Consider the following 57,671-nt stretch of genomic DNA (forward strand, 5'->3'; position numbering starts at 1 on the left):
CGCTCGACCCCGGCTATCAAACCCGTAAAACCCTGTACAACCTGTACCACATCCTCAACCATCTGAATTTGTTCGGCGGCGGCTACCTAGGCCAAGCCAATAGCATGATAGAACGGCTTTTGTCGGAATTGAACTAGCCATTGCCCTCAATGTAACCTGGCTTATTTTCAAATGGCGATTAGCTTGTACCCATTCCTAAAACCAAAACTATCGTTTGCTGAGTGGACTTGTTCTGAGCGAAGCCAAAATAGCCGAAGCGAATAGTTGGCTTCGACTCCGCTCAGTCAATGACTGTTTTTTGGAGTGCGGTGAATTTATTACCATAAACCACCTTTGGAGAGTTTCGGCCACGATTGCCGAACGATAATCGATAACCCTCTCTCAACAATCACCCAAAAACGTTATAGTAATCACAATTTAATTTCATACTATACTTTGACCCCGGACAAATGGCGTGTTAGCAACATTAGGGATTAACCTGAAGTGGTTCCAAATATCAATCAACAACATCGGAAGACGCGGGATGTATCGGGCAAGGTTTCATTAACCATAGTTCCTTGCCTTGGACCCACGATAAAGGAAATGGCATGAGCAAAGACCGATCGCTTGATTATGACGGCTTGGACGGCATACTACAGCCGGCTGGCGTGGTCGAACCCAAATCCGTCTGGTACCGATCGGGCTGGAGCTTGACCTTTGTCTCGGCTGTTTTAGTCGGTCTCTATTTATTCCGGGAAAAGACACCCATGCCCGCCATTAGCCTGGAGCATACCAGCCCTACCGCTGCCGTACCCTCCAACCAAGCCCCGCCAATAACCGCCGCTCCGGTTTTAAATCATACGGCCGTGCCGGCAGCTGAAACCCTTACCGAAGCGGCCGCCAACCCGCCGGCATCGGCATCGCCAGCACCAATCGAAACCGGCGCGGCTGAATCTGCGCCCGTGACAGAGACGGCGGCGGCAACAGCCGCCGACATCACGCCGCCCCCGGCACCATCCGGCAACTTATTTAGCGTCTATTTCAAATTCGCCTCCAAGAAGCCGAATCCATTAACGCCCAACGAACTCGGCAATTTGGTCAGCGCCGCCAACCGTTGCCCCAACCTGATCAAACTAACCGGACATACTTGCAGTTTAGGCTCGGATGCCGGCAATCAAGAACTGGGGCTGACAAGAGCCAAGGCTTTAAAAAAACTGTTGCTAGCCAACGGCATCCCGGCGCAACGAATAGTCATCGCATCCGAAGGCATGCGCAAACCCGCCGCCGCCAACGACAGCCAAGCCGGACAGGCTTTGAATCGCCGGGCAGAACTGTCTTGCCTGGATCAATAATCGAACACTAGAGGATAGAAGTCATGTTACAAAACACCAAATCAGACTACCAGATTGCTCAACAGCAAATTCTCGATGGCATTATTTCCGGAGAGTTCGAGATCGAAAACCGCAAGGATTTGGGTCCCATGATACCGATACGGCTTTTCCAAGCCCTGCGCATGGTGGCTTTGGGCTCGAACGTGGAAGACATACTGGGACAAGGCGCGCCGTCATTGGTCTATCATTCCGGCCAGAGTCTGGGCTTGGCCATGGGCCAAATCGCGGCCGCCAATATCGACAGGGATCTGGAAACCTATGTCGGAAAAATCAAGTTATTATGCCGACAACTCAGCATCGGCCTGGTCGTGCCGGACAAGGTCGATTTGGACGCCGGCATGCTCGAATTGCGGGTCGACGAATGCGTTTCCTGCGCCGGCATCCACAACGTATCGGCGCCGATTTGCCATTTCGAGGCCGGCATGGTCGGAGGCATCGTCAAAACCTTTTTCAAGCGCAATGTGAAGGCGACCGAAACCAAATGCAATGCACTGGGCGATAAAACCTGTTTAATACGCGTCGATTTATTGTAACCGGGCACACCCAAACACGTTTTCAGGAGTACCTTATGAGCAACATCCTTCAGCTCGATGTCCGCAAATCCCAATCGACCGAGATTGATTCCATCCTACGCAACCTGATGAGCTTACAAGGCGTCACGGCCGCGGCCATCGTCGATGGCGACGGTTTTGTCACCCATATACACCGGGATTCGGAGATCAATACCGATGCCATCGGCGCCTCGGTCCAAGTCGTGTTCGGCGCGGCGGCCAAAGCGGCGCAGCATGTCGGCCATCATGTGACTAATCTGGTGATTTGCGAAAATACCGAAGGCTATATTCTGTCCACGCCGATAGAAGCGGGCTTCATGCTGGCCTTGGTCACCCAACGCGATGCCCTGCTGGGCCGGGTCCGATTTGAATTGAAAGAAACCATTCCGGTATTGAAAAAACTGTTTGCCAGTTACCTATCAAACTAAAACCTCAACCCATACTTTCCTATGCATTGGTTAGAATCGCAATTGGCCGAACTCAATCGACTGGCCGATGCCTACGTTTTGGCGCGGCGGCAATCGTCGGCCGACATCATCAACATCAGCGAAACGACACGCTTAAAACGCAGTCAATTTATCGATGCGGTACAAGCCTTGGTCAATAATGTCGGCAAAATCAAAGGTATTAGCGCTTGCGCCGCTTACCACGACGGTCTGATTCTGGCCCAATCGGACAAGGCGCCCAACATGGAAGCGTTCGGCGCGCTGGTCCAGGACAGTATCCGCACCGCGCAACAAGGCGCCGAAGAATTGGATTTGGGGGCAATTGAACAGATCGTGATCGTCGGAACCAGCAACAAGGTGGCGATGCTCAGCGTCGGCCCGCTGATTTTATCTATTTCCAGCCCTAAACATATCAATTTGGCCTTGGCACTGAGTCAGGGCGCTTAAGGCTTGCATGGGCCGAAATAATCCGTTTCGGCATGATACGGATTCCAACCTATCCTCTCCTCAAGGCATGCGGCCCAGCCGCAAGCTAAGGAAAGCCCCCTAACCACCTCAAGCCGGTGGTTTTAGCATATCCTCCACCGGCAAATCCATGTTAGAGTTGCCTCGCTAGCCCCATAGCCTATTGGTAGACATGATTTTTTAGGCAAAAAAACATAACGACCACTTGACACTCATGCCGACGCTAACCCAAAAAACGATATTGATTGTTGACGACTCCCCGGAAAACCTAACCGTTCTCGGCGAATTGCTGAATCCGCTCTACCGGGTATTGGTAGCCACTTCCGGCCAAAAAGCCCTGCGTATCGCCGACGCCACGGTTCCTGATCTAGTGTTGCTGGATGTAATGATGCCGGACATGGACGGTTACCAGGTCTTCGAGCAATTGCACGCCAATCCGCTGACCAACCATATCCCAGTGATATTCGTCACGGCGATGGACAGCACCGAGGCCGAGTTGCGCGGCCTGGACGTGGGAGCGGTGGATTACATCACCAAACCGATCGTGCCGCCCATCGTGCTGGCTCGCATCCGCACCCAACTGGAACTGAAACAAGCGCGCGACCGTCTGGCCGACCAGAATGCCTGGCTGGAAGCCGAAATCGCCAAACGCATGATGGAAAACACCCTAATCCAGGAAGTCAGCATCCGGGCGCTGGCGCATCTGGCCGAAACCCGCGACCCGGAAACCGGCAATCACATCCTGCGCACCCAAGGCTATGTCCAGCAATTGGCCTTGATACTGCAAAACCACCCACGCTTCTCAACCACGCTGACGGACCATTACATCCAGTTGTTGACGCGCTCGGCACCGCTGCACGACATCGGCAAGGTCGGCATTCCCGATTATATTCTGCAAAAACCGGGGCCACTTAATCCGGAAGAATGGGAAATCATGAAAACCCATGCCTATATCGGCGCCGTGGCCATCGAAGAAGCCGAAAAGGATGTGGAAAGACCGGTGGAATTTTTGATTTTGGCCAAGGAAATCGCCCATTGGCATCACGAAAAATGGGATGGGACAGGCTATCCGGATAGCCTGTCCGGCGAAGCCATTCCGGTTTCGGCCCGCATCATGGCGCTGGCGGATGTATTCGACGCCTTGATTTCGCGCCGCGTTTACAAGGAGGCCATGCCGTCCGAGGCAGTGCGGGACATCATTGCCGCCGGCCGAAACCAACATTTCGACCCCGACATGGTCGACGCCTTCCTGGCCCATTACCCGGTTTTTTGCGATATTGCCGATCGCCATCGCGATCCGATAGTGGAATAAGCGCATGATTCCGGCCGCATCAAACCCACTATGCGGGATTATCGCCAATATTACCTACCCCCAAGGAGCGCTGGCATGACTATTCGCACCGACAGCGCTGGCCGTGCCCGGCGCGCGGCACCTTACCCCACACTATCCTGAACCCGCCCGCCGCCATGCCAGCCAACCCGATCAACGACCAAGCGGAACCGTCGGACCGTGGCCGAATCCTGCTCGTGGTCCTGGTGTATGTGTTATTCGCGGCCGGCTGGATATTATTATCGGACAAATGCATACGCATCCTGTTCAGCGACCCGGACCAAATCATCCTGGCCAGCACACTGAAAGGCTGGCTGTTCGTCGCTATCACCGCATTGTTGCTGTATGACCTGATGCGGCGCTGGTTCGGCGGCCATTCCGAAGCCAAATTCAGCCCAACCACCCATTCGCGCCAACTGAAACTGCTGTTCGCGTTTTTGGCAACCGGCATACTCGCACTGGCCGCCGCTGGCATTACCCATACCTTTGCGAATAACAAGTCCAGGGAAATCGCCCGATTGCAAGCCATCGCCGAGCTGAAGTCGCGCCAGATAGCCGATTGGCTGAGTGAGCGGCATGACGATGCCGAATTTATCCGGGCCAACGAGACCCTGGCCGAATATTACCTGAATTGGCAAGCATCGGGTGATACCGATAGCGGCCAACGCCTACAAGCACACTTGGAAAAATATCGGAAAATCCAAGGATTCCATGCCGTGACCCTACTCGATCCAAACGGCGATAAATTGTGGGGCAGCGCCGAGTCGCCGCAAACGGTCGCCCCCGAGTTGCAAGCCGCCGCGCGGCTGGCCGGCACCCGACAGCAGGTTCTGCATGTCGGACTATACCGAGGAGTGTCCGGGCGCCCGCGGCTGGATTTCATCGCGCCACTGGCGTCGGTGTCCGGCTCCGCGCCACTGGTGGTTTTGCACGTTGATCCGCATGACTGGTTATTCCCTACCCTGCAAAACTGGCCTGCGCCCAGCGTCAGCGGTGAAACCTTAATATTCCGGCGCGATGGCGACCAGATACTCTATCTCAACGAATTACGCCATCGACAAAACACAACAGCGACATTGCGGCTACCCATCTTGGACAGAAAACTACTGGCCGCCCAAGCAGTACAGCACGGCGAAATCCGGCCGGGTGACGCCCTGGAAGGCCTGGATTATCGCGGCGAACCGGTGATCGGCGTGACGCAAGCCGTCCCCGGCAGCGACTGGTTTCTGACCGCCAAACTTGACCGGTCCGAACTCTACGCCGAAGCCATCGACGATGCCGACTGGATCGGTTTTAGCGGCTTACTGATTCTGCTGATCACCGGCGCCGGTTTCCAGCTGTTGAAGCAGAACCAAAGGCTGGCTTTGGCCCAAGCCCTGCAGCAATCACAGGCGGAACGCATACGGGAGATGAATTTGCTGACGGCTATCGTCGACAGCTCGAACGACAGTATTTTCGCCAAGGATTTAGCCGGACGTTTCGTGCTGTTCAACCGAGCGGCCGCCGATATGGTCGGCAAGCCGGCCGAGGCGGTATTGGGCCAGAACGAATACGCTATCTTCCCGGCCGAACAGGCCGATCAGCTGCTCGCCAACGAACGTATCGCGCTTGCGGATAACCGTATTCTTACCAATGAAGAAACCCTCGGCACACCCCACGGTGAAAAAACCTTCCTGACCAGCAAGGGGCCGTTGCACGACGCCGACGGCAACATCATCGGCCTGTTCGGCATTTGCCGCGACATCAGCGAACGCATACGCGCGGAACAAGCTCTGCGCGAAAGCGAAAACCGCTTCCGGGCCTTGGTGGAACAATCGCTGGCCGGCATCTATATCATTCAGGATAATAACTTACGTTATGTCAATCCGACCTTCGCCGGCATTTTCGGCTATGCCGCGCCGGAGGATTTGATCGACCGGGTGCCGGTCGCCGAACTGGTCAGCCCGGAATACCGCGAACAGACGCTGGAAAACATACGCAGGCTGATCGACGGCGAACTGTCCGAGATCATGCATTTCATCGTTGTGGCCTTGCGCCGAGATGGCCGGCGTATTGACATCGAGGCGCACGGCTCGACTATCGACTATCAAGGCCGGCCGGCGGTGATCGGCCAAGTCCTCGACATCAGCGAACGTAAACAGGCGGAATTGAGCTTGCGTCAAAACCAGGCATTCAAACACGCCATTCTCGATTCGGTCAGCGCCTCGATTGCCGTGCTGGATAAACAAGGCGTGATTATCGCTGTCAACCAACCCTGGAAACGCTTTGCCGAGGAAAACGGGCTTTACGCCGGCCAACCGGCCGCTCAAACCGGAATAGGCATGAATTACCTGGAAATCTGCCGGCATAGCATCGGCTTCTCATCGGAGGGCGCGCAGGCGGCCAGGGATGGTATCTTAGCGGTACTGGAAGCTCGGCTGCCCCAGTTCAGTCTCGAGTATCCCTGCCATTCGCCGACCCGACAACGCTGGTTCGTGATGCACGCTACCCCATTGAACATCGCCGAGGGCGGTGTTGTGATCAGCCATTCCGACATCACCGCCCGCAAAACCGCCGAAGAAACATTGAAGTATCAGGCCGAGGAATTGTCGCGCCACAATGCCGAACTGGAACGTTTCAATCGTCTGATGACGGGACGCGAGCTGGACATGATAGCCTTGAAACAACGGATCAACGCCCTATCCCGCCAACTGGGCCGGGAAGCACCTTACCCGCTGGCTTTTCTGGATGACCAGGCCCAACCCTCTAGTCGAGAAGACGGCGCATGATTGGCTTCCTACCACAGGCCCCGTGTCCAGTGTTCCTCACTAATCAGGCCGCCGCCACGGCTATTTTTTGGAGCAGCCAATGATGATCGACCAACTCAACCTGTTGTTTGCGGTGAAGGATTACATCCCTCACGGCTATTGCCTGAGCTGGTCGCCGAACCTGGTCATGATTTACGCGATCAGTGACCTGTTGATTTTTATAGCGTATTTTTCGATGCCGCTGGCATTGGCCTATTTCGCGCGGCGGCGCGCGGACTTCCCCTACCAATGGCTGCTGTGGCTGTTTGCCGCGTTTATCATGGCTTGCGGCACGACCCATCTGATGGGGGCTATTGTGCTGTGGACGCCGCTATATGGCCTGGACGCCCTGCTGAGAGCGGCCACCGCGCTGCTATCGGTCATCACCGCCGCCGTGCTGTGGCCCTTGCTGCCGCATGCATTGAAACTGCCCAGCCCCGCTCAATTGCGGCTAATCAACCAAGATCTGCAAAGCGAAATCGCCGAACGCCGCCGGATCGAGGAAGAATTGAGAATAGCCAAGGCCGCCGCCGAGGAAGGTCTGCTGCGGCAGCGGATGCTAATGGCCGCCATTGTCGAGTCTTCCCAAGATGCCATCATCGGCAAGACCCTGGACAATATCGGTACCAGCTGGAATCGGGCTGCTGAACGGATTTTCGGTTACTCGGCGGATGAGATGATAGGCCGCTCCCTGCTCTGCCTGATAGCGCCGGAACAGCACGACGACGAACAACAGCGGCTGGACAGCATAAGGCGCGGTGAATCGATCAATCAATTGGAAACCCAACTGATCCGCAAAAACGGTAACCGGATAGACGTGTCCGTCACTCTGTCGCCGATTCTGGACCTCGCCGGCCAGGTGGTCGGTGCATCGCAAATCGTCAGGGACATCACCGAGCAAAAACGGGTGGCGGCCCAAATCCGGGAACTGAATGCCAATCTCGAACAAAAGGTCAACCTACGCACGCTCGAACTCAGCGCGGCAAATCGCGAACTGGACAGCTTCGCCTATGCGGTGTCTCACGATTTGCGCGCGCCGCTGCGAGCCATGAGCGGATTCAGCCGAGCCCTGATCGAGGATTACGGCGACAGCTTACAGGGCGAATCCAGGGTTTATCTGCAACAAATCGACCTGGCCAGCCGCAAGATGGGCGAATTGATTGACGGCCTGTTGACGCTTTCACGCGGCACGCGCGGCGAGTTGCGGCATGATGCATTGGACATTTCCTTAATGTCGCAACACCTGCTGGCCGAACTGGCCAAAAACGAGCCCGAACGCCAGGTATCGATCGAGGTGGAGAGCGGATTACAGGCTTATGGCGATGCTCGCATGCTGGAAGTGGTGATGGCCAATCTACTGAGCAATGCCTGGAAATACACTGCGGGGACCGATCCGGCCATGATACGGGTCCATGCCGAGCAACGCGATGGAGTGCGCCACTTTTGCGTGGCCGACAACGGCGCCGGTTTCGATATGGCGCACGCCAACCGCCTGTTTCAGCCCTTTCAGCGTCTGCACCGGCAGGATGAATTCCCCGGCATCGGTATCGGCCTGGCCACCGTGCAACGCATCATAAACCGGCACGGCGGCGGCATATCGGCGCGGGGCGAAGCGGGCAAGGGCGCGGTATTCTGTTTTACCTTGCCCGAACAGCGCCCGGAATCGGCGCGAGACCAATAGGATTTAACAATGAATAGCAAAACCCTGCTGTTGGTGGAAGACAATCCCCAGGATGAAATGCTGACCTTGCGTGCCTTGCGCAAAGCCGGCCTGGCCAACAAAATCGAGGTGGCGCGAGACGGCCAACAGGCGCTGGATTATCTATTCCGGCTCGGCGAATTTACCGACCGGGACGGTCCCGATCTACCCACCCTGGTGTTACTCGACATCGGCCTGCCTCGGCTGTCCGGCCTGGAAGTGCTGGAACGCCTGCGCGCCGATAGCCGCACCGCATTACTGCCGGTGGTGATACTCACGTCTTCCGATGAGGAACGCGACCGCCTGCAATGCTATGAAATTGGCGCCAACAGCTTCGTGCGCAAACCGGTGGACTTCGCCGAATTCGCCGAAACCGTCACGCGCCTGGGCGTGTACTGGCTGCTGACGAACGAACCCGCGCCGGCGCGCTGAAACCACGATGAACGCCCCACTCAAGCTGCTGATCATTGAAGATGTCCCGGCCGACTTTCTGTTGCTGGAGCGGCATTTTCGCCACTGCGGCCAGGACGCCGAATGCCGGCGGGTGGAAAACGATATGGAGCTGAAAGCCGCGCTTCAAAACGGCCCATGGGATGCGGTGCTGTCCGACTATAACGTACCCGGCATGGATTTTCCCGCCAGCTTGCAACAAATCCGGCAGTTCAACCCCGATTTGCCGGTAATTTTGGTCTCGGGCAGCGTCGGCGAGGAAACTGCGGTCGAACTATTGCACCTAGGGATTAGCGATTTTGTGCTGAAGGACAATCTAACCCGCCTATTACCCGCCATCGCGCGCGGCATGGACGAGGCCAACGAACGGCGCGCGCGCAAGGAGGCCGAAGCCGCCCTGCGCAAGAGCCAAACAGCCGCCCTCGAAGAGCAACGCCAGGCCCGCATTGCGGCCCTCAACCTGATGGAAGATGCGGTCGCGGCCAGGGCCAGCGCCGAAGCCGCGCATGTCGAACTGCAAGAGTCGGAAGCCAAATACCGATTGCTGGCCGAAAACGCCTCCGAGTGCATCTTCTGGATAGATCCCGACGGTAACCTCAAGTACCTGTCGCCGGCCTGCGCCCGGCTTTACCTGCGGAACATTGAAGATTTTCTAGCCGATCCCTGTTTAATGGCCGACGTCATCCATCCGGACGACAGAGCCACCTATCTTCACCACCTGATTTGTCTTGATCCCAATGAAGGAGAACTGGAACTCCGCATCATGCGCGAAGACGGTCGCCACGTCTGGATCAGCCATCATTGCAAACCCATCTTCGACACTAGCGGCGAATATCTGGGACGACGCGGCGTAAACCGGGATATTACTCAGCGCAAGCAAATCGAGCAGGAGCTACGCGATAGCGAAGAACGCTTCCGGGTAGCCACCGAAAACATCCGCGATGCCTTTATCATGGTTGATGGCATAGAGGGCAAAATCGTACTGTGGAACCCGGCAGCCACAACTATGTTTGGCTACAGCAGCCGAGAGGCATTGGGACAGCCGATACACGCACTCCTTGCCCCGCCGCGTTTCCATGCGGCGGCAGCGGCCGGTATGGCACATTTCGCTAACACGGGTGAAGGCCCGGTAATTGCCCGCACCCTGGAACTGCCGGCCCTGCACAAAAACGGCACAGAATTTTCGATCGAACTCTCGCTGTCGGCGACCTTGCTTGGTGGCCAATGGCATGCCGCTGGCGTGATCCGCGACATCACAGAACGCAAAAAAACCGAGGATCAACTACGTAAACTGGCCCAAGTGGTCGAGCAAAGCCCGGAAAGCATCGTCATTACCGATCAAAACGGTGTGATCGAATACGTCAACGAAGTCTTTCTGCGCAATTCGGGTTACAGCCGCGAGGAAATCATCGGCCAAAATCCACGCATTCTCAAATCCGGCAAGACCTCGCCGGAAACGCATCGGGCATTTTGGGACGCCATGCTGCGCGGCGAAATCTGGAAGGGCGAATTCGTCAACAGGCGCAAGGACGGCAGCGAATACGTGGAATTCGCCATCGTGACTCCGATCCGCCAGGCCGATGGCACCATCAGCCATTACGCGGCGGTCAAGGAAAACATCACCGAAAAAAAACGCATCGGCGAGGAACTGGACAGACACCGTCATCACCTGGAGGAACTGGTAGCGAGCCGCACCGCCGAACTGGAGGCGGCCCGGGCGCAGGCGGACGCCGCCAATCAGGCCAAAAGCTCCTTTCTGGCCAATATGAGCCATGAAATTCGGACCCCGATGAATGCGATCATCGGCCTGACCTATCTGTTGCGGCAAAGCCCGTTGAACAAAGACCAGCGCGAACGTCTGGAAAAAATCGACATGGCCGCCGAACATTTGTTGGCCATCATCAATGACATTCTGGATTTATCGAAAATAGACGCCGGTTGCCTGGAACTGGAACAAACCGACTTTGCCCTGGAAACCATACTGGACCATATACGCTCGCTGATTGCCGACAAGGCTCAAGCCAAGGGTCTGAGCATCGAAGTGGATAGCGGCGGTGTTCCGCTCTGGCTGCGCGGCGATCCGACCCGGCTGCGTCAGGCCATGCTGAATTATGTCAGCAACGCGCTCAAATTCACCAAGGAAGGCAGCATTTGGCTGCGCGCCAAATTACTGGCCGAAACCGACGCGGGTTTATTGATACGGTTTGAAGTTCAGGACACCGGCATCGGCATCGCCCCGGAAAGTTTGCCCATGCTGTTTACCGCCTTTGCCCAGGCCGATGTTTCCATCACTCGCCAATACGGCGGCACCGGCTTGGGACTAGCCATCACCCGCAATCTGGCAAATATGATGGGCGGCGACGCGGGCGTGGAAAGTACGCCAAGCCATGGCAGCACGTTCTGGTTTACCGCCAAGTTACAGCGCGGCCATGGCGTCATACCCAGCGCATCCTGGGGGAAATCGGCCAACGCCGAAGCCATGCTGCGCCGGCATTTTACCGGCGCTCGGTTACTGTTGGCGGAAGACAACCCCATCAACCGGGAAGTGGCGCTGGAATTGTTGCACGGCGCTGGTCTGTCGGTGGATACCGCCGAAAACGGCCGGATTGCGTTGGAAAAGGTGCTGTCAAATAGTTACGATCTGGTCCTGATGGACGTACAAATGCCGGAAATGGACGGTTTGACCGCTACCCGGGCACTACGCTCCCGGCCGGATTTCGCGCCCTTGCCGATTTTGGCCATGACCGCCAATGCCTTCGACGACGATAGGCATGCTTGCCTGGATGCCGGCATGAACGACTTTGTCGCCAAACCGGTCAATCCCGAACAACTCTACGAGACGGTTTTGCGTTGGCTATCCGCCGACGACCGCCAGCGCTTAGCGGTGGATAGGTTTGACTCCGCCGAGCTATTATCGCCTCCTCCGGTTCCGGCCCAAGCCTTCAACCTACCCGGCGTGGATGTCACGGCCGGCCTAGGGGCCGTCAAGGGCAATAGCGCTAAATATCGCCACCTGCTGCGCATATTCGCCGAATCCCACGCCGAAGACATGAAACAGGTACAGGCTTTTCTGATCGACGGCAATATCGCGGATGCACATCGCCTGGCGCACAATCTAAAAGGCGTTTCCGCTACATTGGGCGCTCGCACGGTTTCCGATCTGGCCGCGCGCTTGGATAACGCCTTTCGCCGGGAGGCCAGCGTTGCCGAGCGCTCGGAACTGGCTAGCTTATGCGATCACGAGCTGACGCAACTGGTACAAGCCATTTTGGCCTTGCCCGTCGAAGCCGAACCCATGGAGCAGACCGATATAGGCGACATCGATCCGGAACGCTTGCGGCGGACCCTGGCCGAGCTGGAAAAACTGCTGGCCGAAAACAACGCCCTCGCCAGTAATTTAGCCAGGGACTCGGCCAATCTGCTGCGAACCAGACTGGGCAAGCGTTATAGCGAATTTTCTCGCCAAATCGATATATTCGATTATGAAACCGCGCTGGAGACCCTACGCGGCGCCAGCGACCGGACGGATTCGGAAGGATAGGGAATTTATATTCCCCCTCGCCCACCTTGGAGGTTATTACGGCATTCGCCCTCGTTTTAGCGTCATGTCAGATCTCCCAAAACGCATTATCTTCAAAATAAAAAGCTTCGCTTGCGGGCGCTTCAATAACCAGATCGGTTAGGAAGATCGGTTTTTGAATACCGTAGCCTTGAACGTAATCGACGCCAATCTGCCGGAGAATCTCTCGAATTTCATTGTTCTCGACATATTCGGCTATGGTTTTCAAACCCAAGGAATGGGCAATTTCGTTCATGGATTTTACGATGGCAATGTCGGCTTTGTTATTGGCAATATCTTTAACAAAAGCGCCGTCAATTTTTAGATAATCAACGCTCAGGTTTTTCAAATAAGAATAGGACGAATAACCCGAGCCGAAATCATCCAGCGAGAATTTACAGCCAAACTGCTTGATGGCCTGGATAAAACGTTTGGTAAAAGCCAAGCTTTCGGCCGCCACCGTTTCGGTGATTTCAAAGGTAATTTTGTCGAGCGGTATAGTCGAGGAGGCTAGAAAATCCCTCAAAAACTCCAAAAATTCTTCACTATTAATCGATTGTCCGGACAGGTTGATCGAGAATCCGTCCATATTAATAAAATCCTGCCTATTTTGCTCTATCCAAATGAATACATTTCTGATGATCCATTCATCGATTTCCGGCATCCGTTTGCAGCGCTCAACCGCCGGAATGAAATGATCGGGAGGAATGATATTATCGGCGTCGTCTCTTACCCCGAGCAAAATTTCATAATGTTGATGAGTCTGTCTGGTTTGATCGACCGGCGCAATCCTCTGACAACGAATAAATAACCGATTTTGGGATAACACATTATCGATATGCCCTATCCATTCATACAATTTATTTTGCCGTTTCAAACTCTCGTCATCGGAGTTAAACATCAACACATGATTCGGTCCGGAATGCTCGGCCGACAGGCTGGCGGTGTCGGCTTGCTGAAGTAATTGATGAATATCGTAACAATTATCTCCAAATGCGACCAAGCCCAAGCTGACACCAATCGGAAAACTCTTTTCCAGCCATTCAAAATGTGAGTCATTAATCAGCTTTATCAATTGTTTGCAGAATTGATAACCTTCATCGGCGCTACAGTGCTTGAATAACACGGCAAAAGACTGATCTCCAATCCGAGCGGCGATATTATCGGTTTTTAATTGCTCGACGATGATCCGCGATATACGTTTTATCAGTTGCGCGCCGCCGACTAGCCCGCAAATACTGGTTATCACTCGAAAATCCAATACTTCCATGTGACATAGCATGTGCTGCGAATTACTCAGTTTAGGCAGTTCGTTTCTCAGTTGCTTGACGAATTCATCCTTGGTAAAGAGATCGGTTTCGTGGTCGTGAGTCGCATTGTGAACCAACTTTTCATGCATATTCTGCAACATGATATTGGTGGCGCGATCCACCACCGGAATATCCAGATTATCCATTTTATTGGCCGCGCCACTGCGGAAACGCTCGGCCAGTTCGATATTATTAAGCTCCATCTTATTCAAGCCATCACGATTAACGAAAACGTAAACCCGTAGAAAAGTCCCCTTCCACACCAGTTTCATCGGCTCGAAGCCTTGGGGGCCGGACAGCATCATCAGCCAGTCGCCGACCTGTAATTGTTCGACCTGAGCCCAACTACCATCGGATAACTCGGTCAGCGTTCGTTCATTCGAATTGAGCGGCGGAATTTTGACCGTTCTAACCGGACTTCTGACTTTCGGCGTACCCACGCCCAACAACAAGGCCGTCAATTCCTCGATAATTGTTTTACGTTCCGTGACACTGGTACAAACCGAAACCAAATTCTCCCCGAAAAACTCGATGGTCTTTTGGATGCTGCCGGACTGGATTTTAACCACCGAATCCTGCTCGTACAGCCAAAAAAACAAGTCATCGAGTGCCTTCCAATATTTTCGATATTCGTCCGGTTTTGTGTCTTTATTCAGTTCAGCCATCACCAACAGATGTTGCCAACCGGCCTTCAACAAAGCCGGAATGACGGTGGGAACGGCTTTGCCGGCAATACGCTTATCGACTTCATTCTGTACCGAGCAGCGCGCCATTTCCAGTTTTTGCCGGCCATCATAAACTTCGACAATATGTTTGATATTCGAGTCTATCGATTTGCTAACCTGCTGGGTCAGCCCATCCAATTCTTGCCCGACCTCGGTAAATATATTGGGGTTTGCATTAGATTCCCGCGCTATGCGCGAAATAATTTTATCCAGGGTATTTTTGATATTGATATTCTTGATGACCCGATTGCTTTTTACCATGGGATCCAAAAAAGCCAGCTGATTCAATATCTTTCTAGCCGGATGGCTATCCGACTCTAAAAAATCGCTACCCTGAAACGGCAAGGACAGTAGCGACAAGTGAATACTGTCCAAATAGGATTTAATTTCGACCGAGAATGCCAAATCATTGAATAGGGTTTCAAAAAACTTACCATATATTTCCAGATGCCGAATATCATCACTAGAGAGTAGGTTTGCTTTATTGCCTAGACTTTCCAAATTATCCTGTAATTGCTTTTGCAGCGCGGTCGAATCCAGATGGATAGGCCCGCCGTCACCCATCGCATGTTGTATATTTGAAATAGCCGCGACAATCTGATCGGATGAAATCGCCGGATAGGATGAAGCTGACACCAGCGCCTTATCATTCGACAAACTCTTCTTGATCAGCTCCAGGGAACTGGTATCCATTTCATTCAATATATCGAGCAATTTTCCGGCGATTTGCGTGACAGGCGGCCTGTTATTCCGCTCCGAATAATCCGGCTCATGCGCCTGTTGCTCCGGTAAATGCCGGTTACCCTGGATTCTAATATTTTGGTTTTCGGGCGGTAAATCTTGGGGTTTATACGTGTTTTTATCCGATTCCGTAGGCAATGGTTGCCGTGTTTTTTCAGCGGATTCCTGCTTGGATAAAACCGATTCGACTTGCTCATACAAGTTAATCAAGCTGTTGAACAGTGTTTTACCGAAACAACGGTAAACAACTTTATAAAGGTTGGCGTCAAACTCTTGCCGCAGTATGATTTCACGAAAACAATTACATAATACCGCCGGACTAATGGGATTATTGACCGTGAATGTCGATAGGCCGAACACCCGGCTTAACGCCCTGATCAATTGATTGATTTGATCTTCAAAATGGTTGGATAGCGCTCTGACGATCTCCGACATATTCAACCAGTCTTCAAAATCCTCCTTATCAACCAGCGACAGAGGCATGTCAACGCTGAGAATATCTTCCTTTTTATCTTCAGACTCGGAAATATAATCGACCTGTGAAACCACCAAACTACAAAATTCGCTGATGACGGATTCCCGGCCCTGCTTTAGGGTTGTGATGAAATCGTCGAACGCGGAACGGTTGGCAAAATATTGAGCGTGTTCGTTGGCGTTTTCCAAGTCTTCAACGATATACACATAAAAACGCATCATCAGTGAAGGCAATTGATCGACCAATATTTTTTTCAATGCATTTTTGGAATTCTGCTGTTTTATTGTATTGGGCGACGACCTACGTTTATCCCGCAGCAGGATTTTGGTGCCGTTATCCACTGCCTTGATTAAGGCATTCAGTAAAGCATCCGGCATGTGTTCAAATTCGACCCCTAGGCCGGTAGACGTGACATGGACTATTTTGGCGTCGATTTCGAAGTTTTCCGGCGCGTAACCAGTATTAATAGAGAATTGGATTCTGGCCGCTTTAACCGGCGGAATTTGGAGGTCCGCTTGTTTAAAGCCGAGGTAAAAACCACCGTCACAAAAATCCAGAATGAAACAGGGAAACGAGACCGAATCATTAAATCGTAATGTGGCCTCGATTTCTATTGCATAGCGAATATGGCGGCGGCGTTTGCTTTTTTTGATGTTGCTTAACATAAACCGGTAACGATATGAATCACGGCAGGCCTTCTGTTTCCCGTACTGGATAGTGGATCAAGATCAACAATCCGCGCATTACATCCGGTTGCCGCAAACAGCGAAGTCCGGCTGGAATATACTCCGCCGACCGGCCATGGTAGCTGTCCTTTAGCAATTGCAGCGTCTAACGTCAACATCCACTCTTCGTTTCCATGTTACACCTTGTATCGGCATTCTACAATTTAAGCCGACCGATCAATCGGCTTGGCAACAATGGGGTCTGGTTTATCGCATCAAGCGCTTGAGAAGCACATTCGCTACCAGTGCGAGTCGCCAATCATCCAATATTTTTTCCGGCTTTGCCGCCACAATTCGATCTGCCATGACTCAACGTTGGTTTTTACGCTGATGGCACCATCTTCGGCGCTGTTAAAACTCCTAATTTTGCGCTTGCGATAACGCTGCATGACCTGACGATGCGGAAATCCGAAGCGGTTCAGGTAACCCGAGGAGATCAACACCAGTTGCGGGTCAACCTGCTTTAAAAACCGGCTGCTGGACGAAGTCTTGCTGCCGTGATGCGGCGCAATCAATATCGAGCTAGCCAGTTCTTGGCCATATTGCTCGACCAATCGGCTTTCTACCGTTTGCCCGATGTCGCCCGTCAGCAGCAGATTGAACCTGGCGTTGCCGACTTTAATCACGCAGGAATTGTCATTACCGTCATCCGATAAACTGTCGCCCGGCCAAAGCACCTTGAAATCGACGCCATCCCATTGCCAAGTCTGGCCGGCTTTGCAGTAGCGGCCTCCGTCCTGCTCCGCCCATTGCGCCACGCTGCTGTAAACACCCCCTACCGGTATGCCAGCCATCAGCGCGGCCGCGCCCCCGCTATGATCGTTATCGCCATGACTGATCACCAAGGTATCGATAGTATTTATGCCTTGATAACGGCAATACGGCAGAATCACCGATTCGCCCATGTCCGCTTGCTCCGAATACCTTGCGCCGGTGTCGAACACCAGCGTGTGGTGTTCGGTCCGCACCACGGCGGCCAGCCCCTGCCCCACATCCAGCAGTGTCAACCAAAACTGGCCCGGCTTCGGCCTGTCGCCGGCAACGAAAATCAGCGGCGCAAACAAAACGGGACTCAAATAGCGGGCAGGCATACCCTTGGGCGCCAGCAGCAATAAGACGCCGACAGCGGCAAACCCAAGCGCATACCAAGGCGGGTGCGGACAAGCCACGGTTGCCAGCGGCCAGGCCGCCATTTGCCATAAGAGCCATTCCAGACACTGCAACAACCTGTCGATCGGCCATAACAGCAAAGCGGCACCGTCCACGGAAAACAGCGCTACGCCGGCCGCCAATAACGCTGCCGGCGTGACCAGTAAACCGATCACGGGCACGGCTATCCAGTTAGCCAATGGTGAAATCAAGGAAGTCTGCTGGAAAAACAAGATTAACAGCGGCGCCAGCCCCACCGCCATCGCAAAATGCAGCTTCGATACTTTGCGCCAATAGCTTTCCCGACCCAGCCTGCCCGACGATATATAAATCAACACAGCCACCGCCGCGAATGACAACCAAAATCCCACCGCCAACACGGCCAGCGGATCGAACAACACCACGGCCAGCAAGGCTAGCATCAATACCCGAACAGGCGCGGTATTGCGCTGGCGGACAATCGCGTACAAACCCACCGTCAACATCAGCATTGCACGCTGAGTCGGAATAGAAAAACCGGCCAGCGCCACATAACCAATAGACACCCACCAGGCCATCACGGCCGCGACATTCTGCGGCGATAGCGTTAGCCCTCCGACCCAAGCCCATACACGGCGGATGCCGAAATAGACCAACCCGGCAATCAAACTGATATGGGAGCCGGAAATCACCATCAAATGCACGATGCCGGTCGCCCTATACACATCCCATTGCCGCCGGCTGATCAAATCCTGACTACCCAGGGTCAAGGCCTTGATCACCCCAAGTTGAGTACCCTCGGGCAAGGCCTGATCCAGCCTATCGGACAAACTCTGCCGGACCGAGGCCACATAGCGTAAAAACGCGAAAGGCGGATCAATTGGCCGGGCAAGCGGCAGGGGTCTAACATAACCCGTGGCGCCTATATGATTGGCAAATAACCAGGCTTCGTAGTCAAAGCCGCCCGGATTACTCAAGCCATGCGGTTGTTTCAACCTGACCGTCAGCTCCCATGCCTGGCCGGCCTTGATCGACATCCCCGGCTCGTACCAGTTCAAACGTAACTTGGCGGGCACACTCTCGTCAGCCCGAGTCACGATAAAATCAAAGCTAACCCTGTTGTCCTGCTGTTTCGGCAAAGTAGAGACATAGCCGCGCACCCGTACATCCCGACCTTGCAAGCCATCGGCCAACCTATCCGTCACCCGCCATTCAGCATAAACGCCCGCCCACAGCATACCCAGCAACAAAATCCAGCCCAGCCGCGCGCGCCGATACAACAGCCACGCCGCCATCAACACTAATACCCCCCATTCCGAAAGACTGGGTAATCTGGACCATTGTTGAACCAGCCCGATACCGATCACAAAAGCCAAAACGCCTACGCTCATCAGTTTGTCCTGTCCAAGCCATTCGCCAAATCCACTAACTTGGCAAGGATTTTGCCGATCGTGTATCTCCCCTGTAAACTGGCGTTAAAATCCCGCTGATACTTGGCATTGCTATCCATATTTTTTCCTTCATGTTTTTCGACTATCGCCGTTTGTTTACCCGGAGCGTTTGGCTCCAATGCCATCTATATTTGGCCCTGGTTTTTGGTTTGTTGTTTGGGTTAATCGGGCTCAGCGGTAGCCTGAGTATTTACCGGGAGGAAATCGACTCGTTGTTGAATCCGGAACTGGTGATAGCTCCCACGCAAGGCCCAGTATTATCGCTGGACAAGATTTTGACCCAGATTCGCAAGGCCCATCCAAACCGACATGGAGCCTGGACCTTGGAATTACCGCGTTCCGAACAAGGCACGATCACCGCTTGGTTCGAAAAACCGCGCGAAAGCGTCGACAAGTTTTACGCACCGTTGATGGTGGCGGTAAATCCCTACACCGGCGAAGTCGTCGGCAGCCGATTCTGGGGACAAACCCTAGGCACTTGGCTGTTGGATATGCATACCCATTTACAACTGGAAAACAGCGGCCGTAACTTGGTTGCGATTCTGGCCGTGTTATTGTCGATTTCGGTCGCCAGCGGTTTGTATTTATGGTGGCCGGGGCGGGCTAGGCTGACTCAAGCGTTTAAAATACGCCAGGATGCCGGCCTGATGCGTTTTCTGATGGATTTGCACCGCCTGCTGGGCTTGTTGAGCGCCCTATTTTTACTGTTGCTGGCCTTTACCGGTTTTCATCTAGCCTATCCCAAACTGCTGGAAAGTCTGACGGCTTCGGCCGGCATGGGCCACGGCGACGAAGGTCCGAATATCCGCAGCACCGCAATACCCAATGATAGGCCCGTCGGCATTGCCGAAGCGGTGTTGATAGCGCGAGGCCTGTTTCCCAGCTCGGAAGTGCGGAGGATTACCACCCCGACCGGTGATTTGGGTACTTATCGCATCAATCTACGCCAGCGCCAAGAACTGAATCAACACCACCCGTTTACCACGGTCTGGGTGGATCGTTGGAGCGGTCAGATTCGTGGCGTGAATAATCCCAGCCAGTTTTCCGCCGGACAGACCTTTACCACCTGGCAATGGCCATTACATACCGGTGAAGCCTTCGGCGCCAACAGCCGTCCGATCTGGTTTATCATGGGCCTGATGCCGCTAACACTCTGGCTGAGCGGAGTCTGCCACTGGTTATCCCGCAAGGGATTGATCCGCGATAGACCGCTGGATTTGATCACGCCGTTACGCTCCACAAGCCGCCTTTTGTGGCAACGCGGATTTTACTACGCTAACCAAGCCGGGCGAGTCCTTTATCCGCTGTTGTTAGCCGCCCTCGGCTCACTCGCCGCATGGTGGGCGGACGTTAAAAATAGACCGCGCTAACACTTGCTTACCTTGCTTGCAGCTGGCATAAATAACCCATAATTTTGAACCATCAGGAGATTGTCCATGAAAAATGCCCTATTGATCATCACTGCCGGCATTATCGGCGCAACGACCCCCGCTAATGCCGGTTCACTCAGTAACGGCAAATGGTCGCCCACCGGTTGCGGCAACGTACCGCAAGCGCCGATGATGGATAATAGCAATATCGAAGCCTTCAACAAAAGTATCCTAGCCTTCAACGACTGGCAACAACAATCCAGAACCTACTTCGAGTGCCTGATCAAGGAAGCCAACACCGACAATCAATTGATTGCCGAGAGCGCCAACAAGGAACAAGAAAAATACCGCGCGCAACTGGAGAAATTCAGCGCGGAAGCCAAGGCGATGGGTGATGCGCTGGAGCAAAAATAACGCGGCAGCCCGAATAACGGCCCAATAAAACCTGTTAGAATCCGAGGCCAAGATGATGTTGACCTTTAGCTGGGTAACGAAATGCCAAAAAAAATAATAAAAAAGTACTTCCCCGATCCGGAAAAAATCAAATCCATCAAAAGCCTGCGTTTTTTGGGTGATCGCTTGCACGACCCTAATTTATGGCATTTGAACCGGCGCTCGGTGTCGCTGGCTTTTGCGGTTGGATTGTTTTTTGCTTGGGTGCCAACCCCGACCCAAATGGCCATGGCTGCTGCTGCGGCGCTGTATGTACGCGCCAATCTACCGGTTTCGGTGGCGCTGGTCTGGATTACCAACCCCATCACCATGCCGCCTTTATTTTATTTTGCCTATAGGCTAGGCATCTGGCTATTGGACACGCCTCATTTCGACGGCGATTTTTCACTGGATACGGTATTCTCCAGCATGGCCGATATTGGCGGTCCGTTTTTGTTCGGCTGCCTAGTATTGGGCATCATCTGTTCCGGTCTAGGCTATTTTGGCATGAAGCTGTTCTGGCGCTTTCACGTGATCTACCACTGGGAAATCCGAAAAAAAGCTAGAGTTAAAGCCTGAAAAGGCGGATGTATGATTAAGTCTGTTGCATCGGCGGAGCCGATACAGAAAATGGCACTGCGTCGGTGATCGAAAACGAGTACCGAGATTTTCATAACGCCGCGATTGGGATTGCCTTCCCCAAACCGCGGCATAATAAGCCAACTTAATCGACTGCCTTTAAGCGAACGGACTTTCCAGGACGATGGTTTCGTTACGATCCGGACCGGTAGACAATATAGTGACCTTCACCCCCACTAACGCCTCAATGCGGGCGATATAAGCCCTGGCATTTTCCGGCAACTGTTCAAACTCGGTAATGCCGGCCGTGGTGCCGGGCCAGCCCGGCATTTCCTCAATGACCGCTTCGCAAGCTTCGTACTGATCGGCTCCCAACGGAGCGATTTCGGTGACTTGCCCATTGATTTTATACGCGGTGCAAATGCCGATTTTATCCATGCCGTCCAGCACATCCAACTTGGTCAGGCAGATACCGCTCAGGCTATTCAATTGCGCGGACTTGCGCATCGAGACCGCGTCGAACCAGCCGCAACGGCGTTTACGGCCGGTGGTTGCGCCGAATTCATGACCCTTGACACCCAAGTGCTCGCCGTAACCGTCATCCAGCTCGGTCGGGAAAGGCCCATTTCCAACCCGGGTGGAATAAGCCTTGGTGATACCCAGCACATAATCGATGTCCAAGGGGCCAACTCCGGCGCCGGTGGCCGCGCCACCCGCGGTCGTGTTGGATGAAGTCACATACGGATAAGTCCCGTGATCGATGTCGAGCAAGGCGCCTTGCGCGCCCTCGAACAAAATATTGCAACCTTGTTGCTGAAAAGCATGCAATTCCTCGCCAACATCGGTCAGCATAGGCTTGATCTGCTCGCCCAATGCCAGCGTATTTTTCAGGATTTGGTCATAATCGACCGGCTCGGCCCGATAATAATTCACCAGCATGAAGTTGTGGTATTCGACCAATTCCTTCAGGCGTTTGGCGAACTCTTCGCCGTTACGCAAATCGCCGGCCCGCAAGCCGCGTCTGGCCACCTTGTCTTCATAAGCCGGGCCTATGCCGCGCCCCGTCGTGCCGATGGCTTTGCTGCCACGGGCTTTCTCCCTGGCCTGATCGATGGCGACATGCACCGGCAAAATCAAGGCGCAGGCTTCGCTGATCTTCAGGCGATTCCTGACCGGAACGCCGGATTTTTCCAGAATACCGATTTCCTTCATCAAGGCTTCCGGACACAGCACGACGCCGTTGCCTATCATGCATTGCACGCCTTCGCGCAACACGCCCGATGGAATCAGGTGTAATACGGTTTTTTCGCCATTAATGACCAGCGTGTGGCCGGCGTTGTGACCACCTTGAAAACGTACCACGGCCGCTGCCTGTTCGGTCAGCAGATCGACCAATTTACCCTTGCCTTCGTCACCCCATTGCGTGCCGATCACAACAACATTTTTTCCCATATATTTTCCAACCTTAAATGAATGCTTTAACGACTAACCAATGGTTTGACAAGCCACTGTTGACCTTGCTTTTCGAGTACGGCATTACATGCCAGATGTTCGGCCTCGCCTTGTTGTTCGGGTAATTGCCGTATCACTCGCACACCTGACGCGCGTAAATCCCTGATTGTTTCAGATAAATCGTGGTCGTCCAGCGCCGGCGCAAAAACGCTTTGCCTTTCGGTATCGGACTTGCCATCCAACAACGAAACCAGAACTTTCAAATCCGCGCTAAAACCGGTCGCGGGTCTGGCCCGGCCGAACACGGCGCCGATATTGTCATAACGTCCACCGCGGGCTATTTCCCGACCCACCGAGGGTACGAAAGCGGCAAAAACCATGCCGGTGTGATAGTGATAACCGCGCAGCTCGGCCAAATCGAAACTGACGGTCAACGACGGATAATCGCGCTGCAATTTACCGGCAATATTTTGTAGATCTTGTAATGCGGTTTCGATGCCGCCGTTACCGGCGCCCAGCAATGTCGCGGCTTTAGTCAAGACCTCGACCCCGCCGTTCAATTTCGGCAAGGCATTGAAAATAGACTTAAAATTATCGCCAATCGCAAATCCTTCCACCAATTCGCTCAGTTCGGTTCGTGCCTTGCGTTGCAACACATCGAACAATTCGGCTTCTTGCTGTTGATTCAAACCGGCCTGTTCCACCAGCGTCCGGTAAATACCGACATGACCCATGTCCAGATGCACGTTTTGTACGCCACTGATGGCCAACATTTCCAGCATCAATTGAATCACTTCGTAATCGCTTTCGATCCCGGCATGGCCGTAGAGCTCGGCGCCGATTTGCATCGGGCTGCGGGTTTTTTCCAGCGGATCGCCCAAGGTATGCAAGGTGGTACCGACATAGCACAGACGAGTCGGCCATTCATGTTTCAGATTATGCGCATCGATCCGGGCGACTTGCGGCGTCATGTCGGCCCGCACACCCAACATTTCACCGCTGAGCTGGTCGGTGAGCTTGAAGGTTTGCAAATCCAGATCGTGCCCGGAGCCGGTCAGTAGCGAATCCAGAAAATCCACGAACGGTGGAATCACCAGTTGGTAACCCCAACAATCGAAAGTATCGAGCAGGTTGCGGCGCAGGCGCTCCAGATAAGCGGCCTGCTCCGGCAACACTTCGGTAATGCCTTCCGGTAACAACCAGGAGTCTTTTTTTTGCATTTTCTCTGTCCCAATCGCAGAAAACGCCCCACGGAGCGGAGCGTTTTTAAACTGCGTGTCGAATGATATGACTTATTTCTGCTGCTTGAAGAATTTGAAGAAATCCGAATCGGGTTCCAGCACCATGATATTGCCGGATTTACCCAGGCTTTGTTTATACGCAATCATGCTGCGGTAGAACGCATAAAAATCGGTGTCTTCGCTATAGGTTTTGGCAAAAATTTCGGCCGCCTTGGCATCGCCGCCACCGCGTAATACTTCGGAATCGCGGTAGGCATTCGCCAGAATGATCTCGCGCTGCTTGTCGGCATCGGCCCTGATCCGCTCGGCGGCTTCGGAACCTTGCGAGCGAAACTCGCGGGCTACTCGCGCCCGCTCGGCTTCCATCCGCTGATACACCGAAGTACTGACTTCGTTCGGCAAGTCGATGCGTTTAACCTGAACATCGACGATATTGATGCCCAGCTTCAGCGCATGCGGTGAAACATTGGTGATCAATGCCTCGCGGATAGCGCTACGGTCGGTGGAAACCAGCTGCTTGATCTCGCGCTTGCTGAATTCGCTACGGAAGGCATCCTTGATGATCTGATCCAAGCGGATATTGGCTTGATTGGCATCGCCAGCCACCGAGGTATAAAAGGTTTTGACATCGGCGATCCGCCATTTGACGAACGAATCCACGATGACGTTTTTCTTCTCCGCGGTCAGGAAGCGTTCGGGGGTTGAATCCATGGTCAGGATGCGCGCATCGAACTTCTTGACGTTGTTGATAAACGGTAATTTGAAATGTATGCCCGGCTTGAAATCCACGCCGACGATTTCACCCAGCTGAAACTTGATGGCCCGCTCGGTCTCGGCAACGGTAAACACCGACATGGCTAACACGATTATCACTGCGCCAACGGCGACTACTATTTTATTTCCCATCTCAGCGTCCTCTCACATCGCGTTCACGGCTTGAAGCACGGCTATCGGTCTTCAATTCTTTGGCGGGCGGCGCGACAACCGACGCGGGTTCGTGATTGACCGGAGCAACCGGCGCCTCATCTGCCGCTCGATTGGTCAGCTTGTCCAACGGTAAATACATGATGTTATTCCCCCCCTTGACGTCAACCAACACATTGTTGGAGCGCTCCAATACCGATTCCATCGCTTCGATATACATGCGTTGCTTGGTCACCGCCGGGGCTTTTTTGTATTCGGTCATTAATTGAGCAAACCGGCTGACATCACCATTGGCTTGAGCAATGACTTTTTCCTTGTAACCTTCGGATTCCTGCACAATACGCGAGGCCGCGCCACGGGCTTTCGGCACCACGTCGTTGGAATAGGCCTCTGCTTCGTTGATCAGACGCTGCTTGTCTTCGCGGGCTCTGATGGCATCCTCGAACGCGCCTTGTACTTGCTCGGGCGGCTGCGCATCCTGCAAGTTGACACTGGTCACCAAAATCCCGGTTTTATAGGCATCCATCACGGATTGAATCTCCGATTTGATCGCCAACACGATGTCGCTGCGGCCCTCGGTCAACACGAAGTCCATGTTGCTTGCGCCTATCACGCCGCGCTCGACGCTCTCGGTAACTTGTTTCAAGGTGGAATTGGGATCCAGCACATTGAACGCATAATCCTTTGCATCCTTGACCTGATATTGCACGGCCAGACGCACGTCGACGATATTCTCATCCTTGGTCAACATCATGGCTTCCTTGGGCACCGAACCCATGGCCTGCCCACTACCGGAACGATAACCGACTTCGATAAAGCGTTGCTGTTCGACATTGATCACTTGCACTTGCTCGATCGGCGCCGGGATATGCCAGTTCAGGCCGGGCGTGGTGGTATCGACATAGGCACCGAACCGGGTAACCACGCCGCGCGTGCCCTCGTCCACGGTATAGAATCCGCTTAAACTCCACAGAACCACGGCGCCGACCGCCAGATAACCCACGGCTCTCATCGCAGAACCGTCGGACGAACCGCCTCCGGAACCGCCGCCAAAAATACCGCCCAATTTATCCTGTAATGAACGAATCACTTCGTCCAGATCGGGCGGACTGTTTTTATCATTTCGACCACTCCAGGGGTCTTTTTTATCACCACCGGGCTCATTCCAGGACATACCAAACACTCCAATTGGATTGTAAACTCTAACTCGTTTGCCAAGGCGCAAACACCGCCCTGCCTTACAGCGCGACAAAGTCGGCCATTCTATCGTAAATTCTCGATTTCCGGGCAATTAACTAGGTTGCCTGCCCTGATTCAAAGCGCAATTAGGCCACTTCTTCGGCCTTGATGTCCTTCAGCAATCCTAGATGTTTTTTATCGATTTCTATCGTCAACTCGCAATCACCATGGTCATTGACGCTTTCATCGATAAATCGCACCAAACCAAACCATTTGGCTTTCAGGCCGGCTTGATCGGCGGACAAATAGCACTTTCTGATGACCTTGCTGCCGAGGAAAAATTCAGTCAAGGCTTGCTGTAACAATTCGCAACCGTCTCCTGTTTGCGCGCAAATCCAGACACTGACCGGCTTACCGCCGGCATCGTAATCGATATGCGGAGAGACGCCTTCCAGTAAATCGATTTTATTGAACACCCTCAGTTGCGGTATTTTGCCGGCATCAATATCCTCCAACACTTGATTGACCTGAAAGATGGTATCGTCCCTATCTTCGGCGTGCGCATCGATCACATGCAGCAATAGGTCGGCTTCACTGGCTTCCTGCAAGGTCGAGCGAAACGCCGCCACCAATTCGTGCGGCAAATGCCTGATGAACCCAACCGTGTCCGCCAGAATGACCTCGCCGCTATTGCCTAAAGGCAGATGCCGTAAAGTAGGATCCAAGGTGGCGAATAATTGATCGGCCACATAAATGTCGGCGCCGGTCAGCGTATTGAACAAGGTCGACTTACCCGCATTGGTGTAGCCCACCAAGGATACTGCCGGAATTTCGGCCTTTTTGCGCTTGCCGCGGCCTTGATGGCGCTGCTTTTGAACTTTTTCCAGCCGTTGCTGGATCTGTTTGATCCGCACGGCCAGTAAGCGGCGGTCGGTTTCCAACTGGGTCTCGCCCGGGCCGCGCAAGCCGATGCCACCTTTCTGCCTTTCCAAATGAGTCCAGCCGCGAATCAAACGGGTCGACAAATGCTTGAGCTGAGCCAGCTCGACTTGCAACTTGCCTTCGAAGGTTTGCGCGCGCTGGGCAAAAATATCCAGAATCAGGCCGTTTCTGTCCACTACCCGCACTTCCAGGGCTTTTTCCAGATTGCGCTCCTGGCTGGGTGATAAAGGATGGTTGACGATGACGATATCCGCTTCATGCTCGGCAATGGCCGATTTCAACTCATCTAGCTTGCCTATACCGACGAAGTATTTGGGATCGGGCCGATGGCGACTGCCGGTGACAACATGGATAGGCTGTGCGCCAGCCGACTTGGTAAGTTCTTTCAGCTCGTCGAGGTCTTCTTGCCCGACTTGCAAATTCAGGTGAACGAGAATGGCTCGCTCACCCGCATCAGGACGTTCAAACAAACAATAACCTCTTAATTATCGTCACTGGTATCGGTATCGCGATGCATGGTGACATTTTTGCTGGGCACGATGGTGGATATCGCATGCTTATAAACCATTTGATTGACGGTATTTTTCAACATCACCACGTATTGATCGAAGGAATCCACCCGGCCTTGCAATTTGATGCCGTTGACCAGAAAAATCGACACAGGGGTATGCTCTTTTCTAAGGGCATTCAAAAAACTGTCCTGCAAGTTTTGCGCTTTTGACATCCTCTTTCTCCTTATTATTGTTCAGGCTGCGGCTATACATTACCTGCTATACCTGCTGATTTCAACACACTGCAACCGGGGATTAGCCACCGAGTCTAAATTAAGATTGTGGCTGGTTAATCAATTTTCAAGTAAAAACCCGATTTACTCCAAATTCGGTATGAATTTGCCATGCCAACCGAATCGATATTGATTGAACCAAGCCGAAAAAATTCCCCGAAAAAGTCCGGAAAAACTAAAACATTTAAATCATTGCGGATAGCGCAATATCGGCTTGGTCAAGATAGCGAAAAAGCAAACCCACGTTTCAAAAAAAATTGATCCGTGGGCGTGACTATTCGCGGCTTTGGCAACCGCGTTAGCCGATTTTTTTGTACTTAATCCGATGCGGATTGTCGGCATCCGTGCCCAAACGGCGATGACGGTCGGCTTCGTAATCGGCATAGTTGCCTTCAAACCATACTACCTCGCTATCGCCTTCGAACGCCAACATATGCGTGGCAATCCTATCCAGGAACCAGCGGTCATGCGAGATCACCACCGCGCAACCGGGGAATGCCAGCAAGGCTTCTTCCAGGGCTCGCAAGGTCTCAACGTCCAGGTCGTTGGTCGGTTCGTCGAGCAGCAACACGTTGCCGCCGCTTTTCAACAGCTTGGCCAGATGCACGCGGTTGCGTTCGCCGCCGGAGAGTTCGCCGATGCGTTTTTGTTGATCCCCGCCCTTGAAGTTGAAGCGGCCGATATAAGCCCTCGATGGCGTCTCGTACTTGCCGACCGTGATCATATCCAGACCGTCGGAGATTTCTTCCCAAACCGTCTTGTTGTCGTCCATGTCGTCGCGCAACTGATCGACATAAGCCATCTGTACGGTTTGGCCTATGATGATTTCGCCGGAATCGGGTTTTTCGACGCCGGCCATCATTCGGAACAACGTGGTCTTACCGGCGCCGTTGGGGCCGATGATGCCGACGATGCCGCCCGGCGGCAGCTTGAATTCGAGATTATTGATCAACAGCCGGTCGCCGAAGCCTTTGCTGATGTTATTGGCCTCAATCACCACATCGCCCAGGCGCGGTCCGGGTGGAATATAGATTTCCTGGGTTTCGTTACGTTTTTGAGTCTCGACCGAGGACAATTCCTCGAAGCGGGCCAGACGCGACTTGCTCTTGGCATGGCGGCCTTTCTGATTGGAGCGCACCCATTCCAGCTCGGCTTTCATGGCTTTCTGGCGGGAGGACTCCTGTTTCTCCTCCAGTTCCAGACGTTTTTCCTTCTGCTCCAGCCAGGACGAATAGTTGCCTTCCCACGGAATACCCATGCCGCGGTCCAGTTCCAGTATCCAGCCGGCGACGTTGTCGAGGAAGTAACGGTCGTGAGTCACCGCCACCACGGTACCTGGATAATCGTGCAGGAAACGTTCCAGCCAGGCTACCGATTCGGCGTCCAAATGGTTGGTCGGTTCGTCCAGCAGCAGCATGTCGGGTTTGGACAGCAGCAGGCGGCATAGGGCGACACGGCGCTTTTCACCGCCGGACAATTTGGTGACGTCGGCATCCCAATCCGGCAATCGCAAGGCGTCGGCGGCGACTTCCAGCGTGCGTTCCAGATTGTGGCCGTCGCAGGCATTGATAATGTCTTCGAGTTTGGCCTGCTCGGCGGCCAGCGCATCGAAATCGGCCTCGGGATCGGCATAAGCCGCGTACACCGCGTCGAGCCTAGCCAGCACATCCTTGATTTCGGCGACGGCTTCTTCGATATTGCCGCGCACGGTTTTGTTGGGATCGAGCTGCGGCTCCTGCGGCAAATAGCCAATCTTGGTACCTTTTAGCGGAATCGCTTCACCTTCGATTTCGGTGTCGATACCGGCCATGATCCGCAGCAGCGTCGACTTACCCGAGCCGTTTAGACCCAATACGCCGATCTTGGCGCCCGGAAAAAACGACAGGGAAATATTTTTGAGGATATGTTTTTTGGGCGGCACTACCTTGCCGACCCGGTTCATCGAGAAAATATATTGCGCCATTGTCTTTCTGCTGAAGAAGATAAAGCAGCATTATACCGTGGCCCGCTGAAATACAAGGTTGTAATTTCTTCCGCGTAACATTTACCAATGAACGGCTCGAAGAACCAAGCCTTTCGCAACGTTCTCCCGACGATAGGACAATTCCTGGGAGCTTTAGGCGGCATGATTCTCGAATGCCTCGGCTTGATATGATTATCCGGCGCTTTATCGAGACTTGGGTTTGACTGAATCGGCGCGGATACGGAAAAATGCGCGATCCTCTTTTAGAATATGCTCGGCAATCAGTTCGTGAACTAAAAACTGAAACAGTTCGCCGATTGCCAGACTACCCTCGCGAAAGCGGTTCAGCAGAACATTGGCCCGCTCGGCAAGCTGCCGATGGCTGGCCGCGTGTTTCCTGGAGCCTGGTAAGTCAATCTCGGAGAAGATAGCTTCCTCGGTTTTAAAATGTTGGCTTATATCAGCCATCAACCCCTCTATCATCGCTATCACCCGATCCGCCGGCGATTCCGATAGTATTGCCGCAAGCAGGTCATTGGCGCGATGAAACAGCGCGCGGTGTTGCTCGTCGATCCGCGCATGGCCGCATTCATAGTCCTCATGCCAAGCCAATTTCATATAATTGGTAGAGATATTGGCCCGAGCATGCCATACCGTTTCGGATGCCATCCGGACCTGATTGCGGCCGCTATTCTTGGCCAGATAAAGTGCATCGTCGGCCTGTTTCAATAGCGTTTCGATGTCGGTCGGTTCGCCGGTCAACGGGGCGACGCCGATCGAGACGGTGACCCGCAGCAGCGCGCCGGCCTCGGATTGCATAATAGTGTCGGCGGCCGCCAACCTCAAACGCTCGGCGGCTTCCCTTGCCTCGCCAACATCGGTCTCCGGCAGAATCACGGCGAACTCCTCCCCGCCCAGGCGGCCGATAATATCGACCTCGCGCAAGGTACGCCGCAGTATGGCCGCGAATCGTTGCAGCACTCTGTCGCCGGTTTTGTGGCCGTGATTGTCGTTGACCGCCTTGAAGTGGTCGATATCGAACATCAACAACGAGAACGGTTTACGGTAGCGCAGGGCGCGAGCCAATTCCGCTTCCGCCAACTCGATGAAATAGCGCCGATTGGCCAGTTCGGTGAGAAAATCGGTGTGTGCCTGTCGCTCGAGTTCGTCTTGGGCCTGATGGTGCTCGATGGCGATGCTGGCGAGATTGGCGGCATAACCGATACGCTGGAGATCGCCGTCATCGGGCTCTTGCGGTTGGCGATGATAAATGGCGAAGGTGCCTAACAGCCGGCCTTTCGAAGACAGGACTGGCTCGGACCAGCAAGACTCGAGTTCCGCTTGGGCCGCAAGCGCCGTATATGGCGCCCAATAAGGATGAGTCTTAATGTCGGCGACAACGACCCGTTGTTTGGTAAATGCGGCAGTCCCGCAGGAACCGACACCATCGCCGATTTCCAAGCCGTCGACGGCTTGGTTATAGAAATCCGGCAAGCTGGGCGCCGCGCCGGTTCGCAGGTGCCGGCCGTCGCGATCCAGCAACAGGATGGAGCAGATCATGCCGTGGTCTTCCGCTTCCACGCCGCAAACAATGTCATTCAATATTTGTTGCAACGGAGCGCCGGTGGCAATCAATTCCAGTGTCGAATTGCGTTCATGGTCGCGCTGCTCGGCGAGCCAGCGATCGGTGATGTCGCTAAAGTTGACCAAGCGCCGGCCTCCGACCCAAGACACTGTAATGATGACATAGCGAATAGAGCCGTCCTTACAGACAATGGGCGCTTCGAGCGTCGGCGACTTGGTGCCGGCATCCCTGGCGGCCGCGACTCTGCCAGCCCAGTTAGCGACAACTTCGTTGCGGAACTTTTCATCCGGATAGGCGAGCCGGTACCAATCCTCAACGGTCGGAATGTCCTCCATTTCGTAGCCGAACAGTTCGGTAAATTTTTGATTGATGTATTCCACTTTACCGTCGGCGCGCGACCAACCAACGCCGACCGGCGAGGAATCGAGAATGGCTTGCAGTTGAGTCTGACTGGCGCGCAAGGCGTCTTCGGTCCACTGCCGTTCCGCGACTTCGGCCGAAAGCTGGCTGTTTTTCGCCGCCAACTCGGCGGTACGCTGATCGACGCGTTGCGCGAGTTCCCGATTCAAGTCGGCCAAACGCTGTTCGGCTTCGTGTTGGCGCAGGCGGGTAAGTCCGTTCTCGGCTAGCATCCGCGCCAGCTGCACGTAAAATGCCATGATAGGCTCGATACGCTCCCTGGGGACGACTGGCACCTTGCGTATCGCCGTCAGATAGCTCTCCTCGTCGAAGCCGCATTCTTGAGCTTGGCGGCGGAAGAATTCCATGTCTGGCGGTTCGTGCAGCAGTTGGCCGAAGTATAGCGTTGCCAGCTGCCGGCCTTCGATGACGATGGGGGTGGCGTAGTCTATCAAACCATTCCCGCAAGCGGAGCCGACAAAGGAACCCTCGCCGAGATGCTCGCTCAGGTAGTTATTACTCTCCAGGCAACGGGCGTTGCTGCAAGGATTGGTGCGATGAAAATCCGTGCAGGCTTCCTGCCAGCCAATCGCGCTGATGATATTGTTGTCGGCATCGACCAGCCCGTGCAGAATGCCGGTCGCTTGGTAAAACGACTTCAACATGCCGCGGAAGGCTTCGATGTCGACTAGATCGGTGAAACGATAATCCATGACGGTTCAGGCGCGGCTAAAGCTCGGAGGGAATGGTAGATTATCCGAGCTAAAGGCAAACACATCCAGAAAAACATTATTTATCGGTTTAACGCCCGATAGGCAACAACCTTCTAATCGCGATTCAAAGCCGCCGCCGCGTCCTGTTCGTGGCCGGCTAGATGCGCGTCGCGCGGCGGCAACACGTCGGCGACCACCTCCAAACGCTTCCAGGCCGGCGCCGGCGTTTCGCAATGCGATTTCGGCACGAATACCGATTCTTCCTCCAAGATCATTTTATGAATATAACGCGGACAATTGGGAAACATTTCCCGTATTTGTACCCGCACGATCAACTGCGCTTCCGGCCATTCCGCCAACAACGGATCGTCATCCTGAATAAACGCGCCGCCGTTGACCCGCAACCGGGCCTGGCGTTGAAAATCGACGAACAACAAGCTGACGTGGCGACTGACCAACACATTACCCGCCGACAAATACATGCCGCTGCCGTCGTAGAGCGGAAACGCCAGGGTTTGTTCGTCCAACACTTTGACCAGACCGACGCTGCCGCCTTTATAAGAACAGTCGGGGCGCCCCTCGCTATCGACGGTGGCCAGAAAGAACATGTTTTGCGCTTCGATAAAGGCTTTGTCTTCCGGGCTGATTTGCGGACTGACGATGGCCTCCGCCAAACGATCGGCCAGTGGCCGGGTTTCAAAACGGTCTTGTAACCGTCGGCTGCCTTCGTGGTAAAAATCGGTCATCGTATACTCCAACTATTGATTAATGTGTGCCGCTCAAGCCGCTTGCTATCAAAACGCTAGCGGCCCGTTTGGCGTGTTCGGCCGCCCCGGAATGACGCTGCATTTGCTCGGAAACGATCGCGCCCTCGACCAGCAGACTCAATTGCAACGCCAGACTATCCGGCGCCGCAATACCGCACTGTGCGGCCAGATCGCTGATATAGCCTCTAAATCGATCGTAAAACTCCGCCGACACCCGATGCACCGGATTGCCTTCCAGCGGAAATTCCGCCGCCGCATTGATGAAGGCACAACCGCGATACTCCGGAATTTCCAGCCATTCGCCGATCACATCAAAAATCGCCAACAGTTTGTCCTCGGCTTGATTCGCCTTGCTTTCGACCCGATCAACGAACCAAGCAGTGAAATCCGCGTCCCGCTTGCGCAGAAAGGCAAGAACCAAATCGTCCTTGGAGGGAAAGTGCTTATACAGCGTCATTTTATTGGAACCCGCCAGCGTGGCAATGGCATCGACGCCCGTGGCCTTGATGCCTTGACTATAAAAAAGCTCGGAAGCGGCTTGCAGGATACGGTCTCGCGGCTTGTTTTCCATTCTGAACGGTAAGATAAAAGCAGATTGACAGTATACTGAGCGGTAAGTAACATTACAACTTACTGACTAGTAAGTTTATTTTTGGTCAGTACATTATTTTTAGCCAACAATAATAAAGAGGCGTTATGGAAGTTTTATTAATAGGCGCAGTCGCTTGCATGGCTGCACTGATACTATCAGCCTGGCTGATGACATTTGCCCGTTGGTTTCCGATCGAAGGTATCGATGGCAAGTTTTTGGTCGACTACAAAACCATGATCAGGGCTCATGTCGATTATGCACTGATGGCCTTGTTCAATTTAGGCTTTTACGGTGTCGGCATCGAATTGCCGGTTATTGCTTGTTGGTGCGTGGCAATAGGCGGCTTTGCCAATCCGACGGTTTTCGTGATTGCGGCTTTTGATCCCGATTTCTGGAATAAAACCCAATGGAAAATTTATTCGGCCTTGAGCTTTGTGGTCACGACCATTGGTTTTGTTGGGGTGGGGGTAGCGCTACTGAAACATGCTTTGTAACTAATGAATGTGATAAGGGGGCCGCGCCGGAAGCATCCATCTTCGTGGACGGAAAATCGCTTTCCGGCAGCATCCGGGCTCCGCGGGAACAAGCTGGACAGCCGATAGGCGTGAATGATTGCATAGCGCCACCTTGGGCACAGTAGGTGGCGCTACCGGGGCGTATCATTTTAACGACGGGCCGTACCGGTATTAGATCAATAGTCGCGTTGGCGACTCATCTGTGTATGATTATGCTCTTTGAGAATTGGGACAAAGCCCAGGGCAATCGCGCTATGTAGCTTCTGTCCCAAAAAGTAACTTGAAGCGATAGTTGTCGTTTAGACAGGCCCGCAGTTTACGGCGCTTCAAGCTATCTTTAGTTGGACCGTTGTTCCTGAGCAGATTCAAGGCCATCCGTCGCATCAATGCCAGATTTTCGGCGGAATGATCAGTTCTGGCTCGATTGGCGTCTTCGCCAAATTGCACATCCAACACCCAGTGCTGTGAGTTTTCAATCGCCCAATGTTGTCGGACACCTTTGGCAAAGCGCGACAAATCGGTAAATGAGCACAAATAGTAACGATGCTCGACCGAGGTTTTATCGCCGATGATGCGCGTTGATTCAACCCTTCCAACGGCTTGTAGTCCGGCCCAGTCTGGCTTTTGCGTCAGCCAATCAATCTGGGTACTCAAGCTATAGCGGCGTATTTCGATGCGCCCGTGACTTTTGTCGATCGTTTCATGGATGGGTAATCGACTTTGGGCATTTTCCGTATCCAGCCAGAGTCGAACGTCTTCGCAAAGCAAGGCGTGATTATCCTTGAGAGCCAACACATAATCGGCTTGCGCCGCGACGATGGTTTGGGTAATGGCTTTTTGGCAGCCCATGGCATCAATCGAGATCAAGGCGCCTTGAATATCCAACATCGACAACAAATCCGGAATGGCCGTGATTTCGTTAGTTTTTTCGCCGACCGCTTGCTGCGCTAATACCCAGCGCGCTTCAGCGGCAAAAGCACTCATCAAATGCACGGCTTTATCCCCTTCACGACTGCCGCGCAGGGTTTTACCATCCAAACAAACTTGCTGACCCGAAAGGCTGGGCAAGGCCGCCCGCACCCAACACTGAAAGGCATCCGCAAAGGCTTTGGGATTCAATCGCCCAAATACATCGCTCAAGGTATCGTGCGAGGGAATGCCGTTCGGTAGTGCCAGAAATGTCCTAAGCCAATCTTCTTTTTCTTCGGCAAACTCTTCCATGCCTACCCAGTCTTCAATGCCACTCAACACCGCGCACAATACAATCATGACAATATCGCCGAGGTTGTGCAGCTTGTTTTTGGTTTCGCGCCGCGGGTCTTCAAGATTAGCCAAATAGGGCATTGGATCAGGTAACATCTGCGTTTTGGGGCAAATCACTATATTAAACGATAGGATCGGGCAAGTGCTACATAGCGCGATTGCCCTGGGACAAAGCCATGATCATTGGTAAAATGAAACTCAATCCGTTCCGAAGCCAATTACGCCGGCCGCACCCATTGCAGTTGCTTCCGGTGCAGACTTCGGTTCACTTTTCGCCGCAATCTTAGAGACTGAATGCGGCACGAATTCGACATTCTTTCACCTGATGGCAATCTGATCGATATTCATTGCCATCGGCAGACACCAGCCGGCCATGTGCAAATCGTCAGCCTGGATACGATGGAATTTGCCGCTGGCCCATGGACTCCATCACCGGATCTCATCGCGCCATCCAACAACGAGTCGGCCGCGAAAACCTTACTGGTTGATCATGAATCCCGCCGGTATTTTAGTCTCGGCATCCACCCCTGGTTCATCGAACGTCAGGATAGGAATCTGGCTTTGCAAACCTTGGCCAACGCCAGCCAGAACCCCAAGCTGCTGGCAATAGGCGAATGCGGATTGGATAAATGCATCGCCACGCCGATGAGCCTACAGATCGAAGTATTTACTCGGCAAATCGAATGCGCCGAACATATCGGCAAGCCGCTGATCATTCATTGCGTGAAGGCGTTTAATGAATTGATTCAAATAAAAAAAAACTGTAAAGCAGGGCCGGCATGGATAATTCACGGTTTCAACGCCAATCCGGTGCTGGCCGAGCAGCTGATAAATCAAGGCTGTTATCTGTCCTTGGGCAGGGCCTTACTAAATCCTCGCGGCAAGGCCGGCCAAGTGCTAACTAGGATGCCTCTCGATCGTTTGTTTCTGGAAACCGACGCCGCCGAGGATACACAAATTGGTGCAATCTATGCCGCGGCGGCTAAAATTGTCGGCCTTGACATCGCAACCCTGCAAGAACAAATCCACGGCAATTTTAAAAGAGTATTTCTAAATGACTGATTTAAGCTGGCTATCCCGCACCGAACTGCTGATCGGCAAGGCCAAACTGGACAAACTACAAGCATCGCATGTACTGGTGGTGGGCATGGGCGGGGTCGGTTCGTTCGCCGCCGAATTCATCTGCCGGGCCGGTGTCGGCCAAATGACCATCGTCGACGGCGACGTGGTCGATCCCAGCAACCGTAATCGGCAACTGCCGGCGCTGGCCACCACGCATGGGCAATCGAAAGCCGATGTAATGGGCGAGCGTTTATTAGCGATCAACCCCGATTTAAAACTGACCATCAGGCACGAATTCATCACCCCCGATAGCGCCGATGACCTGTTGAGCCGGCATTACGATTACGTGGTCGACGCCATCGACAGCCTGACGCCCAAAATTACATTGATTCGCGCCGCCAAGTCCCGCAAGATGAAAATCATCAGCTCGATGGGCGCCGGCGGCAAGCTCGATCCCACCCACTTAAAAGTGGTGGATATTTCCAAGACTTATAACTGCCCGTTCGCCCAGTTCATCCGGATACGCCTACGCAAACATGGCATCAGTCGCGGCGTCAAAGTGGTGTTTTCACCGGAAGTGGTGAACAAGGATTCGCTGATGTTTACCGACGGCAGCAATTACAAAAAATCCGCCTATGGCACGATTTCCTATTTGCCGGCGGCATTCGGCGGAGTCTGCGCCTCGGTGGTGATCCGTAATTTAATTCATGACCCGGCGACACACCACGCGTCAGATTCGCTTCCCACTTCCTCCGGCGAACCCGCGACTAGCGAATATTCGGAACAACATCATGAGTAAACCTAACACCCCACTACATTCCGGACCGATTCAGCTAAATCTGATCAATAGCACGCGTTTACAAACATTGCGAAATCAATCCAGCGGCGCCGGTCAAGATCCGCATCGACAGTCCGCATTCAAAAATGTCGGCCATCCGGATCATGAAGAAGACGCTCAAACCGCAAGGTTACGGCAACGCATCGATCAGCGAGTCATTGAAATACTGTCGCAATTACCGGCGGGCAAACAACGCAGTTTGTTCAAGCTCCGCTTCGGCCTGGAGTTAGATGAACTGAAGCAGTTGCCTATCCGACAAGCCGCCGAGATTTTGAAAATCAAACCCGACCGGCCATGACCGCGAGTCGTCCCAAATATAACCCTCCACGACTTTCTCCAAAGCAGCCTCATTCGTTTACCCCTGTGCGGTTAAAAGCCCGACAACGCAAACTGCCGCCATCACAACAAAACATCACTCAAAATTTTTTCAATTTAGCTTAATTTAATTTTATTTTCTTGACTTAGATCACAGAACAGGCTCTATAATCTAACCCAAAGAATCCGCCGCCATTTGCCGCTAGCGGCCCCTCCTTTCTATAGAACGTGGATATTGCAATGAAACCAATATCGATCAACAAAGAAAGCCAATATGTCTTCAATCACTGCACCAAGTATCTAGCCAGAAGTAACGACGATCCCCGGCATAACTTCGGCCAGTTTACCGATAATGATCCGGCTGCAAAAATCTGTGAATCCTGGCGTTTCCCGATTATCGACAGCTATAGCGATGGCATTGATTTTGAAGTGGGATACGGATTTAATGCGGTGACCTTTATTTATCCTGACTTCGACAAATCAGTCGGCAAAGTCGCTGTAATCGGCGATTTTGCCAATTTATACGAGCCGCTGCCGCTAAGCCGGGTTGGAGACAGCTGCTACCATGCCTTGACCCTGGTCATTCCGAAGGGCCGGGTGCATAACTACCAATTTCTGGTGGATGGCAACATCAGGCTGGACCCCATCAATCCGCAAACCGCCACCCTGGAAAACGGTAAGACTTGGTCGCGCTTTTTCACCGAATCCTGCACCGTCCCGCTTTCCTTCGAACGTTGGGAAATGGTATTGCTGGACCGGTTGACCGACCATATTCTGCCTTTTCGCACCGCCGAGGGCGAAAATTTTCTGACTCGCTTTTATGAGTCGCTGGATAGATCGGCCAAGAACACCCAATTTGCCCATGCTTACCGCCTTGATCAATCCGTCGGCGCCGTCAATTTTATCGACAAGCTGCTGGCCCGCTCGGAACGGCATTTTCTGGATGATTATCATATTTGCCTCGACATCATCGACAACGTACTACGCATGCGTAACCCGGTCACCGAAATTGCGGCGATGCCGAGAGACATGTTTGTCGATATTTACAACGACATGGCATCGGGCGTCGTCCCGGGCTGGAATTATGCCCGCTATTCCGACCCGCGTTTTTTTCTGAAACTATTGCGACGCCACACCCTTACCGGCGCTTTTGCCCATCCTAAATACGGCGGCAACAGCGCCGCATCCGGTTGGGCTTATCTGGCTGAACGCTACAGCGACCCCGTCACCGGCACAACGTTATTCGATTGGCGACGCGCCATTGAAAAACCGCTGGGCGACGCGCCTGATTATCACGGCTAGACTCTCAACACATCACCGAGGTGTAACGATGGAAGAAGAATTTGACGTCATCATAATCGGCAGTGGCGCGGGCGGGGCTCCGGTGGCGCACACCTTGGTCAACGCCGGCAAGTCCGTATTGATTTTGGAAAAAGGCCCATTGTTCTTAGCGCAATACCAAGACAGCTCCGGACTCTCGGATTTTAAACGGGACGAATTGTTTGCGACCGGTTCCGAAAAACGTATCACCCTTGCCGGCGTCGCCAACCAAGGCGAATCGTATTTCTCCAGCCATGTCGAACCGGACCTGAATGACGAACCGCACATCTATCAAAGCTTCGACGGTCAAGACCGGGCGACGCTAGAAGGCTATACCGCGCAGGTAGTCGGCGGCGGCACTCAGCTTTATGGCGCGGTGTCCCTGCGTTTCACCGAAACCGATTTTCGTTTGGGCAGTTTTAACCGCAACCGTGCCGATATTCTGAACGATCCCAACGACGACATCCGTCGGGAAGCGCCGGATTGGCCCATCACTTACGCTGATTTAGAGCCTTACTACACCAAAACCGAAGCTCTGATCGGCATCAACGGCACCCGGCAAAACCAGAAAAAGTTTTTCTCGGCCGATAATTATCAAACACCCTATCCGCCGAATCCAATCAGCCAATACGTGGAAATCGGCATGGATGCCCTATCGTTGCCGCGCTATCGAACTCCATTGGCCGTGATTACCCAGGATCACGCCCCCAGTGGCCGTAAGATGGAAACCCAATTATCCCAGCCCGCCAAAACCGGCTATGTCAATCGCTACGGCGATCCGATGGGCTATAAATCCAACACCTGGGTTGCGTTATTGAGCCCGATCAAAAGCAAGGACAATTTCGAAATACGCTGCAATTGCGTGGTGACTCATGTCGAGAATCAGGGCAGCCGCGTAAACCGGGTGTTGTATCGCGATCCATGCGGCGAACAGAAAGCCGTGAAAGGCAAGGTTGTGGTCATTGCCTGCTCGGCGATCGAGTCAATCCGCTTGCTAATGTTGACGGCACGCGAAAATTCGGATTTTGCCGCTCGCATCAATCCGAATGGTCTGTTGGGCAAGTATTTTTTGACCCACTGTTTTGGCGGCGCAGAAACAGTCATGCCGGAGCGGTTCGATAAGTCCATTTCTCTGGACAGTGACTGGGCCACCGATGCCTTTGCCACCGAAGAGTTCATCCTCGACCAAGGCTTATGGGCCGGCGGCGCGGTGTATAACAATACCTCCGACCAAGCCCTGCCGATTTCCCTGGCGCGCACCCACGGCAGTCAGGATATCGATACTATCTGGAAAGCATTTGTCGAAGATACTCGGTTGACCGGTGCCGAAATGATGAAATTTTTTGACACTGATTTTGGCACTCGTTTATCGGTCAGTTTCATGGCCAATCAGGTGCCGTTAATAACCAATCGAATCGAACTGCATCCTAGCGTGGTCGACAAATGGAATCGGCCCTGTGCCCATATCATCAAGGACTGGCATGTGCATGATAAATACATGATGGATACCTTGGCCGAGCAATGCCGAAAAATACTGGCCTTCGGCGGCGATAACGGCATGGGTAATTACAAGGTCGAAGGATTCGGCGGCGTCTACATGGCCGAAAACGCCCGCGCCCGCATCGCCAATCACATCCTTGGCGGCGCGCGTTTCGGCACCTCGCAGGCCAATTCGGTGCTGGATCCGGATTGCCGGGCCTGGGGATTCGACAATCTGTATGTCACGGACGGCTCGTTCATGCCGACTTCGGGCAGCGCAAATCCGACTCATACTATTCAGGCCAACGCTTTCCGCGTGGCGGATAAAATTCTTGAGGTGATCTAAATGGATTCCCGATTCAATAAAATTTTTACCGATCCTGAAAACAGCATTTTTAGGGTCGTATTTTTTCCCGATCGTATCTACCATGCCCAATACCTGAATGCCACCCGCAGCCTGCGTTATCGCTATAACGTCCAGGAAGTGCGTAGCGTTGTGGATATCACGATTTTGAAGGGCGAAGTATATTTTGACGGTCTGTTTTATAGTAATTTTTTACGAATCGAGTACCGAGGCAGTCGCCTGGTCGAGTTGGCCAGGGAAAACAACCGCTTCCTACGCGATGAATTATTGGCATTCGTCCGGCTATTGCCAACTGACGCCGGCTTGAATGCGGAAGCGACGGTGAAGCTGCATTACTGTCCTTGGATAGCTGCCTATCAAGCAGAAATCTGGCAAACTCTGGAAGCGCCGGAAAACAACCAACATGATTTTCAAATATTGGATTTGATGGGAAAAAACAAAGACATCACCCGGATTTCGGCATTCAACCCGGCATTGGAGGACATCAAAGGATTGAAGCGCATCGAAATCGCCTTCCGCGAGAACGACAGAGACTTACCGTTCGGCTACCCGATCAACAACCCGGTTTGGGACAACAATTACCAACGATCCCATCAGCAACCGAACGTCACGACTCCCAGCAGTGATGCCAATACGGTCAGCGACATGAATTATTTAATCGATTTCCAACGCGGCTGGTTCCTGCAAGCGGACGACGTAGCCCCGGTGCGCTACCGTAATGCATTGATGGAGGAGGATAATCCGGATCGTGCCAATGACAACATCATCGAAATGCGCTGGATATTGCAACGGGAGTTAGGCGGAAATCTGGTATTTTTCCACGAAGTCACCATTCCGCCCGGCAAAACCGAAGGGACTCACCAACATATTGGCAGCGAGGAACTCTACTACATCGTATCCGGTGAAGGCATAGCCTACATGGGCGAAAATGACGACCCGGCCCTGACGAATTTACCGACAGTGGAGCGCTCGATATTCGGACTGGACAAGCGGAACTGTAAAGAAATTCAGATCAAACCCGGCAGCGTGATTTTCACCAAAAGCGGCGGCATCCACGGCATCCGCAATCCGGGTAGCAAACCGCTTAAATTTGTCGCTTTTCTTTACCAAAGCAGCTAAGCCAACACACCTACCCTAACGCGGATCACCGACCATGCAAATTCTTCATACAGACAGCATATTCCAAGTCCCTCCCGGCACCAGCCCCGACTACAATCGCGGCAATTCGCTGCTGAAATTGATGGGCTTAATGGAAAGAACGCAATTGGCGGCGGAACGAGAGTTCTATCTGACCGAACATTTGCAATACTTATTTCCCTACGACTTCCTGGAACTCTATGGTCCGGCCGGTTCGGACGGCAATATAACCGCTCCGGAACAGCAAGATAATAAGGAAGACTTCCAAAAACAAAATATTCGCGATTTTCGCGCCACCGATACCTCGCTGCTCAGAGGCTGGGTTGCCGTCGGCGATACCGTCATTCCCTTCGTTCGTATCAGTTACCGCAGCGGTCCCGATTCGCTGCTGTCGCAAGCAGCCAATCATAACCTCGGCGCCAATATCAAGCTGTACCTGCGCGTTGGCAATCTCCAGACCAGCCAATACATTGTGGTTCCCTATAACGAAGTAAGCGACTCCTACGCAGTTGAATTATGGGGCTTTTCCGGACCCAATTTGCGGAACTTGTTGGACGCAAAGGGAAGGGACGCGTTCGACCGCGGCGAATTGATAGCCCGTGGCGATTTAATCAAGGGAACGCTGGCCGACTTTAACCGGAATGGCCTGGATAACCGGAATATGTTCGATGTCAGCCCCGACAATTCCATGCATCCGATCAAACCCTTGCATCTCGAACTGGCATGGACCAGCAACGACGAAAGCGCATGGGACTCAAAATCCGGGGCCAATTATCAATACGAATTCAGCATGATTCTGCGCGGCTGGGACAACTTTTTAGGAGTCGGCATCAGCCCGAATCCGCATGGTGGAGTCGGTTTTCTGGAATTTAGGAACTTGCTGTCGAACTATTTCGCTTATTCAAACAGCAGGGAATTGGAACGAAAGCTTGAACCCTGGAACTTCGACGCGCACGGGCGTAAGGACCACAACAATATCACCGAAAAATTCATGGCGGTTGATTACATGGACCTACATATCATGAAACCCAATTGCGGGATTGGCTTACATCGGCACCGGGATAATCAGGAAATCTTCCTAATGATGGAAGGTTCCGGCTTTATGGTCGTCGGCGACTGGGCCAAACCGGACAACCGGGAACGTTGTTTTGAAATCAGAACCCTTAGGGCCGGCCATTTTGCCATGTTGAAAGGCGGCAATTTACACGGTTTGATGAACCCGAGCGATGAAGATCTTTCGTTATTCATGTTCGGGGGTTATGACTAGCCAATCGCGGCTAGCTCGTCCCCTATCCTCCCTTTTGCCATGGCACGAGGGACTGAAATGGAGAATATCATGCAAAAATCAATTTATTTTTGGTTGCTCGGACTCCTTTTCATCAGTCACGGCGTCCTAGCCAACCCTTGGAATGGCAAGGTGGTGTTCCAGGGCTTTTGGTGGGGGGCCGAGAATCAAAACTACCCTCAGGATTGGTACACCTACCTGGCCAAACTCGCCCCCCGCTTACGCGATATGGGCTTTGACGGTATCTGGATTCCGTCGCCCAGCAAAGGCTGGCAAGGCAGTAATGATATGGGCTATGGCATCTACGATCATTACGATCTGGGCGACAAGAATCAAAAAAACACGGTCGCCACCCGTTTTGGCAGTAAAGACAGTTTGCTACGCTTTATTGCCGTCGCTCATGCAAACGGCCTGGATGTCTATCCCGACGTTGTGCTGAACCATGTCATCGGCGGAGACTTTGACACCAATGCCCCCGGCGATAAATATAAAAAATTTCGCTTAGTCGGCTATGCGGGCCAGCAAAGCGGACGCTGGCCCAAGGACCATTGGAATTTCCATCCCAATCCCGATCACGACTGTAACAGTGGCGACATTTGCGGCACCTTGCTCGGTGCGGACATCTGTTTTCTTGGCAACCAACAGGGTGGCGGCGGCAACGGTCAATATATGCTGGATAAAGCCAGGGAATGGCTAGTTTGGTTCAAAAAACAGACGGATGCCGACGGATTCCGCCTGGATGCCGTCAAGCATTTTCCGGCCTTTGTGGTCGAGGATGTCCTTTATAACGCCATGGGGCCAGGCAACAACTATTTCTGTGCCGGTGAGTTTGTTTCGGGCGCCAACCAACTGGATCAATGGGCCGACGCTACCCAAAACCGATGCGGCACCTTCGACTTTTCCTTACGCAACGGTCTGGCGGCCATGGTCGATGGCGGCGGTTTTTTTGATATGAGTTCCCTACCCGATATGCAGCAAAAAAACCGTTTAAAAACCTCGCCTTTCCTGAATAATCATGACACCTGGAAGGGCGCGTTCTGGGATTCGGCCACCACTTCGTCCACTCAACATGATGACAGAAGCGGCGATTGGCGCCAAAGCAACGATGAAATTTTACCGACTATCGACCCGGACAACCCGAGGTCGCAAATCGCCTATGCCGCTGCGTTTTCAGTAGACGGCAGTCCAACCGTCTATTTCGAGGACTTGTTCGTCAATTACGGCCCCAATCGTTTCAAAGCCGACCCTGCGGCGATAGCAGCACGCGATTATCTGGTCAACATCATCTGGGCGCATCAAAAACTGGATTTTAAAGACGCCGCCTACAAGGTCCGCTATCGCAACTCGGCGGACTTGCTGGTGATCGAGCGCAGTGGCAAGGCCTTGATAGGCTTAAACGACAGCGGCACCGAGACGCTAAACGCCTGGGTGCAAACGGATTTCGGCACACAAGTTACCCTGCATAATTACACTGCTTCCGACAGTGGCGACCTCCGCACCAACCAGGATGGCTGGGTTCAAGTCAGTGTTCCGCCGATGAGCTACGCCATTTGGGCGCCAACCGGTGTTGTAGGCGGCTTTGCTCCAGCCTCGCGCCGAACTACGCAGGAATTCCAAATGGATGATGATTTGGGCGATTCCAGCCCGAATTCACCCGGTTATGGCGGAAAATTATGCAGCGGTGGTTTGCGTACTGGTGGCGCGGTATGGGCCGCGGCAAATACTAATATTAAGGTAGAGCTATATACAGAGAGCCAACAAAATGCCGAAATTTCTGTCTTCCTACCCGACAATAACGGTCAACCACAAACCACTCAAGGCAGCCAAACCCAGCAAGGCAATGCCACCAATTCCAGCCCGTTAACGTTGGCATTTAATACGGATCGCGAGGGCTATCACCGAATATCTGCCCACTTAAGTGGGAGCAATTCAGCCTGCGTGAAGGGATTTTTAAAAGTCAACTATCAAGCCCCCTCCACCTCGGATAAGTTTTGATTACCAGCCCAAACCCTTTTCTTAAGCCGCGCCGAGATTGTGAATTAACGACGTATATCCCCAAATTCGGCAACTGAACAGGCTGTTCGCTTAATACGCCCGTATGAAGCGAACAACCAAACTGGCTTATAATGTCACGCTTGCCGACTAACCGGCTTATTTAATAACGGTCTCGTTACCCCCATGCCAATTTCAAACCCCAACCAATGTATACCGTAGAACCCAATCAGGATTATCGCGATCAAAGCCTGCGCCACAATACCGAACTTTCCAGAGAAGAACTCAAGTCCGATGCCACCAAACATTATGATGAGTGCTATCGGGACTATCTGTTCGCCTGGTGCAACCGGGACAATTTAGCGCTGCATTATGGTTATTGGGATGAAACCAAACCTTACGACCAGCATCGGGCCTTATTGAACAAAAACCAGGTTTTATATGAAAAAGCCGGCATTCAACCCGGCGATAAAGTCTTGGATGCGGGTTGCGGTATTGGCGGCAGCAGCATCTGGATGGCCAAACACTATCATAATCAAGTGACCGGCATCACCATCAGCGCCAAGCAAGCCGACTATGCCGGCCAGCATGCGCGCAGGCATGGAGTTTCGGAATTGGTCAACTTTGAAGTGGCCGATTTTTGCCAAACACCTTTTGCCGATGAAAGTTTCGATGCCGTCTGGGCCTTGGAAAGCTCGTGCCACGCCTTGAATAAAGCCGACTTTTTACGGGAAGCCTGGCGGGTATTGAAAACGGGTGGGCGTTTGGTTGTATGTGACGGATTTTTACTGCAACGCCAGTTTAACGAACAACAATGGCGAGCCGTGGTAACCTGTTTGAATGGTTGGGCGGTACCTAACCTGTGTTCGCGAGATGAATTTACCCAACTTCTGCAGACACAAGCTTTTCAATCGATTCAATGCCACGACATCACCGATCAGACTCTGCCGTCCGCCGATTATATGTACAAAGTCGCCAAACGCTTACAGCCTGTGCAGAAATTCAGCCAGTGGCTAGGATTGCGTACCCAGGCGCAAACTGCTAACTATCTGGTTGGATTGGCACAGCATCAATTATTCAGTGAAAAATTGACCGAATATTTGATATTCACCGCGCGGAAGTAATACTCAAAATACCCCGCGCGCCCTTAAGCTGCGGGGTATTTTTTAATGCTTCCAACCGGACCGAGCGGGCAAAAAAAAGCCCATCATGAGTAGATGGGCTTTTAAATTTAAGAGCTTGGCGATGTCCTACTTTCACATGGCAACCTGCCACACTATCATCGGCGCTAAGCGGTTTCACTTCCGAGTTCGGGATGGGATCGGGTGGTTCACGCTCGCTATGTTCACCAAGCAAACTGGTTTGGCTGGATCTATTATCCAACCGTCATGCACAGGTTAGGTTCATGGCCTCATTGGGCTTTGTTCCCTTAGGCTTTTCTCTCGCGTGCTCACTTTTGATGGGTGTTCACCGCGGCTTTTGCCTTGACCTGTTTTTCATGGAAATCTGTATCGAGTTTTTCGTTCTCAGTTGCTTATCAGCTATTGTCGTCTGACCTACCCAAACGCATTGGGTGTTATATGGTCAAGCCTCACGGGCAATTAGTACACGTTAGCTACGCCCATTACTGGACTTCCACACCGTGCCTATCAACGTCGTAGTCTCCGACGGCCCTTCAGGGGACTTATAGTCCCAGTGAGATCTCATCTTGGGAGGGGCTTCCCGCTTAGATGCTTTCAGCGGTTATCCTGTCCGAACGTGGCTACCCAGCAATGCCCTTGGCAGGACAACTGGAACACCAGAGGTTCGTCCACTTCGGTCCTCTCGTACTAGAAGCAGCTTCCCTCAAATCTCAAACGCCCACGGCAGATAGGGACCGAACTGTCTCACGACGTTCTGAACCCAGCTCGCGTACCACTTTAAATGGCGAACAGCCATACCCTTGGGACCTGCTTCAGCCCCAGGATGTGATGAGCCGACATCGAGGTGCCAAACACCGCCGTCGATATGAACTCTTGGGCGGTATCAGCCTGTTATCCCCGGCGTACCTTTTATCCGTTGAGCGATGGCCCTTCCATACAGAACCACCGGATCACTAAGACCTACTTTCGTACCTGCTCGACTTGTCCGTCTCGCAGTCAAGCACCCTTATGCCTTTGCACTCATTGCCTGATTTCCGACCAGGCTGAGGGTACCTTCGTGCTCCTCCGTTACTCTTTGGGAGGAGACCGCCCCAGTCAAACTACCCACCAGACACTGTCCCTAATCCAGATAATGGATCGAGGTTAGAACTCCAAACATACCAGGGTGGTATTTCAAGGTTGGCTCCACAAGAACTGGCGTTCCTGCTTCAAAGCCTCCCACCTATCCTACACAAGTAGGTTCAAAGTCCAGTGTCAAGCTATAGTAAAGGTGCACGGGGTCTTTCCGTCTAGCCGCGGGTACACTGCATCTTCACAGCGATTTCAATTTCACTGAGTCCCAGGTGGAGACAGTGTGGCCATCGTTACGCCATTCGTGCAGGTCGGAACTTACCCGACAAGGAATTTCGCTACCTTAGGACCGTTATAGTTACGGCCGCCGTTTACTGGGGCTTCGATCAAGAGCTTCTCCGAAGATAACCCCATCAATTAACCTTCCAGCACCGGGCAGGCGTCACACCCTATACGTCCACTTTCGTGTTTGCAGAGTGCTATGTTTTTGCTAAACAGTCGCAGCCACCGATTTTTTGCAACCCCCTTCCGCTCCGTGAGCAAGTCACTTCACGACATGAGGGCATACCTTCTCCCGAAGTTACGGTATCATTTTGCCTAGTTCCTTCACCTGGGTTCTCTCAAGCGCCTTAGAATTTTCATCCCACCCACCTGTGTCGGTTTAGGGTACGGCCACTTGTAACCTGAAGCTTAGAGGTTTTTCTTGGAAGCAGGGCATCTATCACTTCGCTGTTCCGAAGAACAGCTCGTCATCACGCCTCAGCATAGAGACTCCCGGATTTGCCTAAGAGTCATGCCTACACGCTTAAACTGCCACTTCCAACCGACAGCTGATATAGCCTTCTCCGTCACCCCATCGCAGTTACAACTGGTACAGGAATATTAACCTGTTTTCCATCGACTACGCCTTTCGGCCTCGCCTTAGGTGCCGACTAACCCTGCGTCGATTAACGTTGCGCAGGAAACCTTGGGTTTACGGCGAGAGGGTTTTTCACCCTCTTTATCGTTACTTATGTCAGCATTCGCACTTCTGATACCTCCAGCCAACTTCTCAATTGACCTTCGCAGGCGTACAGAACGCTCCTCTACCACTCACGCTTAACGCGTAAATCCGTAGCTTCGGTACTATGCTTAGCCCCGGTAAATCTTCCGCGCAGACCGACTCGACCAGTGAGCTATTACGCTTTCTTTAAAGGATGGCTGCTTCTAAGCCAACCTCCTGGCTGTCTGTGCCTTTCCACATCGTTTCCCACTGAGCATAGATTTGGGGACCTTAGCTGACGGTCTGGGCTGTTTCCCTTTTCACGACGGACCTTATCACCCGCCGTGTGTCTCCCGTGCTTGCACTTGCTGGTATTCGGAGTTTGCATCGGGTTGGTAAGTCGGGATGACCCCCTAGCCGAAACAGTGCTCTACCCCCAGCAGTGATACACGAGGCGCTACCTAAATAGCTTTCGAGGAGAACCAGCTATCTCCGAGCTTGATTAGCCTTTCACTCCGATCCACAGCTCATCCCCGTCTTTTTCAACAGACGTGGGTTCGGCCCTCCAGTTAGTATTACCCAACCTTCAGCCTGGCCATGGATAGATCGCCCGGTTTCGGGTCTACACCTTGCGACTAAACGCCCTATTAAGACTCGCTTTCGCTACGCCTCCCCTATTCGGTTAAGCTTGCCACAAAATGTAAGTCGCTGACCCATTATACAAAAGGTACGCAGTCACCCCACGAAGGGGCTCCCACTGCTTGTACGCATACGGTTTCAGGTTCTATTTCACTCCGCTCTCCGCGGTTCTTTTCGCCTTTCCCTCACGGTACTGGTTCACTATCGGTCAGTAAGGAGTATTTAGCCTTGGAGGATGGTCCCCCCATATTCAGTCAAAGTTTCACGTGCTCCGACCTACTCGATTTCACTAAAGAGACATTTTCGTGTACGGGGCTATCACCCTGTATCGCCGGACTTTCCAGACCGTTCCACTAACATTTCTCTAGCTTAAGGGCTAGTCCCCGTTCGCTCGCCACTACTTAGGGAATCTCGGTTGATTTCTTTTCCTCCGGGTACTTAGATGTTTCAGTTCTCCGGGTTCGCTTCAGTGAGCTATGTATTCACTCAAAGATGACGCGCTTATGCGCGCCGGGTTTCCCCATTCAGACATCTCCGGATCAAAGGTTGTTTGCCACCTCCCCGAAGCTTATCGCAGGCTACCACGTCTTTCATCGCCTCTTACTGCCTAGGCATCCACCGTATGCGCTTATTCACTTGACCATATAACCCGAATACGTCTGCTGTCACTCGGCTTTGGATTTTCATCTTTGGCTTCGTTAGGCTTACTTATCTAAGTTATTTGTCAGCTGACATGTTCGCTGATGTTTTGCTTGAGAACGCTTTGCCGTTTGTTTTTTAGCGCTTGTTTTGCAACAATTGCCACCACAAACTGCAACTCGTTTTAATCGCGATCTTGGCAGATCGTGATTTTTGTTACAGATTTCCACATTGTTAAAGAGCTATTGATACGAATACCAATGCTATGCAGTCTTTATCGGATCGATAAAACCGCATAGCGCTGATGTTCCTACAAGCTTCAAACCGACAACACCTTTTACTCTCACCTCGCCACATCATGACAAATGGTGGAGCCAGGGAGGATCGAACTCCCGACCTCCTGCGTGCAAGGCAGGCGCTCTCCCAGCTGAGCTATGGCCCCTAATCAGATCAAAGACGATTGCCTTTTTTCGTTAGTTGGTGGGTCTGGGAGGAGTTGAACCTCCGACCTCACCCTTATCAGGGGTGCGCTCTAACCAACTGAGCTACAGACCCAGGTGTGTCTTTCAATCGAAATAATTTGTTGTGAGTACGTGAATCGGTGTTCCGTCTTTGTAAGGAGGTGATCCAGCCCCAGGTTCCCCTAGGGCTACCTTGTTACGACTTCACCCCAGTCATGAATCACAAAGTGGTAAGCGCCCTCCCGAAGGTTAAACTACCTACTTCTTTTGCAACCCACTCCCATGGTGTGACGGGCGGTGTGTACAAGGCCCGGGAACGTATTCACCGCGGCATTCTGATCCGCGATTACTAGCGATTCCGACTTCATGCAGTCGAGTTGCAGACTGCAATCCGGACTAAGATCGGCTTTTTGGGATTTGCTTACTCTCGCGAGTTCGCTGCCCTCTGTACCGACCATTGTAGCACGTGTGTAGCCCTACCCATAAGGGCCATGATGACTTGACGTCGTCCCCACCTTCCTCCGGTTTATCACCGGCAGTCTCCCTAGAGTTCCCGGCATGACCCGCTGGCAACTAAGGATAAGGGTTGCGCTCGTTACGGGACTTAACCCAACATCTCACGACACGAGCTGACGACAGCCATGCAGCACCTGTCTCAGAGTTCCCGAAGGCACTCCACTATCTCTAACAGATTCTCTGGATGTCAAGGGTAGGTAAGGTTCTTCGCGTTGCATCGAATTAAACCACATGCTCCACCGCTTGTGCGGGCCCCCGTCAATTCATTTGAGTTTTAGCCTTGCGGCCGTACTCCCCAGGCGGTCAACTTAATACGTTAGCTCCACCACTAAGTTCTTTAAGAACCCAACGGTTAGTTGACATCGTTTACGGCGTGGACTACCAGGGTATCTAATCCTGTTTGCTACCCACGCTTTCGTACCTCAGCGTCAGTTTTAGTCCAGGGAGCCGCCTTCGCCACTGGTGTTCCTTCAGATCTCTACGCATTTCACCGCTACACCTGAAATTCCACTCCCCTCTACTAAACTCTAGTTGCCCAGTATCAAATGCAGTTCCCAGGTTAAGCCCGGGGCTTTCACATCTGACTTAAACAACCGCCTACGCACGCTTTACGCCCAGTAATTCCGATTAACGCTTGCACCCTCCGTATTACCGCGGCTGCTGGCACGGAGTTAGCCGGTGCTTCTTGTATAGGTAATGTCAGTCTACCGGGTATTAGCCGATAGGTATTCCTTCCTATTGAAAGTGCTTTACAACCCTCAGGCCTTCTTCACACACGCGGTATTGCTGGATCAGGCTTTCGCCCATTGTCCAATATTCCCCACTGCTGCCTCCCGTAGGAGTCTGGGCCGTGTCTCAGTCCCAGTGTGGCTGATCATCCTCTCAGACCAGCTATGGATCGTCGCCTTGGTAGGCCTTTACCCTACCAACTAGCTAATCCAACATAGGCTCATCTATTAGCGCAAGGCCCGAAGGTCCCCTGCTTTCACCCGTAGGTCGTATGCGGTATTAGCGTGAGTTTCCCCACGTTATCCCCCACTAATAGGCAGATTCCTATGCATTACTCACCCGTCCGCCACTCGTCAGCGCCCGAAGGCCTGCTACCGTTCGACTTGCATGTGTTAAGCATACCGCCAGCGTTCAATCTGAGCCATGATCAAACTCTTCAGTTTAATTTTAACTTGATACTAAATAAGATTAGTATCCAATCTTGGCTCGACTGCAGAACATCTCTTCTTGCGAATTGACGTGGATTCTGTGTCGACTATTTCTGACAGAAACAGGTCGATCCACATACCCACACAAATTATTTCGATTTAAGTTTTTAAAGAGCCAGGACGTTTCGTCCTGTTGAGCCGATGCATTATACAGCGATTTAAATCGTTGTCAAATTTATTTTTTCAGGTCTTTCGCAAAAACCAACAACCCAAAAATAAAACATAAACCCAACACTAAAAAACACTTACCGCATCAACCAGGGCGCCTTCAACTTCGTTTCCCGTCAACCCTGATGAGCCGCCCATTTTACATCGTTTTTCCTACTCGTCAAGCAATTATTTCAATTTTATTACAAAACAAACTTGTCATGGAGTCTCAACGAGCTGAAATCGCTGGACTCCATAAGCATCACACTATTTACCCAGGACCTCGCCCCTAACCGATTCCACCAATGCGGCAGCTTCTCCGATCAAATCGGCGGGCACATTCAATTCCTGTAACGTTGCGCCAAAATGCTCCATCACAATGTCAAAATGGCTATCGTTCAATCCCATATTGACCAAACGGGCATGCCCGTCGCGCAATGAGCGCCCCGTATACTCATTCGGACCACCAAAAGCCACCGTCATAAAGGCTTTCAGATGCTCCACTTGTTTTGACATATCGGTTTTATCGAAAAAACGATTGATACGATAGTCATCGAGCACTTTGTGATAGAAAACATCCACGGCCGCATTGACTGCCGCTTCACCACCCAACCGCTCATATAGTGAGACTTTTTGTTCTTCGCTCATAGCACCCTCATATAATTTTTAATTATGTTTCGATTGCCAATAAACCGACAAACCATTTGATTTGCACAAGGCTTATCCAATCGATAAGGATGATACTGCATTATAGTTTCGATCCAAAACCGGATTAACATCATCCAGTTAGATTTATTTATCCTATCGGATGCATTCCACGCCGCCCATGTATTGACGCAACGCCACCGGCACCGTGATCGAGCCGTCTTCGTTCTGGTAGTTTTCCATAATTGCAATCAAGGTTCTGCCCGCGGCCAGACCGGAGCCGTTTAAGGTATGAACCAACTCAGGCTTACCCGTTTCGGGACTACGCCAACGCGCCTGCAACCGGCGAGCCTGAAAGTCCTTGAAATTACTGCACGACGAAATCTCCCGGTATTTCTGCTGCCCCGGCAACCAGACTTCCAGATCATAGGTTTTTGATGATGAAAAGCCGGTATCGCCCGCGCACAACAACACTTTTCGATACGGCAGATTCAGCTTTTTCAGAATCGCTTCCGCATGCCCCGTTAACTCTTCATGCGCTTGCGCCGATAGTTCGGGCGTAACGATTTGAACCAGTTCGACTTTTTCAAATTGATGCTGACGAATCATGCCACGCACGTCGCTACCATAAGCCCCCGCCTCGCTGCGGAAACAAGGTGAATGACAGACGTATTTCAACGGCATTTGCTTGGCATCGACGATCACATCGCGAACTATGTTGGTAACCGGCACTTCGGCGGTCGGAATCAGATAAAAAGTCGGATCGTTTTTAACCGTAAACAAATCCGCTTCGAACTTAGGCAGTTGCCCGGTCCCTCGCAAGCTTTCCGCGTTGGCCATGAACGGCACATAGGTTTCCTGATAACCGTGCTCATTAATATGAGTATCCAGCATCAACTGAATGATAGCCCGTTGCAGGGTAGCCAACTTACCAGCCAACACCACGAAGCGTGCTCCGGCGATTTTTGCGCCCAATTCAAAATTCATACCCAAGGGTTCGCCCAAATCCACATGATCTTTTGGGGTAAAATCAAATTCCGGCAATTCACCCCAGCGACCGATTTCGACATTATCCGCTTCGCTTTTACCGGCCGGCACCGATTCGTCCAAAATATTCGGCACCCCTTCCATGATCGCATTCAATTCCGACTGAATCTCGGCCAACTCGGTTTCTGCGGCTTTCAATTGATCGCCTAAATCCTGCACTTGATCCAGCAGAGGCTGAATATCTTCGCCCTTGGCTTTGGCCTGACCAATCGCTTTTGAGCGGGTATTGCGCTCGTTTTGCAAATCCTGAGTTCTAACTTGAATATCCTTACGGCGGCTTTCCAGTGCCATATAGCTGTCGGCATCGAATTCAATACCACGTCTTTTGAGTTGCTGTTGAACCAATTCCAGTTCACTTCTGAATAAACGGGGGTCTAACATGAGTATGTGTTACCTGAAGTAAGAGATTATGAACAGAATGACGCGCTGATTGTTTGCATCATGTAACTTGAACGGTATATCGAACTCCGCCGCAACCCTGTTGGATTAAAGATTCCGGCTAGCCGAGTTCAATACCGCTAATTTTAAAATTTGAAAAAATGCTCTCGATAATATTTCAGCTCGCCGATGGATTCCAAAATATCGTCCAGGGCCTTATGCGAGGCTTTTTTACTGAAACCGTCCTTGATTTGTGGCGCCCAGCGGCTGGCCAATTCCTTGACAGTGGACACATCCAGGTTGCGGTAATGAAAAAACGCTTCCAAGTTTGGCATGTGTCGATATAGAAAACGCCTATCCTGACAAATACTGTTGCCGCAAATCGGTGACGCATTGGCAGGCAGCCATTGCCGCAAAAACTCCAAGGTTAGTGTTTCGGCACCGGCTTCGTTAATGCTTGAATCCTTCACACGCTGGATCAAACCGGATTCACCATGGTGTTTCTGATTCCAGTCATCCATCGCCGCCAAAACCGCGTCCGATTGATGCACGGCCAACACCGGCCCCTCCGCCAGGATATTCAGGTTTTTATCGGTGACGACCGTGGCAATTTCGATAATCAAATCCTTGTCCGGATCGAGTCCGGTCATTTCCAGATCGATCCAAATAAGATTGTCAGCGTCCTGAGCCATTTTTAATTCCGTGATTATTAATGTTGCGGCAAATTGTAGCATTAGCTACCCTGTACCGCTAATTGTTAACCCCCCACCTTCCCGCATCAATGAACACCTTTACAGTCATTTTTTTATTCGCGTTAATTCTTTCGTACGGCATTCAATTCTGGCTATCCGCCCGGCAAAAATCCTACGTGGCCGGACATCGCGAGCAAGTGCCACAAGCCTTCAAGGATAGAGTACCGTTATCCGCCCACCAAAAAGCCGCCGATTACACCATCGAAAAAAGCAAACTCGGCGACATCGACAGTGGCTTCGGCATGCTGTTTTTGCTGTTGATCACGCTGGGTGGCGGCATTAGCCTGGTTTTCGATTTTTGGTCAACTTTCGAATTATCCGCGATGGTGGCCGATATTTTTGCGGTAGCCAGCATTTTTCTGCTGATGACAATCATCGAGATTCCATTCAGCCTCTACCAAACCTTTGTCATCGAAGACAAATACGGTTTCAACAAGAACACCCTGCCGCAATTTGCCAAGGACCAGTTAATCTCGCTCAGCCTGACGCTAGCCATCGGCCTGCCGATTTTAGCCCTCATTCTATGGGTAATGGACAGCATAGGCGGCCTCTGGTGGCTGTATGCCTGGGCCATCATCATGGGCTTTTCGTTGTTGATGAGTTGGTTGTTTCCCACCGTGATCGCCCCACTCTTTAACAAATTTACCCCAATGCAGGACGGCAGCCTGAAAGACCGGATTAAAAGCTTGCTGGAACGCTGCGGCTTCAATAGCCAGGGAATCTTCATCATGGACGGTTCGCGCCGTTCCGGTCACGGCAACGCCTATTTCACCGGCCTGGGTAACAACAAACGCATCGTGTTTTTCGACACTTTGGTCAACTCGCTGGATGAAGAGGAACTGGAAGCGGTACTGGCGCACGAACTGGGCCATTTCAAATGCAAGCATGTGATCAAGATGCTGATCGCCTCTTCCGTGATGACCTTGATCAGCTTCGCGGTTTTAGGCTGGTTGATCACGCAAGACTGGTTTTTCGACGGCCTTGGTGTCAGCACCCACTCCAACGCGGCAGCCTTATTGTTGTTCATGCTGGTGTCGCCGGTGTTTACCACCTTCATGCATCCGATCAGCGCTTATTTCCAGCGCAAATTCGAATTCGAAGCCGACGAATTCGCCACCCGCCACGCCCAAGGCAGCAAAATGATCAGCGGTTTGGTCAAACTTTACGAGGAAAACGCCAGCACCCTGACTCCCGATCCGCTTTATTCCGCGTTTCATTACAGCCATCCGCCAGCGGCGATTCGCATCGCGCATATCGAAGAAAAAATGCAGTCCGCCTGATGGCATCGCTCAGCGAAGGATTGGTTATCGCCCATCTCGGCAAGGGTATCGCCGTCGAACTGGGCGACCAGATCATACTCTGCCAGACCCTGCGAAAACTGGATACGGTAGTAGTCGGCGACAGGGTGATGATTTCGCAGCCCTCGCCCGATCAAGGACGCATCGAACAATTGTTACCCCGGCGTTCCGTGCTGCAACGCCCCAGCCGAGGCGAACAAATCAGGCCGGTGGCGGCCAATCTCGATACGATTTTCGTGGTGTTCGCCGCCGAGCCGGATTGCGATTTCCTATTGCTGGATCAGTATCTGGCCATCTGCGAAAACTGCAATATCGATGCCGCACTGGTGTTCAACAAGATCGATCTGCCCCACCGCGAATCGGTCGAACTGGAGTTGAAAAACTACCAAGCTTTGAATTATCGCTTATATAGAGTCAGCGCGAACCAGCGACTCGGTATCGACGATATAAAACAGGACTTGCGCGGACAGACCAGTATGTTTGCCGGCCAATCCGGGGTAGGAAAATCCTCGTTGACCAATACGCTGCTGCCGGACAAAACCCTTAAAATCAACAGCGTCTCCGAAACCACCCGCCACGGCCGCCATACCACCACCGCCGCCACACTCTATCATTTACCCGGCGGCGGCGATTTGATCGACAGCCCCGGCGTGGCGATTTTCGGTTTGGCGGGTTTATCGGAAGCGCAACTGGCCTGGGGCTACCGCGAGTTTCATCCCTTTATAGGCAAATGCCGATTTAACGACTGCCGCCATCTCAACGACAAGGACTGCGCCGTGCGCGAGGCTGCTGAAAACGGCTCGATTCCGTTCAGCCGTTATCAGCGTTTTCTGAAGCTCCGCGAGAAAATGCCACCTGCCAACCGTAACTAATCGGTGTTTTCTCTAATCTGGACGGAGAACCCCGTCCGGCACGGCTACCGGATTTATCGCTGAATTTAGCCTTAATCGCCGAGTGTTGCGATGCGCGGGAACAGGGGAAAACGATATTGCAAGCATCTGGAACGCCTTTGGCGTCTGTCTCATGCGGTCACT

At 52.7% G+C, this 57,671-nt stretch carries 41 protein-coding genes, 2 tRNA genes and 3 rRNA genes (1 of these 46 running past the window's edge); 25 read left to right on the plus strand and 21 right to left on the minus strand.

What is annotated here, in order from left to right:
• From IVG45_RS09690 to IVG45_RS09735, 10 genes are all read left to right on the plus strand, one after another.
• Positions 1 to 137, plus strand: partial view of a fructosamine kinase family protein gene (locus IVG45_RS09690; protein WP_196437611.1) — the 3' portion only. Its footprint begins 748 nt before the window's first position; 137 of the gene's 885 nt are visible here — the last part of the coding sequence; its start codon lies off the left edge, out of view; it ends in the stop codon at positions 135 to 137.
• Positions 138 to 587: 450 nt separating this feature from the next.
• The gene (locus IVG45_RS09695) at positions 588 to 1,331 is read left to right on the plus strand and encodes an OmpA family protein (RefSeq protein WP_196437612.1); all 744 of its coding nucleotides are present in this window, start codon (positions 588 to 590) and stop codon (positions 1,329 to 1,331) included.
• A gap of 23 nt (positions 1,332 to 1,354) precedes the next feature.
• A complete protein-coding gene (locus IVG45_RS09700; RefSeq protein ID WP_196437613.1) occupies positions 1,355 to 1,903 on the plus strand; it encodes a V4R domain-containing protein in 549 nt (182 codons plus the stop codon).
• Between the two features lie 35 nt (positions 1,904 to 1,938).
• The gene (locus tag IVG45_RS09705) at positions 1,939 to 2,349 is read left to right on the plus strand and encodes a roadblock/LC7 domain-containing protein (RefSeq protein WP_196437614.1); all 411 of its coding nucleotides are present in this window, start codon (positions 1,939 to 1,941) and stop codon (positions 2,347 to 2,349) included.
• A 21-nt stretch (positions 2,350 to 2,370) separates the two neighbouring features.
• On the plus strand, positions 2,371 to 2,814 hold the full coding sequence (locus tag IVG45_RS09710; RefSeq protein ID WP_196437615.1) for a roadblock/LC7 domain-containing protein: 444 nt from the start codon (positions 2,371 to 2,373) through the stop codon (positions 2,812 to 2,814).
• 232 nt (positions 2,815 to 3,046) lie between these two features.
• Positions 3,047 to 4,144, plus strand: a complete 1,098-nt coding sequence (locus IVG45_RS09715; protein WP_196437616.1) for a response regulator — start codon at positions 3,047 to 3,049, stop codon at positions 4,142 to 4,144.
• Positions 4,145 to 4,299: 155 nt separating this feature from the next.
• Positions 4,300 to 6,930: a PAS domain S-box protein gene (locus IVG45_RS09720; protein ID WP_196437617.1), complete on the plus strand. Its 2,631-nt coding sequence runs from the start codon at positions 4,300 to 4,302 to the stop codon at positions 6,928 to 6,930.
• Positions 6,931 to 7,009: 79 nt separating this feature from the next.
• Positions 7,010 to 8,629, plus strand: coding sequence for a sensor histidine kinase (locus tag IVG45_RS09725; protein WP_196437618.1), 1,620 nt, complete (start codon positions 7,010 to 7,012; stop codon positions 8,627 to 8,629).
• Between the two features lie 9 nt (positions 8,630 to 8,638).
• A complete protein-coding gene (locus tag IVG45_RS09730; RefSeq protein WP_196437619.1) occupies positions 8,639 to 9,079 on the plus strand; it encodes a response regulator in 441 nt (146 codons plus the stop codon).
• 7 nt (positions 9,080 to 9,086) lie between these two features.
• The gene (locus tag IVG45_RS09735) at positions 9,087 to 12,638 is read left to right on the plus strand and encodes a PAS domain S-box protein (RefSeq protein ID WP_196437620.1); all 3,552 of its coding nucleotides are present in this window, start codon (positions 9,087 to 9,089) and stop codon (positions 12,636 to 12,638) included.
• Positions 12,639 to 12,705: 67 nt separating this feature from the next.
• Here the strand turns inward: IVG45_RS09735 and IVG45_RS09740 are convergent, their stop codons facing one another.
• Both IVG45_RS09740 and IVG45_RS09745 read right to left on the minus strand, forming a co-directional pair.
• Positions 12,706 to 16,572: a DUF1631 family protein gene (locus IVG45_RS09740; RefSeq protein WP_196437621.1), complete on the minus strand. Its 3,867-nt coding sequence runs from the start codon at positions 16,570 to 16,572 to the stop codon at positions 12,706 to 12,708.
• 299 nt (positions 16,573 to 16,871) lie between these two features.
• Positions 16,872 to 19,151, minus strand: coding sequence for a DNA internalization-related competence protein ComEC/Rec2 (locus IVG45_RS09745; protein WP_196437622.1), 2,280 nt, complete (start codon positions 19,149 to 19,151; stop codon positions 16,872 to 16,874).
• A gap of 212 nt (positions 19,152 to 19,363) precedes the next feature.
• Between IVG45_RS09745 and IVG45_RS09750 the strand changes: the two genes are divergently transcribed.
• The 3 genes from IVG45_RS09750 to IVG45_RS09760 all read left to right on the plus strand — a co-directional run bounded on the left by IVG45_RS09750 (position 19,364) and on the right by IVG45_RS09760 (position 21,592).
• Positions 19,364 to 20,581: a PepSY-associated TM helix domain-containing protein gene (locus IVG45_RS09750; RefSeq protein ID WP_230874825.1), complete on the plus strand. Its 1,218-nt coding sequence runs from the start codon at positions 19,364 to 19,366 to the stop codon at positions 20,579 to 20,581.
• Positions 20,582 to 20,647: 66 nt separating this feature from the next.
• Positions 20,648 to 20,995, plus strand: a complete 348-nt coding sequence (locus IVG45_RS09755) for a hypothetical protein (RefSeq protein ID WP_196437624.1) — start codon at positions 20,648 to 20,650, stop codon at positions 20,993 to 20,995.
• Positions 20,996 to 21,076: 81 nt separating this feature from the next.
• On the plus strand, positions 21,077 to 21,592 hold the full coding sequence (locus IVG45_RS09760; protein WP_196437625.1) for a DUF2062 domain-containing protein: 516 nt from the start codon (positions 21,077 to 21,079) through the stop codon (positions 21,590 to 21,592).
• Positions 21,593 to 21,751: 159 nt separating this feature from the next.
• Here IVG45_RS09760 and IVG45_RS09765 read toward each other — a convergent pair whose 3' ends face one another.
• From IVG45_RS09765 to IVG45_RS09810, 10 genes are all read right to left on the minus strand, one after another.
• On the minus strand, positions 21,752 to 23,044 hold the full coding sequence (locus tag IVG45_RS09765; protein ID WP_196437626.1) for an adenylosuccinate synthase: 1,293 nt from the start codon (positions 23,042 to 23,044) through the stop codon (positions 21,752 to 21,754).
• A 26-nt stretch (positions 23,045 to 23,070) separates the two neighbouring features.
• Entirely contained in the window at positions 23,071 to 24,264 is a 1,194-nt protein-coding gene (locus IVG45_RS09770; RefSeq protein WP_196437627.1) for an ATP phosphoribosyltransferase regulatory subunit, read from the minus strand.
• Positions 24,265 to 24,336: 72 nt separating this feature from the next.
• Positions 24,337 to 25,191 carry a protease modulator HflC gene (gene hflC, locus IVG45_RS09775; protein ID WP_196437628.1) on the minus strand — a complete coding sequence of 285 codons (855 nt, stop codon included), beginning with the start codon at positions 25,189 to 25,191 and terminating at the stop codon, positions 24,337 to 24,339.
• 1 nt (position 25,192) lies between these two features.
• Positions 25,193 to 26,383 (minus strand): FtsH protease activity modulator HflK, encoded by a 1,191-nt coding sequence (gene hflK / locus IVG45_RS09780; RefSeq protein ID WP_196437629.1) that lies wholly within the window; start codon positions 26,381 to 26,383, stop codon positions 25,193 to 25,195.
• A gap of 151 nt (positions 26,384 to 26,534) precedes the next feature.
• Complete coding sequence (gene hflX, locus IVG45_RS09785) at positions 26,535 to 27,800, minus strand: ribosome rescue GTPase HflX (protein WP_196437630.1); 1,266 nt, start codon at positions 27,798 to 27,800, stop codon at positions 26,535 to 26,537.
• Between the two features lie 11 nt (positions 27,801 to 27,811).
• Positions 27,812 to 28,054, minus strand: coding sequence for an RNA chaperone Hfq (gene hfq, locus IVG45_RS09790; protein WP_196437631.1), 243 nt, complete (start codon positions 28,052 to 28,054; stop codon positions 27,812 to 27,814).
• A 358-nt stretch (positions 28,055 to 28,412) separates the two neighbouring features.
• Positions 28,413 to 30,077, minus strand: coding sequence for an energy-dependent translational throttle protein EttA (gene ettA, locus IVG45_RS09795; protein WP_196437632.1), 1,665 nt, complete (start codon positions 30,075 to 30,077; stop codon positions 28,413 to 28,415).
• 204 nt (positions 30,078 to 30,281) lie between these two features.
• Positions 30,282 to 32,774, minus strand: coding sequence for a diguanylate cyclase (locus tag IVG45_RS09800; protein ID WP_196437633.1), 2,493 nt, complete (start codon positions 32,772 to 32,774; stop codon positions 30,282 to 30,284).
• A gap of 113 nt (positions 32,775 to 32,887) precedes the next feature.
• The gene (locus IVG45_RS09805) at positions 32,888 to 33,520 is read right to left on the minus strand and encodes a pyridoxamine 5'-phosphate oxidase family protein (RefSeq protein WP_196437634.1); all 633 of its coding nucleotides are present in this window, start codon (positions 33,518 to 33,520) and stop codon (positions 32,888 to 32,890) included.
• Positions 33,521 to 33,539: 19 nt separating this feature from the next.
• Positions 33,540 to 34,112: a TetR/AcrR family transcriptional regulator gene (locus IVG45_RS09810; RefSeq protein ID WP_196437635.1), complete on the minus strand. Its 573-nt coding sequence runs from the start codon at positions 34,110 to 34,112 to the stop codon at positions 33,540 to 33,542.
• A gap of 158 nt (positions 34,113 to 34,270) precedes the next feature.
• Here IVG45_RS09810 and IVG45_RS09815 point away from each other — a divergent pair, with 158 nt between their 5' ends.
• On the plus strand, positions 34,271 to 34,627 hold the full coding sequence (locus IVG45_RS09815; protein WP_330165391.1) for a hypothetical protein: 357 nt from the start codon (positions 34,271 to 34,273) through the stop codon (positions 34,625 to 34,627).
• A gap of 273 nt (positions 34,628 to 34,900) precedes the next feature.
• Here IVG45_RS09815 and IVG45_RS09820 read toward each other — a convergent pair whose 3' ends face one another.
• On the minus strand, positions 34,901 to 36,007 hold the full coding sequence (locus IVG45_RS09820) for an ISAs1 family transposase (protein WP_196437637.1): 1,107 nt from the start codon (positions 36,005 to 36,007) through the stop codon (positions 34,901 to 34,903).
• A 198-nt stretch (positions 36,008 to 36,205) separates the two neighbouring features.
• Between IVG45_RS09820 and IVG45_RS09825 the strand changes: the two genes are divergently transcribed.
• The 9 genes from IVG45_RS09825 (at position 36,206) to IVG45_RS09865 (ending at position 46,827) form a co-directional block, all read left to right on the plus strand.
• Positions 36,206 to 36,973 carry a TatD family hydrolase gene (locus IVG45_RS09825; protein WP_196437638.1) on the plus strand — a complete coding sequence of 256 codons (768 nt, stop codon included), beginning with the start codon at positions 36,206 to 36,208 and terminating at the stop codon, positions 36,971 to 36,973.
• Positions 36,966 to 37,772 carry a tRNA threonylcarbamoyladenosine dehydratase gene (locus IVG45_RS09830; RefSeq protein ID WP_230874826.1) on the plus strand — a complete coding sequence of 269 codons (807 nt, stop codon included), beginning with the start codon at positions 36,966 to 36,968 and terminating at the stop codon, positions 37,770 to 37,772. The genes IVG45_RS09825 and IVG45_RS09830 overlap by 8 nt, the downstream gene beginning before the upstream one ends.
• The gene (locus IVG45_RS09835; protein ID WP_196437639.1) at positions 37,765 to 38,109 is read left to right on the plus strand and encodes a sigma-70 family RNA polymerase sigma factor; all 345 of its coding nucleotides are present in this window, start codon (positions 37,765 to 37,767) and stop codon (positions 38,107 to 38,109) included. The genes IVG45_RS09830 and IVG45_RS09835 overlap by 8 nt, the downstream gene beginning before the upstream one ends.
• A gap of 257 nt (positions 38,110 to 38,366) precedes the next feature.
• Complete coding sequence (locus IVG45_RS09840) at positions 38,367 to 39,428, plus strand: gluconate 2-dehydrogenase subunit 3 family protein (RefSeq protein WP_196437640.1); 1,062 nt, start codon at positions 38,367 to 38,369, stop codon at positions 39,426 to 39,428.
• A 28-nt stretch (positions 39,429 to 39,456) separates the two neighbouring features.
• Entirely contained in the window at positions 39,457 to 41,271 is a 1,815-nt protein-coding gene (locus tag IVG45_RS09845; RefSeq protein WP_196437641.1) for a GMC oxidoreductase, read from the plus strand.
• On the plus strand, positions 41,272 to 42,408 hold the full coding sequence (locus IVG45_RS09850) for a hypothetical protein (RefSeq protein ID WP_196437642.1): 1,137 nt from the start codon (positions 41,272 to 41,274) through the stop codon (positions 42,406 to 42,408). It begins immediately after the preceding gene.
• Positions 42,409 to 42,442: 34 nt separating this feature from the next.
• A complete protein-coding gene (locus IVG45_RS09855; protein WP_196437643.1) occupies positions 42,443 to 43,693 on the plus strand; it encodes a cupin domain-containing protein in 1,251 nt (416 codons plus the stop codon).
• Positions 43,694 to 43,762: 69 nt separating this feature from the next.
• Positions 43,763 to 45,706: an alpha-amylase domain-containing protein gene (locus tag IVG45_RS09860; protein ID WP_196437644.1), complete on the plus strand. Its 1,944-nt coding sequence runs from the start codon at positions 43,763 to 43,765 to the stop codon at positions 45,704 to 45,706.
• A 206-nt stretch (positions 45,707 to 45,912) separates the two neighbouring features.
• Positions 45,913 to 46,827 (plus strand): methyltransferase domain-containing protein, encoded by a 915-nt coding sequence (locus tag IVG45_RS09865; protein WP_196437645.1) that lies wholly within the window; start codon positions 45,913 to 45,915, stop codon positions 46,825 to 46,827.
• 113 nt (positions 46,828 to 46,940) lie between these two features.
• Here the strand turns inward: IVG45_RS09865 and rrf are convergent.
• The 8 genes from rrf to orn all read right to left on the minus strand — a co-directional run bounded on the left by rrf (position 46,941) and on the right by orn (position 55,279).
• A 5S ribosomal RNA gene (rrf, locus tag IVG45_RS09870) occupies positions 46,941 to 47,056 on the minus strand.
• Between the two features lie 227 nt (positions 47,057 to 47,283).
• Positions 47,284 to 50,179, minus strand: a 23S ribosomal RNA gene (locus IVG45_RS09875).
• A 363-nt stretch (positions 50,180 to 50,542) separates the two neighbouring features.
• A tRNA-Ala gene (locus IVG45_RS09880) sits at positions 50,543 to 50,618 on the minus strand.
• Positions 50,619 to 50,654: 36 nt separating this feature from the next.
• Positions 50,655 to 50,731 (minus strand) — tRNA-Ile (locus IVG45_RS09885).
• A 60-nt stretch (positions 50,732 to 50,791) separates the two neighbouring features.
• Positions 50,792 to 52,325, minus strand: a 16S ribosomal RNA gene (locus tag IVG45_RS09890).
• The 16S, 23S and 5S rRNA genes sit together here with 2 tRNA genes alongside, the layout of an rRNA operon.
• Before the next feature lie 459 nt (positions 52,326 to 52,784).
• On the minus strand, positions 52,785 to 53,165 hold the full coding sequence (locus tag IVG45_RS09895; protein WP_196437646.1) for a group I truncated hemoglobin: 381 nt from the start codon (positions 53,163 to 53,165) through the stop codon (positions 52,785 to 52,787).
• Between the two features lie 153 nt (positions 53,166 to 53,318).
• Entirely contained in the window at positions 53,319 to 54,590 is a 1,272-nt protein-coding gene (gene serS / locus IVG45_RS09900) for a serine--tRNA ligase (protein ID WP_196437647.1), read from the minus strand.
• 143 nt (positions 54,591 to 54,733) lie between these two features.
• Positions 54,734 to 55,279, minus strand: coding sequence for an oligoribonuclease (gene orn, locus IVG45_RS09905; RefSeq protein ID WP_196437648.1), 546 nt, complete (start codon positions 55,277 to 55,279; stop codon positions 54,734 to 54,736).
• Positions 55,280 to 55,368: 89 nt separating this feature from the next.
• On the opposite strand from orn, the gene IVG45_RS09910 reads away from it, so the two are divergent.
• Positions 55,369 to 56,619: a M48 family metallopeptidase gene (locus IVG45_RS09910; RefSeq protein WP_196437649.1), complete on the plus strand. Its 1,251-nt coding sequence runs from the start codon at positions 55,369 to 55,371 to the stop codon at positions 56,617 to 56,619.
• A complete protein-coding gene (gene rsgA, locus IVG45_RS09915) occupies positions 56,619 to 57,509 on the plus strand; it encodes a ribosome small subunit-dependent GTPase A (RefSeq protein ID WP_196437650.1) in 891 nt (296 codons plus the stop codon). Before IVG45_RS09910 ends, rsgA begins: the two co-directional genes overlap by 1 nt.
• Positions 57,510 to 57,671: the final 162 nt, after the last annotated feature.

This window comes from Methylomonas sp. LL1, assembly GCF_015711015.1.
Classification (GTDB): Bacteria; Pseudomonadota; Gammaproteobacteria; order Methylococcales; family Methylomonadaceae; genus Methylomonas.

Bases quoted from the DNA above. Each gene is read 5' to 3' on its own strand.
- IVG45_RS09855 (WP_196437643.1), top strand. From the start codon at position 42,443: ATGCAAATTCTTCATACAGACAGCATATTCCAAGTCCCTCCCGGCACC.
- IVG45_RS09745 (WP_196437622.1), bottom strand. From the start codon at position 19,151: ATGAGCGTAGGCGTTTTGGCTTTTGTGATCGGTATCGGGCTGGTTCAA.
- serS (WP_196437647.1), bottom strand. From the start codon at position 54,590: ATGTTAGACCCCCGTTTATTCAGAAGTGAACTGGAATTGGTTCAACAG.
- IVG45_RS09770 (WP_196437627.1), bottom strand. From the start codon at position 24,264: ATGCAAAAAAAAGACTCCTGGTTGTTACCGGAAGGCATTACCGAAGTG.
- hfq (WP_196437631.1), bottom strand. From the start codon at position 28,054: ATGTCAAAAGCGCAAAACTTGCAGGACAGTTTTTTGAATGCCCTTAGA.
- IVG45_RS09760 (WP_196437625.1), top strand. From the start codon at position 21,077: ATGCCAAAAAAAATAATAAAAAAGTACTTCCCCGATCCGGAAAAAATC.
- IVG45_RS09755 (WP_196437624.1), top strand. From the start codon at position 20,648: ATGAAAAATGCCCTATTGATCATCACTGCCGGCATTATCGGCGCAACG.
- IVG45_RS09800 (WP_196437633.1), bottom strand. From the start codon at position 32,774: ATGGATTATCGTTTCACCGATCTAGTCGACATCGAAGCCTTCCGCGGC.
- IVG45_RS09860 (WP_196437644.1), top strand. From the start codon at position 43,763: ATGCAAAAATCAATTTATTTTTGGTTGCTCGGACTCCTTTTCATCAGT.
- IVG45_RS09705 (WP_196437614.1), top strand. From the start codon at position 1,939: ATGAGCAACATCCTTCAGCTCGATGTCCGCAAATCCCAATCGACCGAG.
- IVG45_RS09815 (WP_330165391.1), top strand. From the start codon at position 34,271: ATGGCTGCACTGATACTATCAGCCTGGCTGATGACATTTGCCCGTTGG.
- IVG45_RS09910 (WP_196437649.1), top strand. From the start codon at position 55,369: ATGAACACCTTTACAGTCATTTTTTTATTCGCGTTAATTCTTTCGTAC.
- IVG45_RS09695 (WP_196437612.1), top strand. From the start codon at position 588: ATGAGCAAAGACCGATCGCTTGATTATGACGGCTTGGACGGCATACTA.
- IVG45_RS09845 (WP_196437641.1), top strand. From the start codon at position 39,457: ATGGAAGAAGAATTTGACGTCATCATAATCGGCAGTGGCGCGGGCGGG.
- IVG45_RS09805 (WP_196437634.1), bottom strand. From the start codon at position 33,520: ATGACCGATTTTTACCACGAAGGCAGCCGACGGTTACAAGACCGTTTT.
- IVG45_RS09715 (WP_196437616.1), top strand. From the start codon at position 3,047: ATGCCGACGCTAACCCAAAAAACGATATTGATTGTTGACGACTCCCCG.
- IVG45_RS09740 (WP_196437621.1), bottom strand. From the start codon at position 16,572: ATGTTAAGCAACATCAAAAAAAGCAAACGCCGCCGCCATATTCGCTAT.
- ettA (WP_196437632.1), bottom strand. From the start codon at position 30,077: ATGGCGCAATATATTTTCTCGATGAACCGGGTCGGCAAGGTAGTGCCG.
- IVG45_RS09825 (WP_196437638.1), top strand. From the start codon at position 36,206: ATGCGGCACGAATTCGACATTCTTTCACCTGATGGCAATCTGATCGAT.
- IVG45_RS09810 (WP_196437635.1), bottom strand. From the start codon at position 34,112: ATGGAAAACAAGCCGCGAGACCGTATCCTGCAAGCCGCTTCCGAGCTT.
- IVG45_RS09820 (WP_196437637.1), bottom strand. From the start codon at position 36,007: ATGTTACCTGATCCAATGCCCTATTTGGCTAATCTTGAAGACCCGCGG.
- IVG45_RS09840 (WP_196437640.1), top strand. From the start codon at position 38,367: ATGAAACCAATATCGATCAACAAAGAAAGCCAATATGTCTTCAATCAC.
- IVG45_RS09865 (WP_196437645.1), top strand. From the start codon at position 45,913: ATGTATACCGTAGAACCCAATCAGGATTATCGCGATCAAAGCCTGCGC.
- IVG45_RS09700 (WP_196437613.1), top strand. From the start codon at position 1,355: ATGTTACAAAACACCAAATCAGACTACCAGATTGCTCAACAGCAAATT.
- rsgA (WP_196437650.1), top strand. From the start codon at position 56,619: ATGGCATCGCTCAGCGAAGGATTGGTTATCGCCCATCTCGGCAAGGGT.
- IVG45_RS09710 (WP_196437615.1), top strand. From the start codon at position 2,371: ATGCATTGGTTAGAATCGCAATTGGCCGAACTCAATCGACTGGCCGAT.
- IVG45_RS09730 (WP_196437619.1), top strand. From the start codon at position 8,639: ATGAATAGCAAAACCCTGCTGTTGGTGGAAGACAATCCCCAGGATGAA.
- IVG45_RS09835 (WP_196437639.1), top strand. From the start codon at position 37,765: ATGAGTAAACCTAACACCCCACTACATTCCGGACCGATTCAGCTAAAT.
- hflK (WP_196437629.1), bottom strand. From the start codon at position 26,383: ATGTCCTGGAATGAGCCCGGTGGTGATAAAAAAGACCCCTGGAGTGGT.
- IVG45_RS09725 (WP_196437618.1), top strand. From the start codon at position 7,010: ATGATGATCGACCAACTCAACCTGTTGTTTGCGGTGAAGGATTACATC.
- IVG45_RS09735 (WP_196437620.1), top strand. From the start codon at position 9,087: ATGAACGCCCCACTCAAGCTGCTGATCATTGAAGATGTCCCGGCCGAC.
- orn (WP_196437648.1), bottom strand. From the start codon at position 55,279: ATGGCTCAGGACGCTGACAATCTTATTTGGATCGATCTGGAAATGACC.
- hflC (WP_196437628.1), bottom strand. From the start codon at position 25,191: ATGGGAAATAAAATAGTAGTCGCCGTTGGCGCAGTGATAATCGTGTTA.
- IVG45_RS09895 (WP_196437646.1), bottom strand. From the start codon at position 53,165: ATGAGCGAAGAACAAAAAGTCTCACTATATGAGCGGTTGGGTGGTGAA.
- IVG45_RS09720 (WP_196437617.1), top strand. From the start codon at position 4,300: ATGCCAGCCAACCCGATCAACGACCAAGCGGAACCGTCGGACCGTGGC.
- IVG45_RS09830 (WP_230874826.1), top strand. From the start codon at position 36,966: ATGACTGATTTAAGCTGGCTATCCCGCACCGAACTGCTGATCGGCAAG.
- IVG45_RS09850 (WP_196437642.1), top strand. From the start codon at position 41,272: ATGGATTCCCGATTCAATAAAATTTTTACCGATCCTGAAAACAGCATT.
- IVG45_RS09765 (WP_196437626.1), bottom strand. From the start codon at position 23,044: ATGGGAAAAAATGTTGTTGTGATCGGCACGCAATGGGGTGACGAAGGC.